We start from the raw sequence: 57671 nt of genomic DNA on the forward strand, positions 1-57671 counted from the left end.
CAGAAACGGTTTGGAGGCAAGCAGATAAATATAATGTTCCTAGAATGTGTTTTGTCAATAAAATGGACAGAATGGGAGCAGATTTTTATAGATGCGTTGAAATGCTCAAAGATCGTTTAGGAGCAAAACCGCTTGTTATTCAGTTGCCTGTAGGGATTGAAGAAAATTTTAAAGGTATCATTGATCTTATTAAAATGAAAGCAGTGATTTGGAAAGATGAAGCACTTGGAGCTGAGTATTTTGAAGAAGATATACCTGCCGATATGAAAGATAAAGCTGAAGAATATCGTGCTAAATTACTTGATATGGTTGTTGAGTTAGATGATCATGTTATGGAAAAATATTTATCAGGTGAAGAAGTAACAGCAGAAGAGATTAAAAGATTAATCAGAAAAGGTACTATTTCAGCAGCATTTTATCCGGTTTTATGCGGTAGTGCTTTTAAAAATAAAGGGGTACAGCCTTTACTTGATGCCGTAGTAGATTTTCTACCTTCGCCTATTGATATAGGTATAGTAAAAGGTATGGAAGTAAGTACCGGTGAAGAAACAGATTTCCCTATTTCGGTAACTGAGCCTTTTGCAGCTTTAGCATTTAAAATTATGAATGACCCATTTGTCGGTTCATTAACTTTTATTAGAATATATTCAGGTAAAATTACTTCAGGAACAACTGTTATTAATACCGTAAAGAATAAAAGAGAAAAAATCGGTAGAATGCTATTAATGCATGCTAATAATCGTGAAGACGTAAAAGAAGCATCAGCAGGTGATATAGTAGCTTTAGCAGGTCTTAAAGATACTACCACAGGTGATACGTTATCTGATATTGATCAGCAAGTAATCTTAGAAAGAATGGAATTTCCAGAGCCGGTAATTGAGCTTGCAGTAGAACCTAAATCAACAGCCGATCAAGAAAAAATGGGCCTTGCACTTTCTCGTTTAGCAGCTGAAGATCCATCATTTAGAGTGTCAACTGATTATGAAACAGGACAAACAGTGATAAAAGGAATGGGAGAGCTCCATTTAGAAATTATCATTGATCGTATGAGAAGAGAGTTTAAGGTCGAAGCAAATATTGGAGCTCCTCAAGTAGCATATCGTGAAACTATAACAAAAGTTTGTGAAATTGATTATACCCATAAGAAACAATCCGGCGGTGCAGGACAATTTGCTCGTGTAAAAATTATTTTTGAGCCTCTAAAAGAGGTAAAAGATCTAAAAGATGAAGATAAAAATAAAATTTTTGTCTTTGAAAGTAAAATCATCGGCGGTACCGTGCCTAAAGAATATATACCAGGTGTTGAAAAAGGATTAAATAATATTAGAGAAACCGGTGTTATTGCCGGTTATCCTATGATTGATTTTAAAGCAACTTTAGTTGACGGTGCGTTTCATGATGTAGATTCTAGTGTACTTGCGTTTGAAATTGCTGCAAAGGCAGCATTTAGAGAAGGGATGCCGAAAGGTAATCCTAAATTACTTGAGCCGATTATGCAAGTTGAAGTTATCACTCCTGATGAATATATGGGTGATATTATAGGCGATTTAAATAGTCGTAGAGGACAAATTCAAAGAATGGATCCAAGAGGGAATGCTCAAGTAGTTACTGCGAATGTTCCTTTAGCGGAAATGTTTGGTTATGTTAATACGCTTAGGTCTTTATCTCAAGGTAGAGCTCAATTTAGTATGATATTCTCTCATTATGATCAAGTGCCGAGTCAAGTAGCTGATATTATTAAAGCTAAAAAATAATTTAGGGGTGAGGTGTCACGTCTTACAGAAATACATGTTGTTTTGCCGTGGCAGCTTATAAATTAACAGTACTGTTTGTTATAGTAATTTTTTAATAATAACAAATATTTTTAATAACTTTTATTGATTTTTTATTAAAAATATGATAGGAGTGTAGCTCAATTGGTAGAGCGCCGGTCTCCAAAACCGGAGGTTGCGGGTTCGATACCTGTCGCTCCTGCCATTATAAGCTTAGAGCTTTTTTGCTATAAAATATAGAATTTTTACAAAATTTGCTTATAGAGAGAAATTTGAAAGAGGTACTTCACCTCGAATCGCAGCGTACATACTAGTATGTGAGAATTCCAGTGCTGGATTATCGTCTCAATGGCCTTTAGAAGTAGCATTTTGTAAGAAGTCTAATAAATTACCTAACAAAAATATGTTTAAAGAATATAAAATTTATAAGTTTTTTGAACAAGTTAAACAAGAAACTTATAAGGTAGTTTGGCCAACTAGAAAAGAGCTTGTTGCTTCAACGTTAGTAGTGGTAGTAGCAGTTTTTATTTTTAGCCTAACTTGTTTGGTACTTGATTATAGTATACATAACATAATGCAGCTTTTGCTTAATATCGGCAAATAGTATAAGGAATAAATTGTGACAGCACAGAGTATAGATAATATATTGCCTTCTTCTGAAAAAAATGTAAAGCAGTGGTATGTAGTACATACGGCATCAGGAGCAGAGAAACGCATTAAAGAAGATATGCTTAGAAAAATCGCTAAACAGAACATGACGGATTTTTTTGAAGATATATTAATACCTGTTTTTGGAGTTTCTGAAGTTAAACGCGGTAAAAATTTCAAGGTAGAAAAAAAACTAATGCCGAGTTATATCTTGATAAAGATGAATATGACTGATAAATCTTGGCATTTAGTAAAAAATATATCTGGAGTAACCGGCTTTTTAGGAAGCAAAACCACGCCAAAAGCTCTTACAGAAAGTGAAATACAAAATATTTTTAATAATTTGGAAGCAGAAGCTAAAGAAGCAAAGAATTCTAAATTGTATGAAGTTGGTGAAATAGTGACTGTTACAGATGGTCCTTTTGAAACTTTCATGGGTACAGTAGAAGGAATAGATCAAGAAAAAAATAGGTTAAAAGTTTCAGTTGCAATATTTGGTAAAGCAACTCCAATAGAACTAAATTTTAATCAAGTAAAGAAAAATGATTAAAAGTTGGACTAAATACGGTTTATTAATTACTTAAGCTGTATTGTACGAATGTTCAGGATGTCATTGTTGCGGGATAATGCGTCGTCATAGCCGTAGGCTGCGTGGCAATCTAGGAGAAATAATAAAAAACTTCTGATTTACAGAATTTTTTTCTGCCTTGTTTTGTCAAAACTTACAGCTTTTCCTTGCAATGATGGGAAACAAGATCCATGCAATTGTTACAAAGTAATATTAATTTAAGAGAAAAATAAGGATATTTATAAATGTCTCAGAAAGCAATAAAAGGTTATATTAACTTGATAATTCCAGCTGCTGGAGCCACTCCTGCACCTCCTATAGGACCGGCCCTAGGACAAAGAAAAGTTAATATTGCAGCATTTTGTAAAGATTTTAATGATGCTACGCAAGGTATGGAAAAAGGAATACCTCTGCCAACCGTAATTACCGTTTATGAAGATAGTAGTTTTTCTTTTAAAATAAAAACTCCTCCTGCTTCTTACTTTTTAAAGAAATATGCTAAAATTACTAAAGGTTCTAGTGCTACTAAAAAAGAAGCCGTAGTAGGTAAAGTTACTATGGATGATTGTCGTGAAATTGCAAAGTTAAAAATGCCTGATTTAAATACAAAAAATATTGAAGCAGCAACAAAAATTATTTGTGGTAGTGCTGCATCTATGGGACTTGAAGTAGTAGGGAATTAATTATTATGTCAAATAAGAAAGATGTTGCTGTAAAAATTAGCGGCGGTAAAAAAATAAGAGAAGCTAGAGAAAAAGTAAAATCAGATACTTTATATAATTTAACAAATGCAGTTGAACGATTAAAATCAGCATCATATGTTAAATTTGATCCAACCTTAGAAATAGTTATGAAGCTTGGAATTGATTCTAGGCATTCCGATCAAATGGTACGTGGTGTAGTTAATTTACCTGCCGGTACAGGCAAAACCGTAAGAGTTGCCGTTATTTGTAAAGAAGAAAGAGAAGAAGAAGCTAAAAGTGCCGGAGCAGATTTAGTAGGTTCAACAAATATTATTGATGAAATTAAAGCAGGGAAAATTAATTTTGATGTATGTATAGCTACTCCCGATGTGATGGCAGCTATAGGTTCAGTTGCAAGAATTTTAGGACCCAAAGGTTTAATGCCTAACCCTAAACTTGGTACCGTAACTTTAGATATTAAAAATGCTATTAAAAATGCTAAAAGCGGTCAGGTAGAATATAGAGCAGAGAAAGCAGGTATAATTCATGCAGGGCTTGGAAAATTATCTTTTTCAGACCAAGATTTATTAAAAAATTTAAATGCGTTTATTGAGGCAGTAATTAAAGCAAAACCTGCCGGATTAAAAGGAAGTTATTTAAAAGCAATGTATTTATCTTCTACTATGGGAGCATCGGTACAAATAGATTTAACTAGTATAGCATAATTTTTATAGCCGTTTAACGGTAGTATAGTAATAATAAAAAAATTTTGTTATTTTAAGCATTTGTATCAGTTTAAATATATTAAACTGTATTATAAAAGGAGAATTAAAAGGTGTTAAGATCAGAAAAACCGGTAGCAGTAGAGGATATTGTAAATATTTATAAAGAATCGCCCTCTATAATTATTACTCATTATCACGGGTTAACCGTTAGTCAAGTGAGTGCGCTTAGAGAATCACTTAAATCTAAAGAAGCAGGTTTTAAAGTAGTTAAAAATACTTTAGCAAAAATAGCTGCAAATCAAACAGGGCTTAATAGTATTGCTAATTTATTTGCGGGTCCTACTGCTATTGTTTATTCTAAAGAACCGGTTGAGATGGCAAAATTAGTAGTTAATTTTGCTAAGGCTAATGATAATCTTAAGATTATCGGTGGAATAGTAGATAATCACGTATTAGATGAACATTCAATAAAAGAACTTTCTAAGCTACTTACACTTAATGAGCTTAGGGGTAAAATTATTGGGTTATTACAAGCACCGGCTACTCAGGTTGTAGGTGTTTTACAAGCCCCATCTTCGAGTATGGCGAGAGTAATACAAGCACATGCTAGTAAAAATTAACTTAAAGGTTACTGCATCAGGTATTTTAATTGATAATTAAAGAGCTGTTATAGTGAAAATTAATAAGGTTTTTTATAGGATATTATTCTTATTTTAAAAAAGTCTTATAATTTGAAGCACAAAAGAATTTAATTAACTTTAAAATGCCTGATGTAGTAATCTCTCAATATAAAAAAAGTAAAAAGGAAAAAATTATGGCAGATTTAGCTAAAATTGAAGAACAATTATCATCATTAACGTTAATGCAAGCAGCTGAGCTTGTGAAAATGCTAGAAGAAAAATGGGGTGTATCTGCAGCAGCTCCTGTAGCTGTAGCAGCTGCCGGTGCAGCAGCTCCTGCGGCGGCTGAAGCAGTAGCTGAAAAAACTGAGTTTGAAGTAGTTTTAACAGCTGCTGGTGATAAGAAAGTTGAAGTAATTAAAGTTGTGAAAGATATCACAGGTCTTGGTTTAATTGAAGCTAAGAAATTAGTTGATGAAGCTCCAAAGCCGATTAAAAGCAATGTGAAAAAAGCAGAAGCAGACGAAATCAAAGGTAAGTTAGAAGCTGCTGGAGCAAAAGTTGAATTAAAATAATTATTTCTGCACTAGGTTCTGTAAAGAAAAGTTGAATTATTCGTATTTTAGATAGTTTTAAGTAAAAATTAATAAGATTCTTGTTGAAACAGTTGTTGTTATTCCAAGAAAAATCTTATAATTTTTAATCAAAAACAACTAAGTATAGATTAATTTTTTTACAGGACCTAATGTTTTTGCATTACAGATGAAATATTTTATAGCTTTAAATTAACTTCTTAAAATCCAAAAAGCCTTATTCAAATTTTAATTACTAAATAAGGCTTTTTGGATTTTAAGAAGTTAATTTAAAGCTAATTTAAGTTATTTTTTTGCAATAGGATAAAGCTATTACATTAAAAGTCTTATTGATTAAAATAATTTGGTTAATGTACCATACATCTAGAAGTTTAAATTATTGAAGTTTTCTAGGTTCTGTGAACATTTATAATTGATTTTTAGTGAAAATTAATGAGATTTTTGAAGGAATAGCTACCTATTTTAAAAAAATATTATAATTTGTTGCAACAAACAAATAACCAAAATCAAATCTTTTTGGAAATGTTCGTAGAGCCTACACAAGATCTAAATAAGAAACTTACTAGGTTTCTTTAATTTAAGTTTTATGTGAAAAATTTTAAAACAGTATATTTTATTTTACTGCAAATTATAAGTATTTTATTGAAATAGGTATCTATTCCAATAAAAACTTTATTGTTTAAAATATAAATAATTTAAATTTTATATACAGAACCTAGGTTCTGAAGACTTTTGATTAATGATTATTAATTAGGAGATATTTTTAAGCGAAAATTAATAAGATTTTTGAGAGGAGAGTTTATTACTATTTCAAAAAAATCTGATGATTTACAGCTAAAAAGAGCCATAATTATGATTATTCTATTAAAAGTGCATAGGACCTAATCACTGTAATACGGGCAGTAATTTTATCAGTCAGGAGATTATATGGTTTCATTAAGGGATAATATAGAAGCACAACCCTTGTCACATAATAGAAGAATAAGAAAAAATTTCGGTCACATAAATTTAGTAGCAGATATACCGAATTTGATTGAAATTCAAAAAAATTCATATGAGAAAAACTTTCTACAGTTAAATATTAAAGATTCTGAAAGAAAAAACAAAGGTTTACAATCTATATTAAACTCAATTTTTCCTATTTCAGATTCCTCCAATGTTGCTAATTTAGAATTTGTAAAATATGAATTCGATACTCCAAAATATGATGTAGAAGAGTGCAGTCAAAGAAGTTTAAGTTATGCTGCTCCTCTTAAAGTTACTTTAAGATTAAGTATTTGGGATATAGATGAGGATACCGGTACTAGAGAAATTAAAGGGATTAAAGAGCAAGAAGTATATATGGGTGATATCCCATTAATGACTAAAAACGGTACTTTTATTATCAACGGTACGGAAAGAGTAGTTGTATCACAAATGCATCGCTCACCTGGTGTATTCTTTTATCATGATGAAGGAAAAGTCCACTCTTCCGGCAAGCTTTTATATTCTGCTCGTGTTATTCCATATAGAGGGTCTTGGCTTGATTTAGAATTCGACGCTAAGGATGTTATTTATTTCAGGATTGATAGAAAAAGAAAGCTTTATGCTACTACTTTGCTTAGAGCTATAGGTATGAGTACTGAAGAAATTATAAAATTTTATTATAATTCAGTAACTTATAAGCTTGTTAAAAATAAAGGTTGGGCGGTTAAATTTATACCTCAGCATATTACTGCTCATCGTTTAACAAGTGATTTAGTAGATGCAGATACTGGAAATATTCTACTGAAAGCAGGACAAAAAATTACTCCGCGTTTGGCTAAAAAATATTTTGGGGAAGGGCTTAATAATATTTTAGTAGCTCATGAAACTTTAATCGGCAAATATCTATCCGAAGATTTAAGAGATCCTGCAAGCGATGAAGTATTAGCAAAAATCGGTGAAATGATTACTGCTGATATGCTAAATGTTATTAATGATCTTAAAATTAAAAATGTTAACGTATTAGTAATCAATCCTCAATCCGGTCCATATATAAGGAACACCTTATTTGCTGATAAAAATCAGGATCGTGAGGCAGCATTATGTGATATTTTCAGAGTTCTAAGACCAGGCGAACCTGCTAATATCGAAGCGGCTGAAAGCCTGTTTTATAATTTATTCTTTGATACGGAAAGATATGATCTTTCAGAAGTCGGGCGAATAAAAATGAATTCTAGGTTAGAGCTGAATATTTCTGAAGAAGTTACGGTTTTAACAATTGATGATATTAAAAATATCGTAAGAGTTTTAGTAGAGCTTAAAGACGGTAAAGGTATCATAGATGATATTGATCATTTAGGTAATAGAAGGGTTAGATCGGTAGGTGAATTGATAGAAAATCAATTTAGAATAGGTTTAGTCCGAATGGAAAAATCTGTAATTGAAAGGATGTCGGCAGGTGATGTTGATACCGTAATGCCTCATGATTTAGTAAATTCTAAAATTTTAGTTTCAGTAGTAAAAGAATTTTTTAGTACCTCCCAATTATCCCAATTTATGGATCAAACAAATCCATTATCGGAAATAACTCATAAAAGAAGGCTATCGGCACTCGGTCCCGGGGGTCTTAGTCGAGATCGAGCAGGTTTTGAGGTGCGTGACGTACATCCGACTCATTACGGTCGTATTTGTCCTATTGAAACACCTGAAGGTCAGAATATCGGGTTAATTAACTCTATGGCTACTTATGCTAGAATAAATAAACATGGTTTTATAGAGAGTCCGTATAGAAGAGTTAAAGATGGATGTGTAACCGATGAAGTGGTATATCTTTCTGCTATTGAAGAAGGTAAATACAAAATCGGACAAGCAAATTCTAAAATTAATAAAGACGGAAAGCTGCAAGGAGAGTTTATTAATTGCCGTGTTGAAGGCGGTAATTTTGTAATGGTAGAACCGTATGAGGTAGACTTCATTGATGTGACTCCTATGCAGGTAGTATCGGTTGCGGCTTCTCTTATACCTTTCTTAGAAAACGATGATGCTAACCGTGCTTTGATGGGTTCAAACATGCAAAGACAAGCCGTGCCTTTAATTAAAACGGATGCACCTTTTGTAGGTACCGGAGTTGAAGGGGTAGTAGCTAAAGATTCCGGAGCGTCAGTGCTTGCATTACATGACGGTATTGTTGAGCAGGTAGATTCAAATAGAATCGTGATTAGAACTCTAGAACAAAAAGTTGACGGTTCTCCTTCGGTTGATATTTATAACTTACTAAAATTCCAAAAATCCAATCATAATACTTGTATAAATCAAAAGCCTTTAGTTAAGGTCGGTCATTACGTTAAGAAAAACGATATTATAGCTGACGGTCCTAGTACGGATAACGGTGAAATTGCTTTAGGTCGAAACGTGCTTGTGGCTTTCTTACCTTGGAACGGTTATAATTTTGAAGATTCCATTTTAATATCCGAACGTATAGTAAAAGAGGATGTATTTACATCTATTCATATTGAAGAGTTTGAAGTAATAGCTAGAGATACACGCCTTGGTCCTGAAGAAATTACCCGTGATATACCGAATGTAAGTGAAGAAGCGTTGCGTCATCTTGATGAGGTCGGAATAATTTATATAGGTGCAGAAGTAAAAGCCGGTGATATTTTAGTTGGAAAAGTAACACCAAAAAGTGAATCGCCTATTACTCCTGAAGAGAAGCTACTACGTGCTATTTTCGGGGAAAAAGCTTTTGACGTAAAAGATTCATCGCTGCATGTACCTTCTGGAGTGAGCGGAACTGTAGTAGAAGTAAGGGTATTTTCTCGTAGAGGTGTAGAAAAAGACCAGCGAGCTATTGCTATTGAAAAACAACAAATTGAAAAATTCGCAAAAGACAGAGACGATGAATTAGAAATTATTGAGCATTTTGTGTTTAGTTGGCTTGAAAAGCTTTTAGTAGGGCAGGTGATTATTAACGGTCCTAAGCAAGTAAAAGTAGGACAAACTATTACTACTGAAATGCTAAAAGGCTTATCTAAAGGGCAATTTTGGCAGATTACCGTGGAAGATGCAAATGTAATGAATGAAATAGAGCAGATAAAGACTCATTATGATGAGAAAAAAGAGGCTCTTGATAAAAGATTTGCTACTAAGGTAGAGAAATTGCAAAGTGGTGATGATTTACCTCAGGGAGCTTTAAAAGTAGTAAAAGTATTTATTGCAACTAAGCATAAATTACAACCCGGGGATAAAATGGCAGGAAGACACGGAAATAAAGGTGTTATTTCACGTATCGTACCTGAAGAAGATATGCCGTTTTTAGAAGATGGCACTGTTGTAGATATCGTTCTTAACCCTCTAGGTCTTCCGTCCCGTATGAATATAGGACAGATTTTAGAAACGCATCTTGGGTGGGCATCAATAAATTTAGCAAAAAAAATATCTACCTTAGTAAAGGAATATAAAAATAAACATATAGGTATTGAGCAGATTAAGAAATTCTTAATTGAACTGTATGGAGAAAATATTAATTCTATACTTGAAAGACCGGAAGAAGAGATTATCGCTTTTTGTAAGAAAGTAAGTAAAGGCGTACATTTTGCAACTCCTGTATTTGACGGAGCAAAAGTTCAGGACGTTAAAGATATGCTAAAGCTTGCTGGTCAAGACCCTTCAGGACAAGTGAAATTAATTGACGGTAGAACCGGTGAATATTTTGACCGTCTAGTAACCGTAGGACAGAAATATTTGCTGAAATTGCATCATTTAGTCGATAATAAAATTCACTCCCGTTCTATAGGACCTTATAGCTTAGTAACGCAGCAACCGCTTGGAGGTAAGTCTCATTTCGGCGGACAGCGTTTCGGAGAAATGGAATGCTGGGCATTACAAGCTTACGGTGCAGCTTATACGTTACAGGAAATGTTAACGGTTAAGTCGGATGACGTAAACGGTAGGATCAAAACTTATGATTCTATAGTACGTGGTGAAAATAATTTTGAATCAGGCATTCCTGAATCATTTAATGTTATGATAAAAGAATTTAGATCTTTATGTCTTAACGTAAAGCTTGAAGTAACTTCACGTTAAGAAAGACAGGTCATTTAAACAGATAAAAAACTTATTTTTTATCTGTTTTACTAGATTCCCGCTTTTGCGGGAATGACATGTAGGGTGCAATAAGAACTCTGGGTAGACTAAGGTCAATTTCAAAAAGAGCTAGGAGTGCACAAGGCGAGGAGCGGAGCGTATACTTAATACGTGAGCACCGCAGAACTTGTAGAACGACAACGCCAATTTTTGAAATTCACCGAGTATATACGAGTAATTTTTAAGGAAAAGTATTTATGAGCGTAGTAAATTTTTACGGACAATTAAGTAATACTCAACAATTTGATCAGATAAGGATTAATATAGCAAGTCCCGATCAGGTACGTTCGTGGTCTTTCGGTGAAGTAACAAAACCTGAAACAATTAACTATCGAACTTTTAAACCTGAGAAAGATGGTTTATTTTGTGCAAGAATTTTTGGTCCGGTAAAAGATTATGAATGTCTCTGCGGTAAATATAAGCGGATGAAAAACCGTGGCATTACGTGTGAAAAATGCGGCGTTGAAGTTACGGTTTCTAGAGTAAGACGTGAAAGAATGGGGCATATTGAACTTGCAGCTCCCGTTGCTCATATTTGGTTTTTAAAGTCGCTACCTTCAAGAATTAGTACACTTCTTGATATGACAATGCGAGATGTAGAAAAGATTCTTTATTTTGAAAATTATGTAGTAGTTGACCCAGGGCTATCGATTTTACAAAAAGGCGAACTCTTAACAGAGGAAGAATTACAGAAAGCAAAAGATAAGTACGGTGAAGATGCATTTACTGCCTCTATAGGTGCAGAAGTAATACAACAAATGCTTAAAGAGCTTGATTTTTCAAAGTTAAAGCAAGAGTTATACGAGGAATTACAAACCACTTCTTCAGAAGTCAAAAAGAAAAAATTAGTAAAGCGTTTAAAATTAGTAGAGAATTTTTTAGAGTCAGAAAACAAGCCGGAATGGATGATTATGGATGTTTTACCGGTTATTCCTCCTGAAATTAGACCGCTTGTTATGCTTGACGGCGGAAGATTTGCTACTTCAGACTTAAATGAACTTTATAGAAGAGTAATTAATAGAAATAATCGTTTAAAGAAATTAATAGAGTCAAAAGCTCCTGATATAATAGTCAGAAATGAAAAAAGAATGTTACAAGAAGCGGTGGATGCGTTATTTGATAACGGTCGTCGCGGTAGAGCAGCGAAAAATGCTAATAAGCGTCCATTTAAGTCATTAAGTGATATGCTTAAAGGTAAGCAGGGACGTTTCCGTCAGAACTTGCTAGGTAAGAGGGTTGATTACTCAGGACGTTCGGTTATCGTGGTAGGACCTGAGCTTAAACTTCACCAGTGCGGTTTACCTAAAAAAATGGCTCTGGAGTTATTTAAGCCGTTTATTTATTCTAAGCTTGAGTTGTACGGCATCGCTACAACTATTAAAGCCGCTAAAAGAATGGTGGAAGCTGAAAAATCCGAAGTGTGGGACGTGCTTGAAGAGGTAATTAGAGAGCATCCGGTTTTACTGAATAGGGCTCCGACGTTACATAGGCTTGGTATTCAAGCATTTGAACCGCTATTAATTGAAGGTAAAGCGATCCAGCTTCATCCGCTTGTGTGTGCTGCGTTCAATGCGGATTTTGATGGTGATCAGATGGCAGTACATATCCCGTTATCGATTGAAGCACAGCTTGAAGCTAGGGTATTTATGATGTCTACAAATAATATCTTAAGCCCCGCAAACGGTCGTCCTATTATTGTACCGGATAAAGATATAGTGCTTGGTTTATATTATCTAACCCTTGCATTTGATAATGAAGTAGGCGCAGGGATGATGTTCTCAGATTTAGCTGAGATGGAACATGCTTTATATAATAAATTTATAACTATTCATACAAAGATAAAATATCGCAGAAATCAGTTAAATGCCGAAGGTAAAATGGTCCCTGTTATCATTGATACTACTTACGGTAGGTTAATGGTCGGTGAGTTATTGCCTTCTAACCCTAATATAGAATTCAAGTTTATTAATAAACAACTAACTAAAAAAGACATATCATTAGTTATAGATTTAGTTTATCGTCACTGCGGTCAAAAAGCTACGGTAATTTTTGCCGATCAGCTAATGAAACTAGGTTTTAAATATGCTTGTTCTTCAGGTATTTCTTTTGGAATGGACGATATGGTAGTACCGGAATCTAAGAGTACTCATATCAACGAAACTCAGCTTGAAATAAAAGAATTTGAACAACAATATTCAAACGGTTTAATTACTTACGGAGAGAAATATAATAAAGTAGTCGATGCTTGGTCAAGATGTACCGATAGAGTAGCAAACGACATGATGAAAGAGATTGCTACGCTGCCGGTTAATGATGCTCCAAATCATCAGAAAATAAATGCTATATATATGATGGCTATTTCCGGAGCAAGAGGTTCTTTCCAGCAAATTAAGCAGCTAGGCGGTATGCGAGGTTTAATGACCAAATCAAACGGTCAAATTATACAAACTCCTATTATCTCTAACTTTAAGGAAGGATTAACTGAATTTGAGTGTTTTAATTCTGCTAACGGAATGCGTAAAGGGCAAATAGATACGGCTTTAAAAACAGCAAGCTCAGGTTACTTAACAAGAAAATTAGTAGATGTTGCACAAGATTGTATTATTACTGAAAAAGATTGTGGAACTGATAAAGGAATTGAAGTTAAGAGTGTTATTGAAGGTGGAGAAGTTATAGTACCTTTAGCTGAAAAGATTTTAGGTCGTACTGCTGCTATTGATATATTTCATCCGGTAACTAATGATCTAATTCTCAATAAAGGCGAGCTTATTAATGAAGCAAAGTTAGAGCAGATTGAGTCGGCAGGACTCGACAGAATTATGATTAAATCCGTATTAACCTGTGAAAGTACTACCGGTATATGTAGCATATGTTACGGTAGGGATCTTGCTACCGGTACATTAGTATCAGAGGGTGAAGCAATTGGGGTTATTGCTGCTCAATCTATCGGTGAACCGGGTACGCAGCTTACAATGAGAACTTTCCATATCGGAGGAGCGGCAACAAAAGGTGCTGAGGTTTCTTCCGTAGACGCTTCCTATGACGCAAAAGTGAAAATTATAAGTCGTAACGTTGTGATTAATTCTGAAGAACGCAAAATTGTTATGAGCCGAAATTGTGAATTATTATTGCTTGATAATCACGGTAATGAAAAGGCTCGTCATAAAATTCCATACGGTGCTAGATTACTTGTTGATGATGGTGATATGGTGATTAAAACTCAAAAACTAGCAGAATGGGATCCTTATACTATACCGATTATCACGGAGAAGTCAGGTAAAGTTTTATTCAAAGATATGGTTGAGGGTATTTCTATTCGTGACGTAACTGACGAAGCTACCGGAATACCGAGTAAAGTTATTATTGAATCAAAGCAATATTCACGCGGTGCAGAATTACGTCCGCGTATACAGCTTTTAGATGCTAAAGGTGAAGTTATCACCTTATCAAACGGTTTAGAAGCTAGATATTACTTGCCGGTTGGAGCAGTTTTAAGCGTAGAAGACGGAGTACAAATATCGGTAGGTGATATCATTGCACGTATACCGAAAGAATCAACCACTACTAAAGATATTACCGGTGGTTTACCAAGAGTTGCCGAGCTTGTAGAAGCAAGACGCCCTAAAGATCATGCAGTTATTGCCGAAATTGACGGTAGAGTAGAATTCGGTAAAGACTATAAATCTAAAAGACGTATTATTATACATCCGATTGATGAAACAATGTCTATTGAATATATGGTACCAAAAGGCAAGCATGTTGTAGTTAACGAAGGTGACTTTGTTAAAAAAGGTGATTTATTGATTGACGGTAATCCGGTACTTCAAGATATTTTAAAAGTAATGGGCGTAGAGGTTCTTGCAAATTATATTGTTAATGAGGTTCAAGCCGTTTATCGTCTACAAGGTGTAAAGATTGATGATAAGCACATAGAAGTTATTATTCGTCAGATGTTACAAAAAGTAGAGGTTACGGATTCAGGTGGAACTACGTTATTAGCAGGTGAAAAAATAGATAGACATGAATTTGATGAGATAAATGAAAAAGCTATAAAAAATGGTTTAAAACCTGCTGAAGCACAATTAATATTACAAGGTATTACTAAAGCTTCTCTGCAAACTAGATCGTTTATCTCCGCGGCATCATTCCAAGAGACTACTAGAGTTTTAACTGAAGCAGCTATTGCTGGTAAAGTAGATAAGTTGCGAGGACTAAAAGAAAACGTGATAGTTGGACGATTAGTACCTGCTGGAACCGGTTACTTTATGGATAAAATGCGTAAAGCAGCCGTAAAGCTTGATGAAGAGAATGTATAAATATACTAAGATAGAACTTGAAAAATTGGCTGTGTCGTCTTTGTAAGTCGTAGGATGCTGAACGTTTAATATACGCTCCGCTACTCGATTTACAGACCCTTTGCTCTTTTCCAAGTTGATCTTCGTATGTACCGATAGTTTATAAAAAACCCGTCATTGCAAGCCAACATTTATGCTGGCGTGGCAATCTCATGAAATAATAACAAACTCCCCTGAGCTGGCTTCGTCAATTACTTTGTAATGTCCTTGCAATGATGAGGTGGTATCTACGCAACGATGCATTCCTAGCTAGAGGGGAATCCAGAAAAATAACCTTACTACGCATTATTGACAAAAAAAGCCTATAAAAAACTTGGGTTTTTATAGGCTTTATCTTATTGCCCACTTGCAGAAATGACGCTTTAATAACAAGCAATCGGTGCTGTTAAATGCTCGTAGGTTTGACCTAAATAAGATACTGGTTGTTCAAAGGTATACGTATTATTGTTATCATAATTACCGTATAATTGTGATCTTGCTAAAGAATCATCATATTGGAAGTTTTCAAGTGTTTCTTGATTTTTAGATATCTGAATTTCTGCTAAACAATGTTCAACATAAGTTTTCAGTACTTCTTGACGAATTGAATCATGTAAAGCTTTTAACATGAGTAAGTTTACTAATGGGTTAATACTATTATTTGCATTAGTAGTAGTCGTAGCTTCTTCGTGTTTTTGATCAATAGATATCTTTCCAAACTTCTTCACTTCTAGAGGTAATTTAGACGTCGATCCGGTACTCGCATCCTCACGTATGTCTATATACGCTGCGGTGCTGCGTTCCGTATCGCTTTTAAATTCCTCTCTTTTACAGTCCTCTCTATAAGCTGGTTTAGAAAGATGTCTAACAGGCAATTCAGAAATTAAAGACTCTTCATTGCTTACTTCTACCTTCTCTGTTTCAAGATTTGCTGATTCAGCATTGACTTTTTCTTCAAAATTTATCTCTGGGAAAAGTGCTGTCACGTCCGTTATTTCAAGTTTTCCTCCTTTTTTACCTACTTCATAAGCTTTAGCAATAATGTGTTTATAAATAACGTCAATTAATGCTAGTTTTGTTTGTATTTCATCAGAATAGTTAATTCCTCCTTCATTCCAAAACTTTACTATTCTAGACAAAGCAGGAATATATTTACTGGCCTTTGCTAAAAATTTTTGTATAAATGTAGGTTCAATAATAGGGGTTAATGTAGGATTTTCTTCATATTTTCTAAATACATACTCGACAATTTTAGGTATATTTTGATTTGGTTCTACTTCGTCAGGTAAGCCGTGTAATATTTTTTTGGCTGTTGCTTGACCCATCTTCTCATGCAAAATATTAACCCCGATCCATGTCCATGACGGATTAGCCGTAAAACAAAGCTTTGCTATATAAAATGCTAGCGATATAGGTAGAGATAATAACTTTAAATAGTTAAGGCAATTATATCGTATTGGATGAGGAGTGAGACTATAAATCTTACCCATATTTTGGTTTAACTCACATGATGCTTTAATCATTGTATACTTCTGCTTAATTAAATGAGAAGTGATGTCATATACTGGCATATTATTACTTAAATTTAACTAATTCGTCAGTAAGATATAAAAAACGTTAACATGTGTCAAATGCTATTTAATGAGATTGTGTTTTAAATCAATTATAATACTTGCAAAGTTTTATCAAGATAAATAGAATGACCCAAAGTCAAAAATAATATAAGGAGTAAATATGCTTAACGTAAATTTTGTGAATGAAGCATCATCTACTAATCAAGGTCTAGTAGTTTTTATTGATGAACAGTTAAAGCTTGATAGTAATTTAATAGGGCTTGATCAACAACATCATGGATTAATTTCTAAAACTATTCAGAATAAACTGCAATTTACCGGTAAATATGGACAGATCAAGGTTATTCCGTCCGTCATTAAATCAGGTGAGGTTAGATATTTGATAATAGCAGGTCTTGGGAATGAAGAAAAATTAACTGAAGCAAAAATTGAAGAGTTAGGAGGCAAAATCTTACAGCATGCAACCGGTTGTAAAATTTCTACTATTGGCTTAAAACTTACAAATAGAATTAGCAGGTTTACATCTCAAACATTTGCATCTTTAGTTGCTAGCGGTGCGTTTCTTGCTTCTTACAGATTTGATAAATATAGAACTACCTTAAAAGAAGCAGAGAAGTTCGCAGTAGAGTCAATTGAAATTTTTACTGATAATAGCACTGAAACGGCAAAATTATTTGAAATCAAAAAATTAATTGCTGAAGCAGTATTTTTTACAAGAGATATAAGTAATGAACCGTCAAATATTAAAACTCCTCAAGTTTATGCCGAAAGAATAGTTGATAGACTTGAACCGCTAGGGGTAGATGTTGATGTTATCGGTGAACGTGAGATGAAAAACCTTGGTATGGGAGCATTACTTGGTGTGGGGCAAGGTTCACAAAACGAGTCAAAGTTAGTGGTGATGGAATATAAAGGTGGCAGTAAGGATGTTCCGACTATTGCTTTGGTCGGTAAAGGAGTGATTTTTGATACAGGCGGCATTTCATTAAAACCGTCAAGTGATATGCACTTAATGCGATACGATATGGGAGGTTCTGCAGCAGTTGTGGGTACCATAATTGCGGTTGCTGGTCAAAAATTACCTGTAAATATAGTCGGTGTTGTAGGGCTTGTCGAAAATATGCCGTCCGGTAATGCACAGCGTCCAGGGGATGTAGTAACTACCATGTCAGGGCAAACTGCCGAAGTTTTAAATACCGATGCAGAAGGGCGTTTAGTACTTGCTGATGCTGTTTGGTATGCACAAGAAAAATTTAAGCCTAAATGCGTGATTGATGTTGCAACTCTAACAGGAGCAATAACCATAGCACTTGGTAATACATATGCTGGTTGTTTTTCCAATAATGATGAGTTAGCTGATAAGTTAATAAAAGTAGGGGAAGAAGTTAATGAAAAACTTTGGAGAATGCCGCTGCATGATGAGTACGATGCAATGATTCACTCCGACATAGCCGATATGGCAAATATCGCGAACGTACCGAGAGCTGCCGGAAGCTGCATAGCTGCACATTTCATTAAACGTTTCATTAAAGATGGAGTAGATTGGGCTCATTTAGATATAGCAGGCGTTGCAAATAGTAATAAAGCTTCAGCGCTCGGTCCTAAGGGGGCAGTAGGATACGGCGTGAGATTACTAGAGAAATTTATCAAAGAATATACTTAAATGCTATTCTTGCGTTGCATTGCCTGCATGGATACCGAGTCGTCATTGCGAGCAGCCCTAGGCTGCGTGGCAATCTCGTCAAATATCCTGAGATTGCTTCGTCAATTACTTACGTCATTTTCTTGCAATGACGGAAAAAACTATCCACATGTGTAATACTGAGCTAAGAATGACATTAAACTTCGTCTATTTACTATTCGTTTATTCTGAATATAATTATGAACACAATAAATAAACCTTATATATTTGTTATAGGTAATGAGAAAGGCGGAGCAGGTAAAACTACCTGTTCTATGCATCTAATAATCGCTCTGCTTTATCAAAATTATTCGGTAGTAAGTATAGATACCGATTCACGTCAAAGTTCGTTAACTAATTATTTAAAAAATCGAGATTTATATAATAAACACAATCCTGATAAACCTGTATTAGTACCGAAACATTTTCATATATCGGAAAGCAAAGTAGAAGAGCAAGCAAAGAGTTTTGAGCCGATACTCAAAAATAATCAGGATGTCGATTATATAGTGATTGATACCCCAGGCAGTCATACTCCTTTATCAAGGGTTGTTCATTCTTACGCCGATACAATTATTACACCGATTAATGATAGCTTTCTAGATTTAGACGTAATAGCAAAAGTCGATAGCAAGGATGAAATTATTAGCCCATCAATATATAGTCAAATGATTTGGGAGCAGAAAATGGAACGTGCTAGTCGTGATAGAATTAGTATAGATTGGGTAATACTTCGTAATCGTTTAAGTAATCTTGATGCATTAAATAAAAGACGCGTAGGAAATGTATTAGCTAAACTTGCTAAAAGAATTAACTTTAAACTCGCAGAAGGATTTAGTGAACGTGTAATATATAGGGAGTTATTTTTACAAGGTCTAACATTACTTGATCTAAAAACTGCAAAATATGATAAAGCATTTAATAGCTCACACGTGCTTGCACGTCAAGAATTACGAAACTTTTTAGACTTTCTAGGTATTAAGGCTGCGTTCAAAGGTTAATTTCTATTAAAGTTTTGCTTGTATAAGAATATATATATAATGTAAATTAATATGTTTTAATTTTATAAGAGAAGAGAAACAAATGCCAAATATTGCTGAAAATATTTCAAAACTACCGGAAGAACAAGAAAAAGTTAATAAGCTTGTTGATCAATATAAAAATTTAACTCCGGAAGAACAAAAAATTGTTGATAGAAAACTTAAGTCACATTTTACAAAAGAAGAGCTAGAACAAGATGAGCTTAAATCAAGAATGAATAGGATACGTAGTAATTTGTCTAAGCAAGACCAAGAAAAACTACAAGCAGGTAATAATTCTATAGGTGAAATAGCAAAAGATGTATTATCGTTAGTTAAAGGAATAATAAATCTAGTCGAAAATGTTGCAGAGATAATTAAAAATCCTAAGAAAGCAATATATGAATGGATTAAAGGTGAGTTAAATCAAGTAAAACCTCAACAACAAAATTATCAGCAACGCCCATCAAAGCCAAAAGCTGCTGCAATATCAAGATAAAACTTTGGCAAGATAAATTTTTAGTTTTTATTTGCGAAAATTTGTGATTTTATGTATATAATGGGGCAATCGTATAATAAAAAAATAAAAATGCATAAATACAGAACTCATAATTGTAACGAATTACAAATATCCGATGTAGAAACAGAAGTTAAGCTATCCGGTTGGGTACATAGAAGAAGAGATCACGGGAATCTAGTTTTTATAGATTTACGTGATCATTACGGTATAACTCAAATCGTGTTTACCGATCAAAACCCTCAGCTTATGGAGGATGCAAGTCGTTTGCGTTATGAGTCGGTAATTACGGTAAGGGGTACAGTTGTAGCAAGATCAGAGGACACGATTAATAATACGCTTCCGACAGGTCATGTTGAAGTGCTAGCTGTGGAATTTAGTGTTGAGTCAGCTGCGGATACTCTCCCTTTTGTTATTAATACTGAAAAAGACGCTCCCGAAGAGTCTAGGCTTAAACATCGCTTTTTAGATCTTAGACGTGAGAAATTACATAATAATATAATACTCCGCTCACAAATTATTTCTCATCTTCGTCATTTGATGACGGCAAGAGGTTTTACCGAATTTCAAACTCCGATTTTAACAGCAAGCTCACCTGAGGGGGCTAGGGATTTTTTAGTACCTAGTAGAATGCACCCGGGTAAGTTCTATGCATTACCGCAAGCACCTCAGCAATTCAAGCAGTTATTGATGGTATCAGGCTTTGATCGTTATTTCCAAATTGCTCCTTGTTTTCGGGATGAAGATGCAAGAGCCGATAGATCACCCGGCGAGTTTTATCAGCTAGATGTAGAAATGTCGTTTGTTACACAGGAAGACGTATTTAGTACTATTGAGCCTGTGATGTATGATTTATTCACTAAATTCACGGATAAGAAAGTATCAGAGACTCCTTTCGTTTGTATTCCATATAATGAATCTATGCTAAAATACGGCTCTGATAAGCCTGATTTACGTAACCCTATTATAATTGCCGATGTAACTGAGATATTTAGAGATTCCGATTTTACAATCTTTAGAGAGAATATTAAAAAAGGTAGCATAGTTCGTGCAATTCCTGCACCTAAGGCAGCTGCACTGCCTCGTAGTTTCTTCGATAAAATGATAGAGTTTGCGATATCAGAAGGAGCAGGTGGACTTGGCTATATTCAGTTTAGTGAAACCGGTGAAGCAAAGGGACCGGTAGTAAAATTCTTAAGCCCGCAGCAATTAGAGAGTCTAAAAGCTACAGCTAGTGTTAGTAACGGTGATGCTGTATTTTTCGCTAGCGATAAGAAAGAGAAAGCTGCTAAACTTGCCGGTAAGGTTAGAATAAGACTTGGTGAAGAGCTTGATTTACTTGAAAAAGATTGTTTTAAATTCTGCTGGATTACCGATTTTCCATTCTATGAGTTAAATGAAGAAACAGGAAAAATTGATTTTAGCCATAATCCGTTTTCTATGCCGCAGGGCGGAATAGATGCTTTAGAGCAAGCTAAAACCACTGAAGAGTTATTAGAACTTACCGCATACCAATATGATATTGTTTGTAACGGTATTGAACTGTCCAGCGGTGCTATTAGAAACCATAAGCCGGAAATTATGTATAAAGCATTTTCCATAGCAGGTTATAGTGAAGAGGAAGTTGATAAGAGATTTGGAGGGATGATTAGAGCATTTAAGTTTGGAGCTCCACCACATGGTGGAATAGCCCCCGGTATTGACCGAATCGTTATGCTGCTTGCGGAAGCAACAAATATAAGGGAAATAATTGCGTTTCCTTTAAACCAGCAGGCTGAAGATTTATTAATGAACGCCCCAAGCTATGTAGAGGATAAAGCTCTAAAAGAGCTAAGTATTATGCTCTCACCGTCTGCTAGAAAAAATGCAGAAAAAGAATAAGAATTTATAGCTGTTGTATGTTATGATGTCATACCGCAACTTGGCCTATAGTATGTCATTTCTAGCTAAAAGCGGAAATCCAGTACTTTTCGCTGTCATACCGTGGCTTGACCACAGTATCGAGAAAAAAATTTAAACAAGACTAGATCCTGCTATCAAGTCGCAGGATGGATTAATAGTTACTGGTTTTCCGCGTTTTAGCTAGAAATGACATTAGGACTATGCAACGACTCTATGACTTGCTCGCAATGACGTTTAAGGCATACACTCAACAATGCTTATCTTTGTTGATGTCTTTCCTTCCTAGCTTGTAATTGAGAGAATGCGATTTCTTTTACCGTTTCTACTCTTTTTGTTTGGAGTCTTTCTTGCTTCTTCTGTTGTAGTACATTACCAATTTTTATACTTTCTGCTATAAGTTTTTCTGTATTATGAATTTTATTTAAATTCTCAGGAGAAATTTGTTTCATAAAATAATTTGCGATACTAGGTAAACCTCTCTTTTCACAAAAAATTCCTACCTTGTAATATATAATATCTTTATAATTTAACTTGAAAGATTTAGCATTTAATAAGTTGGTCGTGTTTTCGATGTTATCCTGATATTTTAAATTTTTCTTTATACCCTTAATATCTTGCTCGGTAAGATAATTTTCTTTTTTTAGCACTTTCATTATATTGTTGTAGAATTTTGCTACTGCTTTATCGGTTACGTTTTTAGTTGTTGCCTGCTTTGTAAAATCAACAATTAGTGATGCCAATTTTTCGCCTGTAGATTTGTCTTGTATACGCATTGATTTTACAGGATCAGCAATTTGTACTTCTACTTTATCTGTCTTAACCTCAACTTCTTTTTCTTTCCATTTTCCGTCCAAATCTTTGCTCCATTGTTGTTCCTTGATTGTTTCTTTTTTCAAGCCTATAGCAATTTTAATTTGGTAATTATTTTCATACGCCCACTCTTTAGCATCTTTACATTCAATTGTAATGTTATTATCTATTGCATAGAGTACCGGGTCTTTTACAGGTGAATGAGCGAAAGCCTCTAACCAACCACCATTTTTAAATTCAGGTGAAACATTACTGAATTTTGTTACTATCTCAGCTCCTTTGGCCACTTCTTGCATATTAACAAGATTTTCTTTTATACTGCTTTTATAGTGTTTTCTCAAATCATCAAAATTTTGAATATTAGTGGATAACATAATATTTTTTGGATCAAACCCAGCTTTTTTTAATTCATCAATTTTTTGATCAACTATTGCTTCCATCTGTTGCTCATCAAATTGACTTATCATTTGATTTAATGATGCGCTATATTTATCGATACTAAATGAGAAATTACCTGCTTTAATAGCAGCACTGTAGCCAACACCAGGATGTGTAAACATTGCAGCTGTTGATTGAATTATACTGCTAAAATTCTTATGAAATGCTAAAAAAGAGCGACCATGATCAATTTTGGTTATTGTTTTACCATCCTGTACCATTAAATTACCAGCATGATAATCTACTTCCCCCAGCATATGACAAGCAGCTATGGCTTTTTCAAATCCTTCCAACTTTTTTAAATTTTGATCATTAGCTCTGACTCTAGTTTCACCTGATAAACCGGAAAATTCTGTTAGTGTTACAGCATTATCAAAAAATTTAGAACGTACATAAAGTGAATCAGGGTGTTTTTCATCCGCTGTTACCAGCCCTTCTTTTGGTGCGCGATCATGTAATAAAAATTGATACATGGTAGAGCCTATTAATTCTTGTACTCCGTCTCTTCGGTCAGCCATAGCCTGTTTTTGTGCATTATTATCTGGTATTTTTTGGCATGCAGCATGAGTTTTATGAAAATGTTTTAAAATAAAAGTATTACCGGCGTTATCTTTAGCAACATAACCGGCCGATACGCCTGCTGCCTTTTGTCCTTTCTCCTCAAACTCAGCTTGCTGTGCCACCCTCTTATCACGTAGCATAGCATCAATGACTTTTTTAGGGTCATTAGGATTTCTTATTTCTTCAAGTTTTCTGTAATCTGCGTTATATCGGCTATCATCTAATCCAACCTGTCGTTCAATTGCCTCTATCATAACTAAGTGCTCTAAAAGAGGTGTATCGATTATTTCTCTTAATTTCTTGTTTTTATCTCCTGGAAACGAGTTTTTTATTATTGTTGTAACTTTAGCTAAATCCTTAGTGTTTAAATCGGCTAGGGCCATATAGCTAATATATAGGCTTTCAGCAGTAGGAGATTGGTCATTAGAAAGGTCAATAACAGATTCGGCAATGCCTTTGCAGGTTCTAGATATTTTGGCATTCAATTCTGTATCGTTAGTTTTCAGGGCTTTAAAAAGTTGCTCTTGTAATAATAATTCTTGTTGAGTTTTCTCTTGAGACATAAAAATAACCTGTTTAATATTAACTAATAGTGAAAGAGTGTTGTTGTGTGGGTCAAAATCCTAATCATTGTGAGGAAACCACGTAGCAATTGACGAAGCAACCCAGTAAACATTTTGATTTACAGAATTTTTATTATTTTTTCTGGATTGCCGAGTTCGATGCGACCGTTTGCAATGATGATTCGGTATCCACGGAACAATGCCACGTGGAATGACATTGAATAAGTTTTCGAAGCCGTGCGACAAAGCCCCTGCTTTTGCAGGGATATGACATCCAAGTCTTTTTAAAAACTATTCAGTACTATAGATTTGATCGTGATATAACAATGAAAAAACCGAAGCAATGAAATAAAATCATGACTTTGCAAGAATGATACCAATTAATCTCTTCTATTGCCTAAAAATCTCATTAAATATAGGAAAAGATTTATAAAATCTAAATATAAAGTAAAGGCTGCCATAATAGAAAGCTTTTGTCCTACTTCATCGTTTCCTGCCATGTAATACATAGACTTAATCTTTTGAGTATCCCAAGCAATTAATCCCATAAATATTACTATTCCAATAAGAGAGGTAGCAAAAGAAAGAGCCGAGCTTTTTAGAAACAAGTTGACTAATGAAGCAATGATAAGACCTATAAGACCCATTGCAAAAAATGAACCCATAGATGTTAAATCTCTACTTGTACTATAACCGTATAAACTCATTGCTCCAAAAACGGAAGAGCAAATAAAGAAAGTACGAGCTATTGATGCACCGGTATAAATAAGAGCTAAATATGCAAGCGACATACCGGTTAAACCGGCATAAACCCAAAATAATATTTGTGCCGTTTGCAGGTTCATTTGTCCAAAGCCCATAAAGAAATATAAAGCAATACCGAGCGGAGCAAACATTATAATAGTACCGAAACCTGTTTGAAACATTAAATTATAAATAGGCTCAACTGATATAGTCGTTACGGCTGCTACACCGGTTAGTAAAAGTGCTAAAGCCATATAATTATATACTTTAAGCATGTATTGTCTTAAGCCTTCGTCAAAAGTTTTATTTTTTGAGGCGGCAGTTAAAGTTTTTGTATAATCGATCATAAGTAACCTTAGGATTATGTTATTTACATAATAAAATATAGCCTCTTAAAGGTATTTTTTCAAGCTATATTAATTATATTTTATAAATATCTTGCATTGAATATAAAGCAGAAGGTTTATCTTGTAGCCAAATAGCGGCTTTAATTGCACCAATAGAAAAAGAATTTTTATTCAGAGCTTCGTGTTTTAAGGTGATTATTTCATCGTCACCTAGGAAAGATATTTCATGTATACCGTGAACATTTCCACCACGAAGCGAGGAAATACCTATTTCTTTTTCGCTTCTTAGTCTATTACCACGATTAAATGTTATATTTAATCCTTTTTTGCTGGCAATTGTTTCAGCAAGCATAACAGCAGTTCCTGAGGGTGAATCTTTTTTATTACGGTGATGCGTTTCTAGAATTTCAACATCGTAATCATCTAGTATTTTTGTTACTTCTTTAGCTAGATAGCTAAGCAAATTAGCTCCTATACTCATATTTGCAGAATATAAAACAGGTAAAGTTTGAGCTGCTTTTTCTAAAAGCTTAAAATGTTGAGGTTGGAGACCTGTGGTTCCGATTACTAATTTTGTATTATGTTTTAATGCATAATTAATTAATTTTTCTAATATTTCAGGGGTAGAAAAATCGATGATCACATCAGAATTTTTACAAAAATTATCTAAATCATCTAAATTATTAGTACTATTAAATTTTGCTGCAATTTTGCAATCTTTAAATTTATCTATTCTCTCTAGAATGGTTTCTCCCATTTTACCGGTAGAACCACTAAGACCGATATTTAACATATTGGCAATGTATACTCCTAATAAATGAACAGTAAGTAGACGAAGTTTAATTTGGACAAGAGCAAGGCGTCTAAAGTCCTTGGATCGCAGTGTATACTTAATATAGTTTGAACCGCAGATCTTATTATACGACGCCAATTTTTCAAATTAAACTAGGTTCTGTGAATATTTCTAATTGATTGGCTATTTTGAGGTATTTTTTAGCGAAAATTAATAAGATTTTTGCTGGAATAGTTACTTATATTTCAAAAAATCTTATAATTTGCAGCAAAAAATAACCAAAATTAAATCTTTGTATACGATTTATGAAAATATAATAGAGGCTTTAAATCATTTTTAATAGCGGTATTTATTACTTCACCGATAAATATAACATGATCACCGGCATCGTAAGAAGCATATTTATTACACTCTATATGATAAGTTGCACCGTTTATTAGAGGGCAATCAGTTTTATTACCAAGCTCATAATCAATTTTTGTAAATTTATTAGATTGTGATTTAGCAAAATGTTTTGAGATATCAATTTGATTCTCTGCTAAAATACTAATTGCAAACTTATCACTTTTTTGAAAACTGTTTATACTAAAAGAGTTTTTATTAAGGCAAAATAATATTAACGGCGGTTTTAAAGATACGGAAGTAAGAGAACTAGCAGTAAAGCCAAAAAGTTCGTTATTGCAATTTGTTGTTATAATAGTCACTCCCTTAGGGAATCGGCTCATAGCATCTTTAAATTGACTTTCTGTTACTGTCCCAGCCATTTTTTCATAATTTTGTTAATGGTTCCGTCTTTTTTTAATGAATCGATTGCCTCATTAATTTCATTAATTAGTCCTGAGTTTTTAGACATGCCTATAGCAAAATCGGATGAAAATTCTTCTAAAGTACTGCTTTCTAAATTTGAATTATTTTCTTTTAATTTTTTGCCTTGAAATTCCTCAGAAATAATAGCATCTATGACTCTGGCTTTTAATTCTTCAACCAACATTAAATGATTTGCTAAAGAATGAACTTTAATATTTATCGTCTGTGATAGATCGTGTGCTTTTTTTTCTAAAACACTACCGAGCTGTACCCCTACTATTTTATTTTCTAGATCTTTGCTATTTTGTATATTATCACCTGTTCTATATATTATGGCAAATCTTGCAGTAGCATAATTATCGGAAAAGCTGATATATTCAGCACGCTCCGGTGTTACGGAAAGCTCCGCCACCGCAACATCAATATTTTCACTAACCAAAGCTGCAAGTAAACCGTTAAAGTCGAAGTTTTTTATGATAACTTTTTTATTTAGACGTTCGCTTATTGCTTTGATAATATCAATATCAATCCCAACAATCTCTCCGTCTTGGATAAATTCATAAGGAGGATTATCTGCGGCAGTACCGACTATTAAAGTTTTTTCCGTTTCTTTTTTTTCACAAGAAACTAGTAAGCAAGATAGTAAAAATATTTTTAGAAATTTCATAAAAATAATGTTTTAAGTTTGAGTATGTTCTGTGTCATCCTACGAGGCATTGCCCTTGTTGTACGGATATCAAATCGTCATTGCGAGGAAAATTACGTAGTAATTGACGAAGCAATCTCAGGATATTTGGCGAGATTGCCATGTAGCCTACGGCTTGCTCGCAATGACGATGAAACCGCGCCATGCAACAAAGTCTATGGCTGCTCGCAATGACAGGAAAATCTATCCACTCGGGCAATATCTTCAAAGGAATAGCATCAAGAACTCAATTTCTCCTTTAAAAGCTGATTCACAAGCGTCGGATTAGCCTTACCGTCGGTTTTTTTCATTACCTGCCCTACAAAGAAACCGAATAATTTATCCTTACCACTTCTATAACCCTCTACTGATTCAGGATTTTCAGCTATTACCTCGTCAATTACCGTGTTTAGCACGTTATTATCCGAAACTTGTACAAGTCCTTTTTCTTCTACTATTTTATCAGGTGCTTTACCGGTTTCAAACATAATTTCAAAAACGGTTTTTGCAATTTTACCGGAAATAGTATCATTTTCTATTAATTTTACCAGTTTTGCAAAGTTACTAGGGGTAATTTTGCATTCATTTATTCCTATCGATGCTTTATTTAATTGGCCAAATAATTCACTAGTTAGCCAATTAGTAAGCATTTTAGGGTTACATTCATTTGCTGCTTTCTCAAAATACTCAGCAACCGATTCATCGGCTACTATTACTTCGGCATCATATTTACTTAAGCTAAATTCCTTCGTATATTTTTCAATCTTTTGATCAGGTAGCTCAGGTAAATTTGCTTTTAGCTCATTTATTAACTCATCAGAAATAACAAGCGGTAATAAATCGGGATCAGGAAAATATCTATAATCAAGTGCTTCTTCTTTTAAACGCATAGTTCTTGTTTCGCCGCTATCGGCATTAAATAGGCGTGTTTCTTGAATTATTTCTTCACCGCTTTCAAGCAAGTCAACTTGTCTTTTAGCTTCAAATTCTATTGCTTTAATGATGTTACGAATTGAATTAATATTTTTAATTTCGCATCTTGTGCCGAGTGGTTCGCCGCTACGTCTTACTGAAATATTAGCATCGCAACGCATCGAGCCTTTTTCCATATCACCGTCACAGCTGCCAATATAACGTAACAAATTTCTTAGCTTTTTTACAAATTCAGCTGCTTCTTCCGGTGATGATATATCAGGTTCGGTAACAATTTCCATAAGTCCAATACCGGCACGATTCAAATCGATAAAGCTGTAATGTGGTGATTGATCATGCATAGATTTACCCGCATCTTGCTCTAAATGCAAACGGTTAATACGAATAGTTTTAAGATCACCGGTACTAGTTGGTATTTCCATAGTGCCGTTTTGTACTATAGGATAGTAAAATTGCGAAATTTGGTAACCTTGCGGCAGATCGGCATAAAAATAATTTTTACGGTCAAATACCGAATATTTATTTATTTTAGCTTTAAGCCCAAGTCCTGTTTTAATTGCTTGGTGTACACAATGCTTATTTAATACCGGTAACATCCCGGGCATTGCTGCATCGACATAGGAAACCTGCGAATTTGGATTTGCTGCAAAAATAGTACTACTTCCTGAAAAAAGCTTAGATTTTGAGGAAATTTGAGCATGGATTTCAAGCCCTATTACATATTCCCATTTCCCCGTATTACCTTCAATATATGCCATAATTAAAAACCCTTTGGTTCAAATTTAATATGTGTTACACCTGACTCAATTGTTGATGCTACTTTCAAAACAGTATATTCGTCTAATTGTTTACCTATAATCTGTATCCCAAGAGGTAAACCGCGTGCCGATAATCCAGCAGGAACCGATGCACAAGGTAAACCGGCTAAACTTGCAGGAATAGTAAATAAATCGTTTAAATACATAATAGTCGGATCATTTTGTTTTTCACCAATCTTAAAAGCTGCAGTCGGGGCAGCCGGTAATAAAATGGCATCAACTTTTGCAAAAGCATTATTAAAATCGTTTGCAACTAAACGACGTACTTTTTGAGCTTTTAGATAATATGCATCCATACCACTAGATGATAGCACATATGTTCCAATCATAATACGACGTTTTACTTCCTCGCCAAATCCGGTTGATCTAGTCATTTCATACATTTCGTCAAGCGTCATATTTTCACGTTCTACTCGAAGACCGTATCTAACGCCGTCATATCTAGATAAATTTGAAGAAGCTTCAGCCGGTGCTATTACGTAATAAACAGCAACACCGTATTTAGCATGCGGCAAAGTAATATCAACTATTTCAGCACCGGCGTTTTTAAGTAGTTCTATGGTATCCTGCCACATTTTCATAATATCAGGTTCAATAATACTGCCCTCACCAAGGCTAAGAGGTACGCCCATCTTCATATTTTTCATAGAACTTCCGATAGCGGATTGTAGCTCTGGAACTTCTGCTTTAATCGAAGTAGAATCTTTTTCGTCAAACCCCATCATTGCTTCAAGCATAATGCTACTGTCTAAAACGCTTCTAGTAAATATTCCTGCTTGATCAAGGGAGCTAGCAAACGATATCATTCCGTATCTTGAGCAACGACCATATGTCGGTTTAAAACCGACTAAACCCGTAAAGCTTGCAGGTTGACGTACCGAGCCGCCCGTATCGCTACCAAGAGCAGCAGATGCCATAAATCCGCTAACTGCTGCAGCTGAACCGCCTGAAGAACCGCCTGGAACTAAATCAGCATTATCATCATTTGCTTTCCAAGGGCTAATTACATTTCCAAAACAACTAGTGATATTTGCGGAACCCATAGCAAACTCATCCATATTGGTTTTGCCGAGCATCACACCGCCCTTATCAAAAATATTTTGTGTAACACTTGATTCATAATTAGGTATAAAATTTTTCAGTATATTAGAACATGCCGTAGTTCTAATTCCTTTTGTGCAGAAAAGATCTTTAGCGGCAAACGGGATACCCTCAAGGGTTCTTGCGTTATTTTGAGCATAATTTTGATCGGCTGCTTCAGCCTGTTTTAAAGCTAAATCAAAAGTTTCGGTAACATAAGCATTTAGGTTTCTATGCTTCTCTATTTGTTTAATATGTGCACCTATTAATTCCACACTTGTAAAATCTTTATTTTTTAGACCTTTTATACTGTCTGCTACTGTTAGTTTGTTTAGTTCCGTCATAATTATTCAACAACCTTTGGAGTGATAAAATATTTTACTTCTTTAGCCAGCTGAGTACTATTTCCACTTACATTATCAAATAACTCACTTGATAAATCAGAACTTGTAACGGCGTCCTCTCGCATTCTAGCATTCATATTACAAACCGAAGTTAAAGGCTCTATATCTTTGCAATCTATTTCATTTAAAATATCGATCATATCCATAATAGTACTAAGCTGAGTAAAAAATTTTTCTACAGTATCTGCTTCAAATTTTAATCTAGCTAATTTTGCTATTTTCTGTGCTGCTTCTTTTGTTATCATAGTTTTATTATTTTGAGTGGTATAGTCTGATGTTATTCCTGTGAAGGCTTGCCTGTTTGTAATGGTATTTCTGTCGTCCTACGACTTGTGAGCTAGATCCTGGATACAGCCTGTGATACAAGGTTCTATAGCCGATTTTATTGCATGACTCCTTTATTTTATTAAGGCAAAAAAGCTAATTAGTTATTTTTTCTAAAATTATCTTATTATCAAAACCACCATTAACTTTCTTTTTTTGTTTTTTAATTTTTAATATATCTTTTAGTTTATAGCCATTAATATTACAGATTGTTTCAAGTATTTCTAATATATCGGCAACTTCTCCATATACTCATCTTGTAAAATTTCCTCTACTTCTTCTAGTAGTTTATTTTTTAATAATTCTTTATACTCACATGATTCAGCAATATGAGTAACTGGTATCCTGCCTGATTTTAAGGTAATTTCTGGAATTAAATCTCTAACTAATTTTGTCATTTTATTTTGTCAGTATAGATTCAATTTATGTCATTCTCGCTTAGCATTGTTGCATGGATCGATTTTTCTGGATTGCCACGTCGCTTTTCTCCTCGCAAGGTATTGTTGCGTGGATCAATTCCACTGCTGTCATCCCGCGACTTGATTGCGGGATCCAGTTAAAAATAAAATTATTAGTATTTTTTATTGTTTTTATAGACCCTGTGGTCAAGCCACAGGGTGACACAGTGGATTTTACCGGTCCACGCAACAATGCATCCTCGCAATGATGATTTAGTATCCACGCAACAAATCTAAAGTAGGAATGACATAGAAAATCAAACAGTCATTATTTCTTGTTCTTTTTGTTTTATTACCGAGTCAACTTTACTACTATAATCATCGGTTAGCTTTTGTACTTGTTCAGATAAGCTATGATGCTCATCTTTTGCGATAACGTTATCCTTTTCTAGCTTTTTAAGTGCTTCATTGCCGTCTCTTCTAATATTACGTAATGAAATTTTAGTATCTTCACCGTATTTATGAGCAAGTTTTACCAGTTCTGTACGTCTTTCTTCAGTTAAAGCCGGTATCGGCAGTCTGATTAATTGACCGTCCGTTGCAGGAGTTAAGCCAAGATTTGCTATCGTAATTCCTTTCTCTACCGATGATACCATAGATTTATCCCAAACCTGCACGTTAATTGTTCGTGCATCAGGGGTGGATAGAGAAGCAACTTGTGAAAGCGGCATTTTACTCCCGTAAGCTTCCACGGTTACGCTATCAAGTAAATTCACTGAAGCTCTACTGGTACGTAGCCCTTTAAGCTCATGATCTAAAACTTTTAGAGCTTTCTCCATCTTTTCTTGTAAGTTTTTCTTTAAATGCTCTTTATCCATCTTTATTTATCCATATATTATTAGTACACGAATTGAGACATTGTTATATGTATTAGGCAATGGCCCCGATGTAATTCCCGCGTAGATTGGTTTTTCCGTCATTGCAAGGAAAAACTATAAGTTTTGATGAAGCAATCTAGTAAAAAATTCTGATCTACAGAATTTTTTATTATTCTTTCTAGATTGTAACGCAGCCTACGGCTGCTCGCAATGACGATTTAGTCTCTACGCAACAACACCTATGCGGGAATGATATAAAAATCATACAACAATTCACACTACATATTATTCCTCAATTGTCGTATATTCCCCTTTATCTTGTATTACTCTAGCAAAATTTCCCTGTTCTTTTATCGAAAATACCCTTATAGGTAATTTATTTTCTCTTGCAACTGCAATAGCTGCCGTATCCATGACTTGCAGGTTATTAGTTATAACATCTTTATAGCTAATAGTGAAATATTTTTTAGCATCCGGATTTTTTTTAGGGTCGGAATCATATACACCGTCAACCTGAGTTGCTTTTAATAAAATATCGCAATTCATTTCGATTGCGCGAAGTACTGCGGCACTATCGGTTGTACAAAACGGGTTACCCGTACCGCCGGCAAAAATTACTACACGCTTTTTTTCCATATGTCTTTTAGCTTTGCGGCGAATATAAGGTTCGCACACGCTCATCATAGGAATAGCCGATAGAACTCTTGTATAGATATTGAGGCTTTCCATAACGTTTTGTAAAGTTAAAGCATTAATCACCGTTGCAAGCATACCTATATAATCCGCTGAAGCTCGGTCCATACCGACAAGTGCTGCATTAATCCCGCGGTAAATATTTCCACCGCCGACTACAATAGCAACTTCTACTCCTAAAGCGATAACTTCTTTAATATCGATGGCAATCTTTTTTATTATGTCATATTCATGCCCAAATTGCTTATCTCCCATTAAAGCTTCCCCTGACACTTTAAGTAAAACTTTTTTATACTTTAGAGCATTTATATCTGATATCATTTTCTGCTTCAAGTTGTTTTTAATATCTGCTTAATTTTTTTAATCATTATACCTCTTTGTAGGTCGGTAATCGATGATTTATTGAGTGCATGCACTAATAACATATTATTATTTATATCAAGTGTTACTGTACCTGGAGTTAGAGTAATCGAATTACCATAAATTATTTCGCCTATTTCTTCTAGCCCTTCTGCGTCAACCCATTCAAAAACTGGCTCTATTCCTATCTTTCTTTGCCAAATTATTTTAATAACCGCGAAAGTCGATTTCCATATTTCTAATAATAACCAAGGAAAATATAATATAAATTTAATTTTAGTGAGCATTAACATTTTCGGTTAATTTGATATTTGAAGTAAAAGGTATTAGTAGCATTATAAATACAAATAACAGCCCTATCATATTAAATATATTATTTATTGCAATTACAAAAGCATCATGATTTAATTTGTTTGCTAATAACAAATATGATGCTTTTTCGGGATTTAAAACTTTTCCGCTTAATAATTCAGTATAAGAATCTAGTTGTTCTAATGCCATTATAGAAGTAGACGAGATATTTTCCGATAAATATTGCATAAAGGTTTTAGTATCATTAGTAAGTATAGTACTGATTATTGCAAGCCCTACCGCTCCTCCTAAATTACGAGTAAGATTATAAAGCCCGCTAGCGTTACCTACTCTTTCTTTCGGCATATTGCCAAGAGCTATATTATTAGTCGGTATAAAACAAAACATTAATGAAAGCCCTCTAACAAATTGAGGAAGCACAAATGCAGCAAATTTAGAATCAGGCGTTAGAAAACTATTCAAATGACATCCAAGAGCAAACCCTCCAAGCCCTATAATAAGCATCAGGCGTAAATCTACCCCTAACCCTAACATTCTACCGGCGAGTGGTGCAGATAAAAATTGTGCTCCGCCCGTCACCATCATAGTAGCCCCGATTTGTAATGTATCATATCCGGCAATAGTAAAGAGAAATAGCGGTAATATATATACTGCCCCGTATAATCCGATACCCATAACGAACGAATAAAGGCAACCAAAAGTAAAGTCTTTATAAAGAAATGTTTTTAAGTCTAAAATTGGATTAATAAAGGTTAGTTCTCTAATGATTAATAAAATAAAACCTAAAACTACTGTAATACTTAAGAATAATATTAAATTATCCTCAAGCCAATCTTTTTTGTTTCCTTCTTCTAACACATACTGTAATAAGCCAAGCGTTAAAGCCATTAATAATATACCGAGAAAATCAAAATTTTTCAGTAATTTATAATTTGGTTTATCAAAATCCCCATATAAAAAAACTACCGTGCATACGAAAATACCGGGTATGACGTTTAATAAAAACATAAAATGCCATGATAAAATCTCCGTAATATATCCACCGAGTGTAGGTCCTAAAGTAGGGGCAACAGTTACGACAAGTCCAATTAAGATAGTAACGATAGGACGTTGCGATGCAGGAAAAAGTATAAAAACGGTACTAAAGACCGTCGGTATCATAGCACCACCAAAAAAGCCTTGTAATGTTCTAAAGATAATCATGGATTCAATATTAGTTGCAAGCGAACATAATACGCTCATAACCGTAAACCCTAAAGCTGCAATAAAATAAGAAATTCTAGTAGTAAGTAACCTTGCTAAAAAGCCGGTAATAGGAATAATGATAACTTCAGCTATTAAGTACGATGTTTGAACCCAAGAAAGTTCATCGTTTGAAGCGGCAAGACCGGCAGCTATTACGGATAATGAGCTAGCGACAATTTGAACATCAAGTACCGACATAAACATGCCGACAACCATACCAAAAAAAGCAAATAATTGCTTTTTAGAAAGAGCAGGCGGTTGTAAATTATCATTTGACATAATTAAATTATACAGTTTAAATTAAATAAAGTTAATAAGTGACATATATGTTTAAAATAAAAAATCATCGTACAACTTTTAATTTTTAATTAAACTATTTATTAGGATATAAGTAAACAAGACATAATATATGGTAATCATTTTATTTATATTTAGCAAATAATAAATATGTGATTGATTTATTAAAAATATTTACTATAATGTTAATTAACTATAATTGATTTATCAATATGCAAAACCCAGCACAAAAAGTTATATCTTTTTCAGAGCATAAGTCTGATATAGAACGCATAAAGAAATCAATAGAAGAGGGGTGGGCGATAGTAAAGCTAGTACCTAATAACGACCGTTTTATCGGACTTTTAGAAAAGATTTCGCATGCTGAAGATGAAACAATCTATATTCCTCCAAGAAAAAAGATAATAGTTAATTAACACAAATAGCGAATTATTACATAATCTGCTATTCGGCTTAAGAAGTTGAATATAAAAGGTGACAATTGGCTTTCACTTTTTATATAAAGCTAAGTATATATTATTTTTTAGCAACAACTTATAATTCTTTACAAAATATAATGGAATTACCTAAAAAAGGTAGTTTTGTTTTACCCCATGCTTAAAAAGACCTTATTGTCATTTCCGTGTAGCATTGGTGTTGTTGCATGGATTAATCCCACCCTGTCATCCTAGCTCATTTGTAGAGAGATCCAGTTTAAAATACTCAGGTGACCTTGCGGTTAATAAAGTGCATTACCGTAGTTGCTGCAATCTGGCCTATATTTATTGGCTCAGGGAATCACGAATGGCGTCATATTCTCTTGTTACCGTCCTGCTCTAAACGACTGTAAACACTTAGCAATATCCTGTTATTAGAATTTAAAGTTGGAGTAACGCTCCCCGCTATTTTATTCTCTATCTTCTGCCCTAAACCAGATAGTGCGTTGTTATTTACAGCATTTACTGCAAGTTCCGTTACTTTCTCTATCGCTATCATCTTCGCCAGCTGTACTCCCCGCTAGCTCTATGATGGTCTTAAAAAAGTTTCCCACTTCACTCTTTCAAGCATTTTGATAGTTCAATACTCATAGGTCTTATTGGTAAAGGTTTATTTTCTGCTATAGCTTGCTGAAGTTCTTGCGTGATTGCTTCCCAGCATCTGTAATCTTCATCTTGTCTTTTCATTAAATCAAATTGGGCAAGGTAGGTATTTAGCTTTTCTTGAGCCTTTGTCACTTCTCCATCTTTAGCGTGTAAAAATTCTATTAAATGCGGGACATCTTCTGGAAATAGTCTTGGATTACACATTTGTATATAAGTTACTATCAATAACCAACCTAAATTACGTCTATCCTCTTTAGAATATTTAGGGTAATGTATATATTTTTCATCATCCATAAAAACATAATCGCAATATTCTTCTAATATTTCTCCAGTATCATATAATTCGCCTCAATGAAAATGATATTGTTGATAATGTTTTAACATTACTTCTAAAAATTCACCTAAATTTTCTAAGGTTATATCTTCTACTGCTTTAAATTCTACAGAATCAAAGAAATATAAATCTATATATTCTTGACGTGTTTTTCTGATATATGCATCTTCTTCATTTATTTTTGCATACCATAATTTATCTGTCATTGTTTATTTCATTTTGTTATTCTAATAATTTATACCGCTTCGAGGTTTCATTAAAGTTTTTATTACCTTATTTGCATATTGTTGTTGTGATTAGGTTATTTTTTAAAACAGCATCTCTCTCTATTTCTTGATATGTCCTGACATGAGCTACATTACCACTTGTATTATCAAATATTACAAACTGGTCATTTTTTATATCAACAGCAATAAGTTTTTCAGTATCATTACTTATGTTATAAGCATTTTTTAAAACCGTTTTAGGTTCTTTAGATGCTGGACTTTTTAACCACTTGAATTGAGGGTGATAATAAATGATTAGTATTTTAAGTTATTTTTTTGAATATCGTGGTCAAGCCACGGTATGACACGAATGCGTTTTTCTACACATTATTAGTATATCAGGTTCTACCACGCCTATCACAAATAGGGCTATAGTTTTATTTAGAAGATGGTGCCAATGTGGGGATTTGAACCCCAGACCTACGCATTACGAATGCGCCGCTCTACCAGCTGAGCTACATCGGCTGCAATATGATTATATTATGCTGAGATATGGATTCCTACGAGACATGTTTCGTCATTGCGAGCGACGACTGACAAGGAGCGTGGCAATCCAATAAAAAATTTAAAAATGCTAAAAGACTAGCATCCTTAATTGGACCCCGTGGTCAAGCCACGGGGTGCAAATGAGACATCTTTATAAATGCGTCGAAAATCTTAAATGGAAATGCTGCGTATCGTCATATTTCTTCTTCTTAACCGGGAAACCCCAATCCATTCTGATTGGTGCAAAACGTGTTACCCAAATAAAGCCGAAACCAATGGAAGCTCTAAGAGATTTATCGTTATAAAAACCGTTTGGAGTTTGATATTGTTTCTTATTTAGGCCTACTCCCCAAACGCTTCCTAAATCCATAAAGACTGTACTGATTAAATTAAATTCCTCAGGTATAGGTGTTGGGAAATTAAGCTCTGTTGAAAATGTGTAATATCGCTCACCACCAAGTCCTTCGTTAGTGACCTTTTCACGAGGTCCTACACCACCGCTTGCAAAGCCTCTTAAACTATAATCACCTAAATTAAAGCGATCGGAAATTCTAATAATTTTTCCTCCAAGCCCTGCAATATTGCCTCCGGAAGCAGATAATTTTAAAGTAAGCTTGTTATGTATGAAAGATTTATAATATTTACCGTCAACTTCATGCTTTATATATTTGTTATCACCTCCAACGCCGGCAAATTCTTGTGTGCCGCTTACTAAATAACCGTTCTTTGGAACAATTTTATTATCGGTTTGATCATAAGTAATAGTATGTCCTATAGCAGAAGTAATGAATCTTCCCATTTGCTCCTTTAAGAATATTGAGCTTGATGGAGTTGGAGCACTTAAAATATCACGTTTGATTAAATAATCTATTTCGTGACCTAAATCCTCTTTAATTTCATAACCAAGAGAAGTTTTGACTCCTATAGAGTGTAACTTATAGCTTTGATCAGTTGTATTTAATACACTAGCACCGCGTCCGGTATAGTTTCTAAACATGTTTACGCCAAGTGATAAATCACGATCTAAAAAGTGCGGTGCGGTAATACCACCGTAATAGCTTGTAGTGTTTTTACTTACTTGCACACCGGCATTAAGCAGTTTCCCGGTACCGACTAAATTACGCTCTAAGAAAGAGAAACGTCCGAATAAACCGCCGGCAGTATTATATCCTAAATCAAAACCTATAGAGGAAGTAGATTTTTCATCAACTTCAACGTTAACATCATATTTATCTTTAGCTTTAGTCGGAGCTAAGCTAATTGCTACTTTCTCAAAATAATCTAAATTTCTAATATTACGCTCACCTTTTTCAATATATGAACGATTAATTATATCACCTTCTTCTATTTTAAATTCTCTTCTTATAACAGGGTCTTCGGTTTTAAGGTTATTAATAATATTAATTGTATTAATATAAACCTTATCGGCTTTTTCAATAATAAATTTAATATCTGCAGTATGATTAGCATTTTTCATTATATCCGGATAAACATTTACCGCAGGGTAACCGTTCGCTGTAAAATATTCTCCAATTTTTTCAGCTATATCATTAACCTTTTTCATATTGAAAACCTTGCCTTGCTTAATATTAACAATTTTATTAAGCGGTGTTATATCTATATTAGTTAATTTATTGTCTATTGTAATATTACCGAAGCTATATTTTTCTCCCTCTTCAATGGAATAGGTAAGGGTGAAATATTCTTTAGTATTATTGAGTTCTGCTAATGCCGAAATTACTCTAAAATCTGCAAAACCTACAGATTGATAAAACTCTCTCAGTAATTCTTTATCATACTCCATTCTATCAGGATCATAAGTATCGTTACTTTCTAAAAAACGAAACCAACGAGATTCTTTAGTTAAAACAATAGATTTAAGTTCTGAATCACTATAATTTTCATTACCGCTAAAATAAATATAGTTAATACCGGTTTTTGGTCCTTCTGCTATATCAAAAATAACCTTAACTCTGTTGTTTTCTAAATTTTCGATTTTAGGTGTTACCGTAGTAGCAAAACGTCCGCTACGTTTATAAATTTCTAATATTTTCTTTACATCTAATTCAATTTTAGCTTGGCTAAGAGATTCACCCGACATTGTGTAAATTTCTTTAGCGAGAATATTAGTTTTGATTTTAGAATTACCGCTAAATACTATACTACTTATAAAAGGCGTTTCAGTAACGTTAACTATTAAATTACCATCATTTGTTATATGCATATTTATATTTCTAAAAAGTGAGGTGGCATATAAACGTTTTATTACCTCATCTTCTTTAGAATTATTATAGGTTTCTCCTACCTTAAGCTTTAAATAGCTCTCAATAGTAGAACGCTCAACCCTATGATTACCTTCGATAGTTATTTTACGAATTACAGAGTCAGCTAATGAAATATGATAATAAAAAATCGTTAATAATAAAATTGTTAACTTACTAATTGATCTGATTGTCACCTAAAACCTTCTTTAAGATTTAATTTAAATTTCTGTGTTTAAACCCAATGTCATCCCCCGTGGCTTGACCACGGTAAAAATAATAAATTAGATACCGCGTTCAAGTCGCGGTATGACAAAGAACTGGATTTTCGCTTTTAGCTAAGAATAATACAAAGTTCTCCTAACTAATGCATTCAAACATAATTAAACATAATTAATGTACTCCACTATAGTAGATAATATAAACGAGAGCAAGCAAATCTATAATTTAGGAAAACAAATTTTGTATATCGTTGGAAACAGCAATTATAATAAGAAAAATTATGATTATTGCTCCTAATTGTAACAAAATATTTTTAGTCTTAGGATGCGGTAATTTACCTGTAATTGCTTCATATAATATAAATACTAAATGTCCGCCGTCAAGCACCGGTATAGGTAGTAAGTTAAGTAACCCTAAATTAACGGAAAGCATTGCTATAAATAACAGATACATTTGGGTTCCACCAGCTATAGATTTGCCTGACTCTTTAGCAATAGCTATCGGCCCTCCTAGCTCATCGAATGAACGTTTTCCTACAATCATTTGCGATATTGCGTTTAGAGTTAAAGCAGACATATCTATAGTAGTATTAATAGCTTCCCATAATCCTCCTAAAATTCCTATTTTAGTATGAATAGGTTCATTTTTAGCTATAATACCGATGCGAAGAGTTTTCTTAACTTGCTTTTCTTCGGGAGGTGATATAATTATTTCTTGAGGCATTATATTAACGATAAATTCCTCACTTTTTCTTTCTATAGTTAAAGTAGAAGAGCTAAAACCGTTAATTAATATCTCTCTTTGCACGTCCCCGAAATCTTTAACAGATTTATCGTTAACCTTAACAATTTTATCTCCTGCTCTTAAGTCTGCTCTCTCTGCCGGTGATGAAGCTACTACATTACCTATTATAGGAGGAATCTCTGTTTTTCCAAAGTAACAATAAAAACCTGCAAATATTATTATGGCAAGTAAATAATTAATTAACGGACCTGCTGCAACGATTAAAAAACGTTCTAAACAAGATTTAGCATCAAAAGCTACTTTTTCGTTAACTTCTTTAGTCTTATCCATAAGGCTGCGATCATAGCCGTAAATCTTGACATAACCGCCAAGCGGTATAAGGCAAATCTTCCACCTAACTCCTTTTTTATCGGTAATGCCTATTAGTGCTTTACCGAAACCTATCGAGAACTCCTCAACTTTTACATTAAAATATCTAGCAATACAATAATGCCCAAATTCATGGATAAATACCAAGATACTAATTGTTATAATAAATCCTATTATAGAGAGCATAAAAATTTTATAAGTTTACTAATAAATTATTTTAAGGTATAAATTGTAAGGTTATAGATATCATTTCGTCGTTGTGAGTGGACGTTGCTATTTGGTTTCCGATTTCATTCCCGCGAAAGCGGGAATCCACAGAAAAAAAATTAAGTAATCCAAATGTATTAGTTTTAAAAACTAATAGTATTTATGTTTTTGAATTACTGGATTCCCGCTTTCACGGGAATGACATCACGCCATATCACCTTACGCATTGACGAAAATTAAATTTTAAATTTCTTTTCTCTATGAGTTCAAATAAAATTAATAAAAAGTCGATTGCACGTATTGCAGCAGTGCAAGCTATTTATCAAAACATATTGCAAAATAACGACGATATGGATGATATCATGCAAAATGTACTTTCTTTTTATCAAAATAATAATTCTATAACAGATTTACCTGAGAATTTAAAAATATCATTAAGTATAAGTCATTTTAAAATGCTGGTAAAGTCAGTATTTGAAAATATTCATAAACTAGACGAAATTATCGACAATCATTTAACAAATGATAAAGATCCTGCACATATGCCAATCTTACTCCGAGCTTTATTGCGTGTTAGTATATGTGAGCTATTATTTTGCCCTACTACGCCTGCTAAAGTAGTAATCAACGAATATACGGACATAGCAAATGATATGTTAAATGAGCATGAAATTGGTTTTGTTAATTCTGTATTAGATAAAATAGCAAAAGAGCATACTCGTTTAATTTGAAAAATTGGCTATAAGTACTGTGGTACTCAAGTATTATTAACGACTTTCGTGCCTCGTCTTGTGGATTCCTTGCTCTTTTCCAGATTAAACTTCGTCTACTTATTCTTCATTTATTTATAAGTATAAAAGATTTTATGACAAATAATTTAAGCGGTTATAGAAATAAATTCGTTAGAGTTAAGACTTCTAAAAAACGCACCGTCTCTTCTAGTAATTGGCTTAGACGCCAATTAAACGATCCGTATGTTGCAAAAGCACGTATAGACGGCTTTAGGTCACGAGCTGCATATAAACTACTTGAAATTCATGAAAAATTTAAACTTTTTACTCCTAACATGAAAATTGTTGATCTAGGAGCAGCTCCTGGGGGATGGAGTCAAGTAGCTTCTAAGCTGATTAAAGCTTCGGATAATAACCTAAATAATAAAATAATCTCTATCGATGTGTTAGAAATTGAACATGTTGCTGGAGTTGAATTTGTTCAAAAGGACTTTTTTGAAGCAGATACGGAAGAATTAATTATTCAGGCTTTAGACGGTAGAGCTGATATAGTAATGAGTGATATGGCATCAAATACCATAGGTCATAAAGCTACAGACCATATAAGAACCTTACTTTTATGTGAGCAAGCTTTTGAATTTGCTTTAAAAGTACTAAAACCCTCCGGTCATTTTATTGCTAAAATTTTTCGTGGCGGTGCAGAAAATGAATTATTACATAAAGTAAAGCGTGAATTTAAAACAGTGAAACATTTTAAACCTTCATCCAGCCGCAGTGAATCTACGGAAATCTATTTAGTTGCTCTAAATAAGAAATAATGAATATGAAAGGAGAAAGGTGATTTCTGCCTATAAATTTATTTTTTTATTTAACATATTAGAGGATATAGATGATAATTACTTATATCTCCTGTTGTTTGGACTTCCTGAGCATATTCTTGACTGCAGCTTTGAAAATTATTATACATCCCAACTAAATTAGCTCCGGTTTCAGTTTCAACTATTTGATTATATAAATTATTTTTTAAATTTAGAGTATTTTTAGCATATTTTGGTGTTGCTGCTTCCCAATCATCTATGGTTAAAGTAATATTCTGTTTCAAATCAGAAAAATTCACAAGTCCATGTTTACTGATTCCGGCTATGATTTCTTCAAAGCCTTCGACTATTACATTAATTCCTAGATATTTTGTAACTTTTTGTTTGGCAAAATTATATAAATATGATGCCCATTCTTCTGATTGTGATAGTGTTGTTTTTTTACCAGGAAGTACCATTGTTGTTTGTCCAAAATGCTTATTAGTAATATTAATAAGATTATGTTTTGCATTATATATCTTAGAATGGGTAGCTAGCTCTTTTATTGGAGTTGTTACTTTTCCGGTAAATAAATTTTTTTCTATGCCTCTTTCAATTATCGGTTTTGAGCCAGGGCTGTCAAAAGTTGTAGATTTATTAAAATGTAGGTTGCGAGAATGTATTTCTACTAAGGTTAAATCTGCAATTATTGCTCCAAGTGAATGACCGCTAGTATTAAAACTATATTCTGTGGCTTTACTTAAGCCGCCTAATTTGTTAATTATTTCATTAACAAAATCCTGAATTGGAGTTAGTTTAGTAGGTAAGTAGTGCAGTGCGATAAGCAAGTCGTCTAATAAATCATATATATTGAATTTTGTGCCGGCACTAGCAATATGAACTTCTTTAGTGTCTTTATTTATAAATGCGACGGCTTTATAAGCATATTTAGCAGTGTTGATATTATCACATGAAGCAGTCAGTATTTCCCAGCCGCTATCTGTTAATTGTTCATTGACCTTTGATGCTTTTAGCTTATAAATATTTAAATCATCTGTTTTATATGCGAGGTCTAAACCTATATAAGCAAGCTTTTTAGTGCTAATATGTTTAGAATTTTTGTACGTAGGCATATCTACCTCTTTTTGATCAATTTTACCATAAAATATGGTTTTTTCTAAAAAATGTCAAGTCAAATATTAAGCTATTATTAAATAAAAGATTGATATTTGATTACTTTTGTCATATAGTGCATTTACAACCATGAAGTATGGTGAATTAAATTAGGAGATAGACTATGTTGACATTATTAATACAAAACTTATGCAGAAGTAATAAACCGATCACTTACTTATCTTTAATAGAAAAAGCAAAAGCAGATTATAGTTTTTATACAAAATTAGCATCAGGAAGCTTTTTTGTAGGAGTAAGTAGTTTGTTTTCATTTAGTAGTTGGTTAAGCAAAATACCTTTAATAACATGGGGTGTTTTTGGTACTAGTTATGGGACAAAAGGCATTATGGAGAGTAATGAACAAATAAAGCTTTTTACTCAAGCTCATGAAGCAACTAAAGTTGAAGCGTATTTGGCTACTTCGGGGTTAGGAAGTTTTGTATACGGTACTGCTATAGATAAAAACGGTATAGATAAATTTACCGGTAAATATATTGAAGGAACAAACGCTAAGATAATATCTAATTCAATAACTCGCGTACCAACCTTAAGTTTAACGGAAGACGGCGTTGGTTACAAACATAATGGTGGCTATGAAATAGTAGAATCAACAGATCGTGCGTTATATCAGGCAATACCTGGCGTGAAAGGACAATATACAAATAAATTAGTTCTAGATACTAGTATTCTTCCTTTACATGCTTGTATTATTCAGCAGCTAATACAAAATGGCTATTCAAGTGAAGATATTGAAAAAGCTTTAAGTTTAGGAACTGTTGCAAAGAGAGAAAGTTACAAAAATAAGCAATTAGCAGAATACAAGCCAAATTTGACAAGTAAGTTATGGCATGGTACAGAAAAAGCTATGCAAAATAAAGTAGTAGAACTTTCAAAAGAAATACAGAAATATGCTGAAATAAATGAAGCTTATGAAAAATTATTTAATTATCATACTTCCACTAGTGCAGAACAAGAAGAGCAGTTTTATAGCCTTGATTATAATAATGATAATCACACTCAAATCTTAGGAGATGAGGGAGATGGAGGATATATATCTGATATTGCCTAGTAACTAAATACAAAACTTTCTAAAGAGTAAGGTTATAGATCTATAACCTTACTCTTTATTTATTTAATAACCTCTTTAGCTCTCCTTTCGAAAGCTATAATCATTTTTTCGGTTGCTTTGGTAAAATAAGTGTCGATTAATTTATCCAGTATTACGGATTTCATTTTAAAATCAATAAAGAATTTTAATGCAGTTCCTGCCGTGCATGGAACAAATTGCCAAGTACTTTTTAAATATTCAAAAGGTCCTGAAATAGCTACCGTATTAATCAAATATATTCCATCATCTGTTATTGCGCTTGTAACTCGTGAGTTATATTTTTCTGAAAAGCCTTTTAACTGAATTACTAATTCAGCAATAACCTCTTGATTATTTTCTGAAATAATTCTAGAAGCAAAACACCAAGGCAAGAATTTAGGATAAGATTTTACATCCCAGACCAAATCAAACAATTCTTGCGGTTTATAGGGTAAAATTTTAGTGTGTTGAAGGCAAGGCATTAGAAATCTGTGACTTTACCTTTATGCTGCCAGTCCCCGTATCTTGTCGGTTCTAGACCTTTAACACCGCCAATTTCTTTTTCTTTTGGTAAATTTTCTTTTTCTGATATATTATTAGATATCTTTACAAACTTCGTTTCTAGAGGTAATTTAGACATCGATCCGGTACTCATCACATCCTCACGTATGTCCATATACGCTGTAGTGCTGCGTTCCGTGTCTCCTGTACATTCCTCTCTATAAGCTGGTTTGGAAAGATGTCTATTATCTTTTTTATCGTCCATAGTACTAAATATATGAAATATAACCGTATTTATATTAATAGTCGTTTAGCTGAAAATAGCAAGATAGAATTAGCAAGTGATCATCATGTTCATTATGTCAAAACGGTGCTACGTCTTAAAGTAAATGATGGCTTACGTCTCTTTAACGGTACGGATGGAGAATTTCTAGCACAAATTAACGATATAGGTAAAAATAACCTATCGGTTAGACTGAAAGAACAGTTAAAAAAGCCTTATACAGAATCTACGTTAACTCTTGCTGTTGCTATAATAAAGCAAGATAAATTAATGCTTGCAATAAATATGGCTACGCAACTCGGTATAACTAAAATTATTCCGTTAATTACTAGGTGGTGTCAATTTAGATCGGTAAATATCGAACGTTTAACGAAATGTGTTATTGAGGCAACAGAGCAATCAGAACGTCTTACTCCCCCGATAATTGAAAAAGCTATCACAATACAAGATTACCTAAAAAAGAATAATAATTTGATGTTATATGCTAATGAACATGAAAAAGAAGAAAATTCTATATTACGAATTTCATCATTACTTAGTAATAGTGATATAACTATTATTGTAGGACCGGAGGGAGGCTTTACTAATGATGAGCTGGAACTTCTTGCCTCATATAAGAATACAAAATCTATAAGTTTAGGAAGTAATATATTACGTGCTGAAACAGCAGCAATAACTGCTATAGCACAAGTGAGGTTGTTAGGTAGTCATTGCGAGGAAATTGCATAGCAATTGACGAAGCAATCTCAGGAGTTTGTTATGATTTCATGAGATTGCCACGCAGCCTACGGCTGCTCGCAATGACGCAAAGGTAGAGTTACTTCGCCTTTTCTATTCCGGGTTTACAAAATAGCTTACCTAAACAAAGGAAAGAATATACACCACAAAAGCCTATAATTATATAAAGTATTGTAACAATAATTGGAAATGAGCCAAATAAAAGTGTGACTAAATTAAAATTAAATAATCCGACTAAACCCCAATTTATAGCACCTATAGAAGATAATAAATGTACAGTAGTAATAAGTGGATTATTAGAAGTATTTATTAACATATTTAAGCTCCTTTTAGTTAAACGTAAAAGACCTTGTTGTGTGGCTCATACCTCTGTCATCCCACAACTTGATAGCGGGGTCCAGTTAAAATACTAAAATTACACTAGTATTATGGGTTACATTTTTGGATCCCGTGGCGAGGCCTCGGGATGACACTATATGCGTTTTCCGAGCCATGCAACAAAACTAACGTAAAATAATCATTCCTCATTTTGAGCTATATGTCTACTAAATTTTATTATTCTATAATTTATTAATCCTTCTTAAAAGTGTGATATATTACAGGTATAACAAAAATTGTAAATATAGTACCGATGCTTAATCCTCCAACTATTACAAAGCCTATAGAATTACGAGCAGCAGCACTGGCCCCGTCTGCAAAAACTAGAGGTAAAGCTCCGACTACGGCAGCAAGAGTAGTCATAAGAATTGGACGCAAGCGAAGTTTTGAGGATTCTATTATAGCTTCTTGAACCTTTACTCCTTTTGCTCTTAGCTGATTAGCAAATTCTACTATCATAATAGAATTCTTAGTAATTAATCCAATTAAAGTAATAAGTCCTATATTACTATACATATTAAGGCTATTACCGGCAAGCCAGAGAGCAAGTACACCACCGGTTATTGAGAAAGGTACGGCGAGTAATATTAATAAAGGGTCAGTAAAGCTTTCAAATTGAGCTGCAAGCACTAAATAGATAAATATAAGAGCAAACACAAATGTTATAAGCATATTACTGTCTGCCTCTCTCATTTGTTTAATTTCTCCTATATATTCAATTATAGTATTACTAGGATCAAGTAACTTAGCGGCTATTTTATTGATTTCATTAATTGCATCATCAATTTTCCTGTCAGGAGCAAGATCAGAAGAAATAGTAACGGATTTTGAATTATTATAATGACTATATGATTTTACTGATATTTTTTCCGTAATATTGGCTATCGATTCAAGCGGTAACATATTATTATTTTTTGCTCTGATTAAAATTTTACTAAAATCGCTAATATCTTTTCGATCTTTTTGATTAAATTGTAATATAACGTCATATAAATCATTACTCATTCTAAAATGCCCGATTTGTTGACCTGCAAGTAAATATTGTACCGTTTTGCCTATATTTGCCAAATCCATTCCGTATAAATAAGCCTTATCACGGTTGACTTCTATACTTATAGTCGGCATTGCCGATTGTAAATTTCTATTGACGTTTAAGAAAATAGGATTTGTTTTCATTATATCAATAAATTGTTGTGATATTTTATCTAGATCATCATATTCAAGGTTCGTTTGAATAGTAAACTCGATAGGGCTACTTGCATTCCCGCTAACCATTGAACGTGGATCCATAGCGTAAATCGACATGCCCGGTATTTCAGAAAACTGCTTATTTAACATATTCTTAATAGTTTCTTGGGAACAAGAACGCTCACCCCAATTTTTTAGAGGAATGAATCCAAAAACGTTATCGCTACCGCCTGCACCTATTACCATCAGATAACCTAATATATCTTTATAATTAGCAAGGATTTTTTCGGCTTCTTTCACTACTTTAGTAGAAGATTCTAAATTAGAACCTTCAGGACCTTTAAGAGAAACTTGTAAGAATCCATCATCTTCTTGGGGTACGAAAATTTTTTGAGTAAATTTAAAACTAATAATCAGCACTATAAATGATGATGCAATAATGATGACAAATTTCTTTTGATTTTCAAAAGTTAGCTTTAGATAGTAAATATATTTATTTTGAATAAATTGTAGAATGTCGTTAAACTTTACTAAGAATTTTGGTAAGTCCGTATTATGTTTTGTAACCATACGACTTGACATCATAGGAGTTAAAGTTAAAGCAACAAATCCTGAGAACAAAACACAAAATGCTAAAGTCCAAGCAAATTCAATAAATAATTTCCCGATAAAACCCTCTATAAAACCCACGGGTAAAAATACGGCAGCAAGCGTAATAGTCATAGCAATGATTGCAAAGCCGATTTCTTGAGAAGCAAGCATAGCCGCTTCCATGGGTTTATGCCCCATTTCATTATATCTAAAAATGTTTTCAAGCATAACTATCGCATCATCGACCACTAAACCTATAGCAAGTATCATAGCAAGGAGAGTAAATATATTAATAGAAAATCCAAAAGCATACATTACGCTAAAAGTACCGATCAACGATACCGGAATCGTTACAAACGGAATTAAGGTAATTTTAGCAGAAGCAAGAAATAAATAAGTGACTAAAACTACTAATATTAAAGCTTCAAAAATTGTTTGAAATACTGCATAAATTGATGCTTTTACAGGTGTTGCTGCATCATATGCGATACCCATGCTTATTCCTTTGGGCATGGATTCTTTAATTCTTTCTAGTGCTTTAGTTACTTCATGTGATAAATCTATGACGTTAGCTTTTGATGCTTTTATAAGACCAAGGGCAATAGAGCTTTTGCCGTTATATCTAAAAATTATGTCCTCATCGGGAGAAGTTAAAGATATTTTTGCTATATCTCGTAATTTTATGATACCTCCGTTTTGTACTTTTAGAATAATATTACCGAATTCTTCTGGTGTAGATAAAGAACCTGCAAGAGTTACTATAAAATTATTGCTTTTTGTTTTAATCGTACCTGCTGGATAATCTTTGTTTTGCTCTTTTATTGCGGATTCAATCTCCAATAAAGAAATTTTATGTTGATATAATTTTTTAGAATCGGGTTCTATTCTTATTATATATTCCCGACCGCCGTAAATTTGTGACTGTCCTACGCTTTCAAGTTTATCTAACGGTGTTTGTAGATTATCTTCGACGATCTTTGTTAATTCTAAATCGCTATATTGATCACTTTCAATGCTTATGAAGAGGCTTGGGAAACTATCGGCATCAAGTTTTGTAACTGACGGGGCTTTCATATCTTGCGGGAACATATAAGTGATATCCGATATTTTGGCGCGGACATCGTTTAGTGCTACTTCAATATCGGTAGATAATAGAAACGATAAAGTAATACTACTTTCGCCGGTAGAACTTTGAGAAGTTATATAATCTAAATTTTTAACCGTCTTTAAAGCTTTTTCTATACGTGTCGTTATTGCTTGCTCCATATATAAGGCATCGGCACCTGCATAATGAGCTTCGACATTTATAATAGGAACTGAAATATCCGGAGTACCTCTAATTTGTAGTTTGGTAAAAAACATTGCTCCAAGAGCTACGATAATCAAATTCAAAACTGTAGCCAAGACAGGGCGTTTAATACAAATTTTAGACAATAACATTGGATTAAAAATTTTATTCTAAATTAATGTGCATAGTGAATTATTACATAATCTGCTATTCGGTTAGAAATATTCTATATAAAAGGTGAAAGACGGTTTCCACTTTTTATGTAAATTAAGTATATATTGTTTTTTATTAAAAAACTTATAATTTTTTATAGAGTAGAAAATTAGTTTTTGTAATTTACTACTGACAATAAATTATGGTTTTAACGATAAATTTTCACTTTAATTACTTGATTAAGATAGTTTTAACAGTATAACTGATGTAAAATGGCTACATTTTTCTATAAATTAATATAATAACGTATATATTTTAAATTTTGTCAATAACTGGCATTTGCAGTATGTGGGTAGTTTGTTATAATTAACGCACATAAAAAATATATTGATGTATATTATTGCCAGTTGTATATATTTTTTTATAAAAAAACATCAATACATATTAACCTATCAAAGGAGAATTGATTTTATTATGAGTACACATAACACAAAAGAACCAAAAAAAATGAATAAAACCGAATTTATAGCATTTATGACCGACCATGGTCATAATCATAAACATGCTTCACATAAAACATTAACAAAAGCTGAAGCCGAGAAAGCACTTAATTTAGTTCTTGATAGTGTGATTAGTGCTATAAAGAGCCACCATAATATTAATATAACAGGTTTCGGTTCATTTGAAATACATCATAGAAAAGCACGTGAGGGTCGTAACCCAAAAACCGGAGCAAAAATGAAAATAGATGCTTACAATCAACCTACTTTTAGAGCCGGAAGAAAAATGAAAGAAGCTTGTAATTAAAAGAAGTAACATATTTACAGTACTAATAATTTCCGAACCCCGTTACACGCTTGCGGGGTGACACTAGAAAAACCAGCTCATGCAATAATGCTCTGCAAAAGCCGGAATGATATAGAATACTTCTTAAGTACAATTCATAATGATATTACAACCATTGATAATTGAACGCCTAGAGTTTAACTTAAAACATAATACGCTATACAATAGTTGGCTTATCGAAGCCGAAAATATAGAGCAAGCTTTAAAAGATTTAGAAGAGTTTATATATATTAAGCTTTTTAAGAATAGCATTCCTCTTAACAACAATCCTGATTATCATTTCATCGCTAGGGAAACTTCAGCTACATCTAATGCTAAAAATATTTCTATTGAACAAATAAGAAAATTACAAGACTTCTTAAGTAAAACTTCTGCAATTTCAGGTTATAAAGTTGCAATAATTTATGCGGCAGAGCTTATGAATTTGAATGCAGCGAATTCATGCTTAAAAATTCTTGAAGATGCACCAAAGAATAGTTACATTTTTTTAATTACTTCAAGAGCTGCAAGTATTATTTCTACAATTAGATCAAGATGTTTTAAAATTAATGTTAGATCATCTATCCATCATACTAAAAACGAATTATATTCCGAGTTTATTCAGTCGATAGCAGATAACAAAACGTTAGATTTTATTAATCGCTTTACTACTAAAGACCGAGAATTATGGCTAGATTTTATTGATAATTTATTATTATTAATGAATAGAATCCTTAAAAAATCTGCCAACGTTAATATTGAACTTCTAGATTTGGAAAATAAGATTTTTAATAAACTATCAAATAGACACCCTTCATATTTACTGCAAAAATTTACCGACATAAAAAAGTTAATATATAATACCATTGATTATGATTTGGACTTAAAAACAAGTTATATATTAGTGGTGAATGAGTTTTCTAGTAATTAACACGATATCACTACGTTCCTTTCTATGTTATCCATAAAACAACAAAATATATTGAGATACTCCTTTTTTTTAAAAATAGTTAATAGATATTCAAGATAGAAAGCGGCTTCCCTCTAGAATATAAATTTAATTTATGTTTTATTTTGACTATTGTTAATTTACTCGTAGTATATATTAGGTTTTAGGAACTTTATAAATTAAATTATTTGCATGTTTAAAACTTTAACACAAAATTTAACGAAGATTTTTGATAAGCTAGTTAGCTCAGGCATTTTGACGGAAGCCCAAATAGATGTTGCTATGCGGGATATAAGAGTGGCGCTTTTAGAGTCAGATGTTGCATTACCGGTGATAAAAGATTTTATAGCGGAAGTTAAACAGAAAGCTTTAGGGCAGGAGGTTATTAAGTCTGTGTCACCTGGACAGATGATAATTAAAATTATCCATGAAGAGATGATCAATCTCTTAGCTTCAAGTAAAAGTGAGACAAAGCTAAATTTAAATTCAAAGCCGCCCGTAAATTTCCTAATGGTAGGGCTGCAAGGGAGTGGTAAAACTACGGCGAGTAGTAAGCTTGCTTTACGGCTTAGAAATCAAAATAAGAAAGTTTTACTTGTTTCTTTGGATACTTACAGACCGGCCGCACAAGAGCAACTCGCTATACTTGCAAACTCAGTACAGATTAATTCATTACCTATTGTGCAAGGTGAGAAACCCCTCGATATTGTCAAAAGAGCTATTGCCGAGGCTAAAATTTCTGCTTATGATGTCGTAATTTATGATACGGCAGGGCGTACACAAATTGATAAAGCGATGATGGAGGAAGCGCTTGCAATAAAAAAGATAGTGGAGCCTACAGAAACTTTGTTAGTAATCGACAGTATGACAGGGCAGGATGCAGTAGTTACGGCAAGTAGTTTTAATGAAAAGTTAGCAATTTCAGGATTAATTTTATCTAGAATTGACGGCGATTCCAAGGGTGGTGCAGCACTCAGTGTAAAATATATTACTAAAAAGCCGATTAAATTTTTAAGTAGCGGTGAAAACCTAATTGATTTAGAAGAATTCGATGCTGAACGTTTAGCTTCTCGAATACTGGATATGGGTGATATTATCTCTTTTGTTGAAAAAGCAGCTAGTATTGTTGATAGAGAAGAAGCCGAAAAAACGGCAGCTAAATTAAAAAAGGGTAAGTTTGATTTAAATGATTATCTTCAGCAAATGAGAAGTATAAAAAAAATGGGAGGTTTTGGAAGTATACTTAGTATGTTACCGGGTAGCGGTAAAATTATGGATCAAATAGATCAATCAAAATTAAATAGTAAAATAATTGCACATCAAGAAGCAATTATTTTATCTATGACGCCAAAAGAACGTAAAAATCCCGATATAATTAATGCTTCTCGTAGGAAACGTATAGCGGTTGGAGCAGGAACTACGGTACAAAAGGTAAATATTTTGCTAAAGCAATATAAACAAATAAGCGAGATAATGAAAAAAGCCAGTAAAATGAATCCTAAAAATCTATTACGTAGCGGAATTGGAAAATTGTTGTCTTGAATTTATATTATATCTACATTATGTCATTCCTGCGAAGCGGAAATCCAGTCAAGCATATAAAAACAAGTGTTTGTATGGTTATTTTATCCAGTATGTAACTTCTGTAGCAATATTGAAGTTATTTTTCTGGATTCCCGCCTACGCGGGAATGACATCGAGTAGGTTTTCCGATCCATGCAACAATGCCGACTTGATTGCGGGATCCAGTTAAAAATACTAAAATTATATGGATCCTGTGGTCAAGCCACGGGGTGACCTTTTCCTTAAGTTGACACCCATGTGTCTTCGCAGGAATGACATCGACGGTTTTTTTAAACTATCCAGTAGTATAATAAGTAACACATATTGACCTAGTATTAAATTTAATTAATTTTTAATTTCAAAGCATTTGCAAAAAATGTATAAATATTGATCAAATGATTGGCACTATCTTTTAAATCACTACCACTACCATGCCCACTATCTACACTTCCTAGAAAGTAAGTTTTAGTATTTGGGTTTTTTCAAGCACATACTCAAAAATTCTTCCATGTCATGGATGTACACGCTGCTCTAATACTGAATCTGTAATTAACACAGCTTGGTATTTTTGTGTTAAAGATAAATTCTCTAGCGGTGCATATTTTTTGATATGTACTAAATCTTCTACTTTGGATCACCATATTCTGTACCCAATGAATGTCCTGCTCCGAATTCTTTATATCGTATCAAGTATCGGCACTTCACATGCTATAGCTCCAAATAAATCAGGACGCTGTGTCATTGCAACACTTACTAGCAATCCGCCGTTACTTCCTCCTTTAATTCCTAAATACTCAGGGCTAGTAATATTTTGTTTTATTAAATCCTCTGCTACTGCAATAAAATCATTCAAGCCGGTTTGATGTGTTATTCCTTGAGTCGCCTTATGCCACTCAGGACCAAACTCTCCGCCACCTCTAATATTAGCAAGAACACTAACCCCGCCATGTTTAACCCATACTTCATTTTCCATGCGAGAGAAATATGGAGAGTTGATTACTTGAAAACCGCTGTATGCTTCAAGTAATGTTGGATTCTTACAATCTTTGTACCTTTTTTATAGACAATAAAATATGGTATTTTAACTCCATCCGAGCTTGTAGCTTCCTTTTGATCTACAACATAATTTTGCTATCAAACGGATATAAAGGCTTTCTAATAACTTTTAATTCATGAGTTTTATCCCATAAATAGATAGTGGGAGGAACTATAGAATTTTCTATAGTAATTAATTCATCTTCTTCCTCATCATCAGACAACATACCAAAAATTGTATTTTCATAAGACAGTAAAGTTACCGGTTTTGTCCATTCATGATTTTCTAATGTAAATGTTACTACTTTTGAAAATAACATTCTCATAGCTAGTTAAAAATACCGTATCTTTAGTCATTCCTACAAAATACAATACTTCCCTCTCTGTTGGGGTAAATAATATTTTTAAGCTAGCTTTATCGCTATCTTCTTTTAGAAGATCAGCGTAGTGTATGGCAATAAGTGAACCTGCTTTATATTACTATCTTTAAATTGCCAATCGGAACGCAGTAGCCAAAATACATATTCTTTAAAAGAACCTTCAGGTATTGCATCTGATGGCATATTTATTTTTTATAATTTGAAGCGCTCATCTTTAGTATCTAAAATATAATGATCGTAATTATAAAAAGCCTTATTTGCAGATATAAATATTAAAGATGAAGAAATATTATCGGTAAAAGCTTACTGACTGATACACGTATATAATTCTTTGGTATTTCAAATAGTTTTTTGGCTTTCTCTATAGGTTTTCCTCGCTGCCATATGTAGAGCAAGCTAGGATATAAAGAGTCAGTCACTTCCTCTTGATGCAAAACTGGATAAATATAATAGTATCTTGATCAACCCAAGTAGGGACAGTAAATTTACCTTCTAGTAATTTCCCGCTACTTGTTTTTGGCTCAAAACCATTTTTTACAAAATCTTTTGCTCTAAATCCCATGCTCTAAAAAACATCTCATCCTTACCGCCAAATGACATGGTAATTAAGAAACGATTAGGATTTTGAAAACAATCACTCCCACCTCGATACATTACTTTTTTACCGAGTTTTTTGGATAATTTATCAAAATCGATTAGAACTTCCCAATTTGGTTTATCTTTCGAGTAATTCTCAACCAATGTCCTACGCCATAACCCTTGCGGGTTTTTATAATCCATCCAAAAATTATACACGTAACCTTTACGTATAGCACCAAAAGGAGTTTTTCTTTGATCATAGCAAACAGATTCTATTTCTTTCTTAACTACCTTATAAGTAGGCATAGATTTGCAAGCCTTTGCTGTTTTATCAGTACGCTCTTTTGCCCATTTTAGAGCTTTAGTTTCTTCTAGAAATTTAGTGTCTTTTGGGTTATATATTTGTTCATTATTACTTCCCATAGCTTGAACACAAAAAATTATAAAATAGTGGGTAATTTTTTTCATTATTTTAATAATATCTATTAAATTAAAAGCTTTATTTAAAGTTTTCTTTGAATTAGAATAGTGTTTTATCATACACCTTGAATAACATCAAAGAAGATGCTAGGTTTTGTAGACATTGCTAATTGATTTGCTATTTTGAGGTCTTTTTTAGCGAAAATTAATAAGATTTTTGTAGAAATAGTTATTCATATTTCAAAAAAATCTTATAATTTGTAGCAAAAAATAACCAAAATTAAATCTTTTTAGCAATGTCCACAAAACCTAAGTTAGCACTAGCAAAAATACAAAATATGAGAGTTATGGCTAATGATTTAAGTATTTATATTCATTGGCCTTTTTGTTTGTCCAAATGTCCGTATTGTGATTTTAATTCTCATGTAGCAAGTATTATAGATCATAATCCGTGGCTTAAATCTTATGAAACTGAAATTGAATATTTTAAGGATATTATTCAAAATAAATATATAAAATCTATTTTTTTTGGAGGCGGTACTCCCTCTTTAATGAATCCTGTAATAGTTGAAGGAATAATAAATAAAATCAGTAATCTAGCAATTATTGATAATCAAACCGAGATAACTCTAGAAACTAATCCCACATCATTTGAAACTGAAAAATTTAAAGCATTCAAAGCCGCCGGGATTAATCGTGTTTCAATAGGAGTGCAATCCTTAAAAGAGGACGATTTAAAAAAATTAGGTAGGACTCATGATTGTATGCAGGCCATTAAAACAATTGAGGCGGCAAATACGATTTTTCTACGAGTGTCATTTGATTTAATATATGCACGTAGCGGTCAGACATTAAAAGACTGGCAAGAAGAATTAAAACAAGCTATGCAGCTCGCTACCTCACATATTTCTCTTTATCAATTGACTATTGAAAAAGGTACGCCGTGTTATAAATTGTTTAAGGAAGGTAATCTGATTTTGCCGCATTCAGATGCGGCAGCTGAAATGTATGAATGGACAAATCATTATCTAGAATCTAAAAAGTATTTTAGATATGAAATATCCAATTATGCTATGATAGGGTATGAATGTTTGCATAATTTAACTTATTGGAATTATAATAGCTATTTAGGTATAGGCCCCGGAGCTCATAGTAGAATCATTGAATCCTCAAGTTTGGTATCGGCAATTATGATGTGGCATAAACCTGAAAAATGGTTAGATGCGGTTAAAACAAAAAATGTTGGTATTCAAACTAATACTAAGTTAACACATCAAGAGATTATTGAAGAAATGCTAATGATGGGTTTACGCCTTAGCAAAGGTATAAATATTTCTACATTAGAGCAGAAATTAAACACGAAATTAGAGAATATTTTAGATATGAATAATCTTAAGCATTATCAAGCGTTAGACTTAATTAGACTAGATGAAAATATCTATCTTACCGACAAAGGTTTAATGCTGTATAGCTACATAGTACCTAGATTGATTATATGAAAATTATTCAAGTAATTTTAAAGTTTATAATTATTTTTATTATTGCTTCTATTCATGTTATGGAATGTAAACTTGAGTTTAAAAAAGATATATGTGAATGGTGTTGAGTATGATCAAAAAGTCGAAAATCCAATTACACCGATAGCAAATGCTATTAAAGCAGATAATATTGATGAAGTAAAAAAATATTAGATGAGGGATATGGAGTAAATCAACCATACTTGGGCTGGACTCCTTTAGATTATGCTATATCGAATAATAATATAAAAATTGCCGATTTTTTATTAAAGTGTGGTGCACCTATGAA

49 protein-coding genes, 2 tRNA genes and 1 pseudogene (2 of these 52 only partly in view) are annotated in these 57671 nt (G+C 33.3%); 24 read left to right on the top strand and 28 right to left on the bottom strand.

What is annotated here, in order from left to right:
- The 10 genes from fusA to rpoC all read left to right on the top strand — a co-directional run.
- On the top strand, positions 1 to 1754 hold the 3' portion of the coding sequence (fusA, locus tag RSA_RS00865) for an elongation factor G (RefSeq protein WP_014364411.1). Its footprint begins 346 nt before the window's first position; 1754 of the gene's 2100 nt are visible here — the last part of the coding sequence; its start codon lies off the left edge, out of view; the stop codon is at positions 1752 to 1754.
- A 147-nt stretch (positions 1755 to 1901) separates the two neighbouring features.
- Positions 1902 to 1977 (top strand) — tRNA-Trp (locus RSA_RS00870).
- A gap of 198 nt (positions 1978 to 2175) precedes the next feature.
- Positions 2176 to 2376 carry a preprotein translocase subunit SecE gene (gene secE / locus RSA_RS07020; protein WP_012150392.1) on the top strand — a complete coding sequence of 67 codons (201 nt, stop codon included), beginning with the start codon at positions 2176 to 2178 and terminating at the stop codon, positions 2374 to 2376.
- Between the two features lie 15 nt (positions 2377 to 2391).
- A complete protein-coding gene (gene nusG / locus RSA_RS00880) occupies positions 2392 to 2970 on the top strand; it encodes a transcription termination/antitermination protein NusG (RefSeq protein WP_012150393.1) in 579 nt (192 codons plus the stop codon).
- A gap of 263 nt (positions 2971 to 3233) precedes the next feature.
- The gene (gene rplK, locus RSA_RS00885; protein WP_004996639.1) at positions 3234 to 3671 is read left to right on the top strand and encodes a 50S ribosomal protein L11; all 438 of its coding nucleotides are present in this window, start codon (positions 3234 to 3236) and stop codon (positions 3669 to 3671) included.
- 5 nt (positions 3672 to 3676) lie between these two features.
- Positions 3677 to 4396 carry a 50S ribosomal protein L1 gene (gene rplA / locus RSA_RS00890; RefSeq protein ID WP_014362755.1) on the top strand — a complete coding sequence of 240 codons (720 nt, stop codon included), beginning with the start codon at positions 3677 to 3679 and terminating at the stop codon, positions 4394 to 4396.
- Between the two features lie 110 nt (positions 4397 to 4506).
- Complete coding sequence (gene rplJ, locus RSA_RS00895; RefSeq protein ID WP_014362756.1) at positions 4507 to 5016, top strand: 50S ribosomal protein L10; 510 nt, start codon at positions 4507 to 4509, stop codon at positions 5014 to 5016.
- A 194-nt stretch (positions 5017 to 5210) separates the two neighbouring features.
- Positions 5211 to 5591: a 50S ribosomal protein L7/L12 gene (gene rplL / locus RSA_RS00900; RefSeq protein WP_014362285.1), complete on the top strand. Its 381-nt coding sequence runs from the start codon at positions 5211 to 5213 to the stop codon at positions 5589 to 5591.
- 945 nt (positions 5592 to 6536) lie between these two features.
- A complete protein-coding gene (gene rpoB, locus RSA_RS00905; RefSeq protein WP_014364412.1) occupies positions 6537 to 10658 on the top strand; it encodes a DNA-directed RNA polymerase subunit beta in 4122 nt (1373 codons plus the stop codon).
- A gap of 257 nt (positions 10659 to 10915) precedes the next feature.
- Entirely contained in the window at positions 10916 to 15034 is a 4119-nt protein-coding gene (gene rpoC / locus RSA_RS00910) for a DNA-directed RNA polymerase subunit beta' (protein WP_014364413.1), read from the top strand.
- A 401-nt stretch (positions 15035 to 15435) separates the two neighbouring features.
- On the opposite strand, the gene RSA_RS00915 is transcribed toward rpoC, so the two are convergent.
- On the bottom strand, positions 15436 to 16623 hold the full coding sequence (locus tag RSA_RS00915) for a palindromic element RPE1 domain-containing protein (protein ID WP_014364414.1): 1188 nt from the start codon (positions 16621 to 16623) through the stop codon (positions 15436 to 15438).
- 163 nt (positions 16624 to 16786) lie between these two features.
- Between RSA_RS00915 and RSA_RS00920 the strand changes: the two genes are divergently transcribed.
- The 4 genes from RSA_RS00920 to aspS all read left to right on the top strand — a co-directional run bounded on the left by RSA_RS00920 (position 16787) and on the right by aspS (position 21724).
- Positions 16787 to 18289, top strand: coding sequence for a leucyl aminopeptidase (locus tag RSA_RS00920; protein WP_014364415.1), 1503 nt, complete (start codon positions 16787 to 16789; stop codon positions 18287 to 18289).
- Positions 18290 to 18507: 218 nt separating this feature from the next.
- The gene (locus tag RSA_RS00925) at positions 18508 to 19308 is read left to right on the top strand and encodes a division plane positioning ATPase MipZ (protein WP_012150401.1); all 801 of its coding nucleotides are present in this window, start codon (positions 18508 to 18510) and stop codon (positions 19306 to 19308) included.
- An 82-nt stretch (positions 19309 to 19390) separates the two neighbouring features.
- Positions 19391 to 19825, top strand: coding sequence for a DUF3106 domain-containing protein (locus RSA_RS00930; protein WP_014362761.1), 435 nt, complete (start codon positions 19391 to 19393; stop codon positions 19823 to 19825).
- A gap of 90 nt (positions 19826 to 19915) precedes the next feature.
- Positions 19916 to 21724 carry an aspartate--tRNA ligase gene (aspS, locus tag RSA_RS00935; protein WP_014362286.1) on the top strand — a complete coding sequence of 603 codons (1809 nt, stop codon included), beginning with the start codon at positions 19916 to 19918 and terminating at the stop codon, positions 21722 to 21724.
- Positions 21725 to 22002: 278 nt separating this feature from the next.
- On the opposite strand, the gene RSA_RS00940 is transcribed toward aspS, so the two are convergent.
- The 13 genes from RSA_RS00940 to RSA_RS01000 all read right to left on the bottom strand — a co-directional run bounded on the left by RSA_RS00940 (position 22003) and on the right by RSA_RS01000 (position 35217).
- Positions 22003 to 24117: a T4SS effector phosphatidylinositol 3-Kinase RisK1 gene (locus tag RSA_RS00940; protein WP_014364416.1), complete on the bottom strand. Its 2115-nt coding sequence runs from the start codon at positions 24115 to 24117 to the stop codon at positions 22003 to 22005.
- A 380-nt stretch (positions 24118 to 24497) separates the two neighbouring features.
- The gene (locus RSA_RS00945; RefSeq protein ID WP_012150405.1) at positions 24498 to 25208 is read right to left on the bottom strand and encodes a Bax inhibitor-1/YccA family protein; all 711 of its coding nucleotides are present in this window, start codon (positions 25206 to 25208) and stop codon (positions 24498 to 24500) included.
- A 73-nt stretch (positions 25209 to 25281) separates the two neighbouring features.
- Complete coding sequence (gene dapB / locus RSA_RS00950; RefSeq protein ID WP_012150406.1) at positions 25282 to 26001, bottom strand: 4-hydroxy-tetrahydrodipicolinate reductase; 720 nt, start codon at positions 25999 to 26001, stop codon at positions 25282 to 25284.
- A 284-nt stretch (positions 26002 to 26285) separates the two neighbouring features.
- Positions 26286 to 26765 (bottom strand): flavin reductase family protein, encoded by a 480-nt coding sequence (locus RSA_RS00955; RefSeq protein WP_014364417.1) that lies wholly within the window; start codon positions 26763 to 26765, stop codon positions 26286 to 26288.
- On the bottom strand, positions 26750 to 27475 hold the full coding sequence (locus RSA_RS00960; RefSeq protein ID WP_010976861.1) for an ABC transporter substrate-binding protein: 726 nt from the start codon (positions 27473 to 27475) through the stop codon (positions 26750 to 26752). Before RSA_RS00960 ends, RSA_RS00955 begins: the two co-directional genes overlap by 16 nt.
- A 257-nt stretch (positions 27476 to 27732) precedes the next feature.
- The gene (gene gatB / locus RSA_RS00965; RefSeq protein ID WP_014362764.1) at positions 27733 to 29184 is read right to left on the bottom strand and encodes an Asp-tRNA(Asn)/Glu-tRNA(Gln) amidotransferase subunit GatB; all 1452 of its coding nucleotides are present in this window, start codon (positions 29182 to 29184) and stop codon (positions 27733 to 27735) included.
- Between the two features lie 2 nt (positions 29185 to 29186).
- Positions 29187 to 30668, bottom strand: coding sequence for an Asp-tRNA(Asn)/Glu-tRNA(Gln) amidotransferase subunit GatA (gene gatA / locus RSA_RS00970; protein ID WP_014364418.1), 1482 nt, complete (start codon positions 30666 to 30668; stop codon positions 29187 to 29189).
- A 2-nt stretch (positions 30669 to 30670) separates the two neighbouring features.
- Complete coding sequence (gene gatC / locus RSA_RS00975; RefSeq protein ID WP_014364419.1) at positions 30671 to 30973, bottom strand: Asp-tRNA(Asn)/Glu-tRNA(Gln) amidotransferase subunit GatC; 303 nt, start codon at positions 30971 to 30973, stop codon at positions 30671 to 30673.
- Between the two features lie 303 nt (positions 30974 to 31276).
- Positions 31277 to 31450: a hypothetical protein gene (locus tag RSA_RS08760; RefSeq protein ID WP_012150411.1), complete on the bottom strand. Its 174-nt coding sequence runs from the start codon at positions 31448 to 31450 to the stop codon at positions 31277 to 31279.
- A gap of 317 nt (positions 31451 to 31767) precedes the next feature.
- Positions 31768 to 32328, bottom strand: coding sequence for a ribosome recycling factor (gene frr / locus RSA_RS00985; RefSeq protein ID WP_014364420.1), 561 nt, complete (start codon positions 32326 to 32328; stop codon positions 31768 to 31770).
- A 285-nt stretch (positions 32329 to 32613) separates the two neighbouring features.
- The gene (gene pyrH / locus RSA_RS00990) at positions 32614 to 33342 is read right to left on the bottom strand and encodes a UMP kinase (RefSeq protein ID WP_014364421.1); all 729 of its coding nucleotides are present in this window, start codon (positions 33340 to 33342) and stop codon (positions 32614 to 32616) included.
- An 8-nt stretch (positions 33343 to 33350) separates the two neighbouring features.
- Entirely contained in the window at positions 33351 to 33674 is a 324-nt protein-coding gene (locus tag RSA_RS00995; protein ID WP_012150414.1) for a monovalent cation/H+ antiporter subunit E, read from the bottom strand.
- On the bottom strand, positions 33658 to 35217 hold the full coding sequence (locus RSA_RS01000) for a DHA2 family efflux MFS transporter permease subunit (protein ID WP_014364422.1): 1560 nt from the start codon (positions 35215 to 35217) through the stop codon (positions 33658 to 33660). Before RSA_RS01000 ends, RSA_RS00995 begins: the two co-directional genes overlap by 17 nt.
- A 230-nt stretch (positions 35218 to 35447) precedes the next feature.
- Here RSA_RS01000 and RSA_RS01005 point away from each other — a divergent pair, with 230 nt between their 5' ends.
- Positions 35448 to 35651 carry a DUF2674 domain-containing protein gene (locus RSA_RS01005; protein ID WP_004996604.1) on the top strand — a complete coding sequence of 68 codons (204 nt, stop codon included), beginning with the start codon at positions 35448 to 35450 and terminating at the stop codon, positions 35649 to 35651.
- 373 nt (positions 35652 to 36024) lie between these two features.
- On the opposite strand, the gene RSA_RS01010 is transcribed toward RSA_RS01005, so the two are convergent.
- The 5 genes and pseudogenes from RSA_RS01010 to rseP form a co-directional block, all read right to left on the bottom strand.
- Complete coding sequence (locus RSA_RS01010) at positions 36025 to 36210, bottom strand: hypothetical protein (RefSeq protein WP_012150416.1); 186 nt, start codon at positions 36208 to 36210, stop codon at positions 36025 to 36027.
- 56 nt (positions 36211 to 36266) lie between these two features.
- Positions 36267 to 36857, bottom strand: a pseudogene (locus RSA_RS10190) (hypothetical protein).
- 449 nt (positions 36858 to 37306) lie between these two features.
- Positions 37307 to 37382 (bottom strand) — tRNA-Thr (locus RSA_RS01020).
- Positions 37383 to 37554: 172 nt separating this feature from the next.
- Positions 37555 to 39861: an outer membrane protein assembly factor BamA gene (bamA, locus tag RSA_RS01025; RefSeq protein ID WP_014364423.1), complete on the bottom strand. Its 2307-nt coding sequence runs from the start codon at positions 39859 to 39861 to the stop codon at positions 37555 to 37557.
- 250 nt (positions 39862 to 40111) lie between these two features.
- A complete protein-coding gene (rseP, locus tag RSA_RS01030) occupies positions 40112 to 41185 on the bottom strand; it encodes an RIP metalloprotease RseP (protein WP_014364424.1) in 1074 nt (357 codons plus the stop codon).
- A gap of 281 nt (positions 41186 to 41466) precedes the next feature.
- On the opposite strand from rseP, the gene nusB reads away from it, so the two are divergent.
- Together nusB and RSA_RS01040 are read left to right on the top strand one after the other, a co-directional pair.
- Entirely contained in the window at positions 41467 to 41937 is a 471-nt protein-coding gene (gene nusB, locus RSA_RS01035) for a transcription antitermination factor NusB (RefSeq protein WP_012736449.1), read from the top strand.
- A gap of 134 nt (positions 41938 to 42071) precedes the next feature.
- Positions 42072 to 42755 (top strand): RlmE family RNA methyltransferase, encoded by a 684-nt coding sequence (locus tag RSA_RS01040; protein ID WP_004996598.1) that lies wholly within the window; start codon positions 42072 to 42074, stop codon positions 42753 to 42755.
- Positions 42756 to 42805: 50 nt separating this feature from the next.
- On the opposite strand, the gene RSA_RS01045 is transcribed toward RSA_RS01040, so the two are convergent.
- Positions 42806 to 43867: a hypothetical protein gene (locus RSA_RS01045; RefSeq protein WP_014364425.1), complete on the bottom strand. Its 1062-nt coding sequence runs from the start codon at positions 43865 to 43867 to the stop codon at positions 42806 to 42808.
- Positions 43868 to 44031: 164 nt separating this feature from the next.
- Between RSA_RS01045 and RSA_RS01050 the strand changes: the two genes are divergently transcribed.
- The gene (locus RSA_RS01050) at positions 44032 to 44976 is read left to right on the top strand and encodes a hypothetical protein (protein WP_014364426.1); all 945 of its coding nucleotides are present in this window, start codon (positions 44032 to 44034) and stop codon (positions 44974 to 44976) included.
- A gap of 59 nt (positions 44977 to 45035) precedes the next feature.
- Here the strand turns inward: RSA_RS01050 and RSA_RS01055 are convergent, their stop codons facing one another.
- Together RSA_RS01055 and RSA_RS01060 are read right to left on the bottom strand one after the other, a co-directional pair.
- Positions 45036 to 45476 (bottom strand): type II toxin-antitoxin system RatA family toxin, encoded by a 441-nt coding sequence (locus tag RSA_RS01055; protein ID WP_014364427.1) that lies wholly within the window; start codon positions 45474 to 45476, stop codon positions 45036 to 45038.
- Entirely contained in the window at positions 45476 to 45760 is a 285-nt protein-coding gene (locus tag RSA_RS01060) for a DUF1674 domain-containing protein (RefSeq protein WP_012150425.1), read from the bottom strand. The genes RSA_RS01055 and RSA_RS01060 overlap by 1 nt, the downstream gene beginning before the upstream one ends.
- Positions 45761 to 45772: 12 nt before the next feature.
- Here RSA_RS01060 and RSA_RS01065 point away from each other — a divergent pair, with 12 nt between their 5' ends.
- Complete coding sequence (locus RSA_RS01065) at positions 45773 to 46507, top strand: 16S rRNA (uracil(1498)-N(3))-methyltransferase (protein WP_012150426.1); 735 nt, start codon at positions 45773 to 45775, stop codon at positions 46505 to 46507.
- 88 nt (positions 46508 to 46595) lie between these two features.
- Here the strand turns inward: RSA_RS01065 and RSA_RS01070 are convergent, their stop codons facing one another.
- Together RSA_RS01070 and RSA_RS01075 are read right to left on the bottom strand one after the other, a co-directional pair.
- Positions 46596 to 46832, bottom strand: a complete 237-nt coding sequence (locus RSA_RS01070) for a DUF378 domain-containing protein (RefSeq protein WP_012150427.1) — start codon at positions 46830 to 46832, stop codon at positions 46596 to 46598.
- A gap of 254 nt (positions 46833 to 47086) precedes the next feature.
- The gene (locus RSA_RS01075; protein WP_014364428.1) at positions 47087 to 50113 is read right to left on the bottom strand and encodes an efflux RND transporter permease subunit; all 3027 of its coding nucleotides are present in this window, start codon (positions 50111 to 50113) and stop codon (positions 47087 to 47089) included.
- 475 nt (positions 50114 to 50588) lie between these two features.
- Between RSA_RS01075 and RSA_RS01080 the strand changes: the two genes are divergently transcribed.
- From RSA_RS01080 to ffh, 3 genes are all read left to right on the top strand, one after another.
- Positions 50589 to 50921 carry an HU family DNA-binding protein gene (locus RSA_RS01080; RefSeq protein WP_004996579.1) on the top strand — a complete coding sequence of 111 codons (333 nt, stop codon included), beginning with the start codon at positions 50589 to 50591 and terminating at the stop codon, positions 50919 to 50921.
- A gap of 139 nt (positions 50922 to 51060) precedes the next feature.
- A complete protein-coding gene (locus RSA_RS01085) occupies positions 51061 to 51870 on the top strand; it encodes a DNA polymerase III subunit delta' (RefSeq protein WP_196792865.1) in 810 nt (269 codons plus the stop codon).
- A 210-nt stretch (positions 51871 to 52080) separates the two neighbouring features.
- Entirely contained in the window at positions 52081 to 53430 is a 1350-nt protein-coding gene (gene ffh / locus RSA_RS01090) for a signal recognition particle protein (RefSeq protein ID WP_014364430.1), read from the top strand.
- A gap of 697 nt (positions 53431 to 54127) precedes the next feature.
- On the opposite strand, the gene RSA_RS10410 is transcribed toward ffh, so the two are convergent.
- From RSA_RS10410 to RSA_RS10425, 4 genes are all read right to left on the bottom strand, one after another.
- Positions 54128 to 54424 (bottom strand): prolyl oligopeptidase family serine peptidase, encoded by a 297-nt coding sequence (locus RSA_RS10410; protein WP_014364431.1) that lies wholly within the window; start codon positions 54422 to 54424, stop codon positions 54128 to 54130.
- 142 nt (positions 54425 to 54566) lie between these two features.
- Positions 54567 to 54806, bottom strand: coding sequence for a prolyl oligopeptidase family protein (locus tag RSA_RS10415; protein ID WP_014364432.1), 240 nt, complete (start codon positions 54804 to 54806; stop codon positions 54567 to 54569).
- Between the two features lie 111 nt (positions 54807 to 54917).
- Complete coding sequence (locus RSA_RS10420; RefSeq protein ID WP_075807898.1) at positions 54918 to 55049, bottom strand: prolyl endopeptidase; 132 nt, start codon at positions 55047 to 55049, stop codon at positions 54918 to 54920.
- 351 nt (positions 55050 to 55400) lie between these two features.
- Positions 55401 to 55985 (bottom strand): prolyl oligopeptidase family protein, encoded by a 585-nt coding sequence (locus tag RSA_RS10425; protein ID WP_014364434.1) that lies wholly within the window; start codon positions 55983 to 55985, stop codon positions 55401 to 55403.
- A 176-nt stretch (positions 55986 to 56161) separates the two neighbouring features.
- Between RSA_RS10425 and hemW the strand changes: the two genes are divergently transcribed.
- Positions 56162 to 57364: a radical SAM family heme chaperone HemW gene (gene hemW, locus RSA_RS01115; protein ID WP_014364435.1), complete on the top strand. Its 1203-nt coding sequence runs from the start codon at positions 56162 to 56164 to the stop codon at positions 57362 to 57364.
- Between the two features lie 221 nt (positions 57365 to 57585).
- Positions 57586 to 57671 carry the beginning of an ankyrin repeat domain-containing protein gene (locus tag RSA_RS01120; protein WP_014364436.1) on the top strand. The gene runs 256 nt beyond the window's last position, so the window shows 86 of its 342 coding nt (coding positions 1-86); it begins with the start codon at positions 57586 to 57588; its stop codon lies beyond the right edge, outside the window.

The organism is Rickettsia philipii str. 364D (assembly GCF_000283995.1).
Classification (GTDB): domain Bacteria; phylum Pseudomonadota; class Alphaproteobacteria; order Rickettsiales; family Rickettsiaceae; genus Rickettsia; species Rickettsia rickettsii.

Bases quoted from the DNA above. Each gene is read 5' to 3' on its own strand.
- RSA_RS10425 (WP_014364434.1), bottom strand. From the start codon at position 55,985: ATGATAAAACACTATTCTAATTCAAAGAAAACTTTAAATAAAGCTTTT.
- gatC (WP_014364419.1), bottom strand. From the start codon at position 30,973: ATGATAACAAAAGAAGCAGCACAGAAAATAGCAAAATTAGCTAGATTA.
- nusB (WP_012736449.1), top strand. From the start codon at position 41,467: ATGAGTTCAAATAAAATTAATAAAAAGTCGATTGCACGTATTGCAGCA.
- RSA_RS01065 (WP_012150426.1), top strand. From the start codon at position 45,773: ATGAAATATAACCGTATTTATATTAATAGTCGTTTAGCTGAAAATAGC.
- RSA_RS08760 (WP_012150411.1), bottom strand. From the start codon at position 31,450: ATGACAAAATTAGTTAGAGATTTAATTCCAGAAATTACCTTAAAATCA.
- rplK (WP_004996639.1), top strand. From the start codon at position 3,234: ATGTCTCAGAAAGCAATAAAAGGTTATATTAACTTGATAATTCCAGCT.
- RSA_RS00955 (WP_014364417.1), bottom strand. From the start codon at position 26,765: ATGGCTGGGACAGTAACAGAAAGTCAATTTAAAGATGCTATGAGCCGA.
- RSA_RS01085 (WP_196792865.1), top strand. From the start codon at position 51,061: ATGATATTACAACCATTGATAATTGAACGCCTAGAGTTTAACTTAAAA.
- RSA_RS10415 (WP_014364432.1), bottom strand. From the start codon at position 54,806: ATGTTATTTTCAAAAGTAGTAACATTTACATTAGAAAATCATGAATGG.
- dapB (WP_012150406.1), bottom strand. From the start codon at position 26,001: ATGTTAAATATCGGTCTTAGTGGTTCTACCGGTAAAATGGGAGAAACC.
- RSA_RS10410 (WP_014364431.1), bottom strand. From the start codon at position 54,424: ATGGAAAATGAAGTATGGGTTAAACATGGCGGGGTTAGTGTTCTTGCT.
- RSA_RS01005 (WP_004996604.1), top strand. From the start codon at position 35,448: ATGCAAAACCCAGCACAAAAAGTTATATCTTTTTCAGAGCATAAGTCT.
- secE (WP_012150392.1), top strand. From the start codon at position 2,176: ATGTTTAAAGAATATAAAATTTATAAGTTTTTTGAACAAGTTAAACAA.
- pyrH (WP_014364421.1), bottom strand. From the start codon at position 33,342: ATGATATCAGATATAAATGCTCTAAAGTATAAAAAAGTTTTACTTAAA.
- RSA_RS10420 (WP_075807898.1), bottom strand. From the start codon at position 55,049: ATGCCATCAGATGCAATACCTGAAGGTTCTTTTAAAGAATATGTATTT.
- rplL (WP_014362285.1), top strand. From the start codon at position 5,211: ATGGCAGATTTAGCTAAAATTGAAGAACAATTATCATCATTAACGTTA.
- ffh (WP_014364430.1), top strand. From the start codon at position 52,081: ATGTTTAAAACTTTAACACAAAATTTAACGAAGATTTTTGATAAGCTA.
- hemW (WP_014364435.1), top strand. From the start codon at position 56,162: ATGTCCACAAAACCTAAGTTAGCACTAGCAAAAATACAAAATATGAGA.
- RSA_RS00920 (WP_014364415.1), top strand. From the start codon at position 16,787: ATGCTTAACGTAAATTTTGTGAATGAAGCATCATCTACTAATCAAGGT.
- RSA_RS01075 (WP_014364428.1), bottom strand. From the start codon at position 50,113: ATGTTATTGTCTAAAATTTGTATTAAACGCCCTGTCTTGGCTACAGTT.
- RSA_RS01070 (WP_012150427.1), bottom strand. From the start codon at position 46,832: ATGTTAATAAATACTTCTAATAATCCACTTATTACTACTGTACATTTA.
- RSA_RS01055 (WP_014364427.1), bottom strand. From the start codon at position 45,476: ATGCCTTGCCTTCAACACACTAAAATTTTACCCTATAAACCGCAAGAA.
- gatA (WP_014364418.1), bottom strand. From the start codon at position 30,668: ATGACGGAACTAAACAAACTAACAGTAGCAGACAGTATAAAAGGTCTA.
- RSA_RS00960 (WP_010976861.1), bottom strand. From the start codon at position 27,475: ATGAAATTTCTAAAAATATTTTTACTATCTTGCTTACTAGTTTCTTGT.
- RSA_RS00940 (WP_014364416.1), bottom strand. From the start codon at position 24,117: ATGTCTCAAGAGAAAACTCAACAAGAATTATTATTACAAGAGCAACTT.
- RSA_RS00945 (WP_012150405.1), bottom strand. From the start codon at position 25,208: ATGATCGATTATACAAAAACTTTAACTGCCGCCTCAAAAAATAAAACT.
- RSA_RS01060 (WP_012150425.1), bottom strand. From the start codon at position 45,760: ATGGACGATAAAAAAGATAATAGACATCTTTCCAAACCAGCTTATAGA.
- RSA_RS00995 (WP_012150414.1), bottom strand. From the start codon at position 33,674: ATGTTAATGCTCACTAAAATTAAATTTATATTATATTTTCCTTGGTTA.
- RSA_RS00930 (WP_014362761.1), top strand. From the start codon at position 19,391: ATGCCAAATATTGCTGAAAATATTTCAAAACTACCGGAAGAACAAGAA.
- RSA_RS01000 (WP_014364422.1), bottom strand. From the start codon at position 35,217: ATGTCAAATGATAATTTACAACCGCCTGCTCTTTCTAAAAAGCAATTA.
- RSA_RS01010 (WP_012150416.1), bottom strand. From the start codon at position 36,210: ATGATAGCGATAGAGAAAGTAACGGAACTTGCAGTAAATGCTGTAAAT.
- frr (WP_014364420.1), bottom strand. From the start codon at position 32,328: ATGGATAAAGAGCATTTAAAGAAAAACTTACAAGAAAAGATGGAGAAA.
- RSA_RS00915 (WP_014364414.1), bottom strand. From the start codon at position 16,623: ATGCCAGTATATGACATCACTTCTCATTTAATTAAGCAGAAGTATACA.
- RSA_RS01050 (WP_014364426.1), top strand. From the start codon at position 44,032: ATGTTGACATTATTAATACAAAACTTATGCAGAAGTAATAAACCGATC.
- aspS (WP_014362286.1), top strand. From the start codon at position 19,916: ATGCATAAATACAGAACTCATAATTGTAACGAATTACAAATATCCGAT.
- RSA_RS00925 (WP_012150401.1), top strand. From the start codon at position 18,508: ATGAACACAATAAATAAACCTTATATATTTGTTATAGGTAATGAGAAA.
- gatB (WP_014362764.1), bottom strand. From the start codon at position 29,184: ATGGCATATATTGAAGGTAATACGGGGAAATGGGAATATGTAATAGGG.
- RSA_RS01045 (WP_014364425.1), bottom strand. From the start codon at position 43,867: ATGCCTACGTACAAAAATTCTAAACATATTAGCACTAAAAAGCTTGCT.
- RSA_RS01040 (WP_004996598.1), top strand. From the start codon at position 42,072: ATGACAAATAATTTAAGCGGTTATAGAAATAAATTCGTTAGAGTTAAG.
- RSA_RS01080 (WP_004996579.1), top strand. From the start codon at position 50,589: ATGAGTACACATAACACAAAAGAACCAAAAAAAATGAATAAAACCGAA.
- rplA (WP_014362755.1), top strand. From the start codon at position 3,677: ATGTCAAATAAGAAAGATGTTGCTGTAAAAATTAGCGGCGGTAAAAAA.
- rpoC (WP_014364413.1), top strand. From the start codon at position 10,916: ATGAGCGTAGTAAATTTTTACGGACAATTAAGTAATACTCAACAATTT.
- rpoB (WP_014364412.1), top strand. From the start codon at position 6,537: ATGGTTTCATTAAGGGATAATATAGAAGCACAACCCTTGTCACATAAT.
- rseP (WP_014364424.1), bottom strand. From the start codon at position 41,185: ATGCTCTCTATAATAGGATTTATTATAACAATTAGTATCTTGGTATTT.